Origin of the sequence: Nocardioides allogilvus (genome assembly GCF_003047285.1) — a bacterium.
GTDB lineage: Bacteria > Actinomycetota > Actinomycetes > Propionibacteriales > Nocardioidaceae > Nocardioides > Nocardioides allogilvus.
This window is the reverse complement of the sequence record NZ_PZYX01000017.1, coordinates 1-53915: the sequence shown is the minus strand read 5'-3', so window position 1 is coordinate 53915 and position 53915 is coordinate 1. Positions and strand designations below refer to the sequence as shown.

Below are 53915 nucleotides of genomic sequence, written 5' to 3'. Positions count from 1 at the left end.
GCCTCCGGTTCGGTGAGATGCGTCGCTGCTCCACACCTCACCCGGAGGCCTTCACCTGTGTCTAGAGCCGCTGCCTAACCTCCGTGGACAGAACAGCTAGGGCGCCTCGTGTCCCTGCGATCTTGACCTCCCGAGATGGAGAGTCCAACCAGATCAGGTCAAGATTCGCTGAAGAAATCCGCCGGGTCGATCGACCAATCCGCGACAGGTCCGCACGTGGCAGTCGGTCAGGTACCGGTGCCGGCGTACATGCCTGGGTCCTTCTCGAAGCTGGCGGCGCAGTGCTCGGAGCAGAAGAGGTACGTCGTTTCGGCGTACTCAACGCTGCGAACAGCATCAGCGGGGTCGATTGCCATTCCGCAGACAGGGTCGACAACGGTTGCACTGGACATGGGTGATCCTCCTTGGTGAGTGCCTTTTGTGGTGTCCTTCGCTGTGGGCCCTACCTCTACGACCGGTTCCCCCTCGAGGGGTTGGACGGTGTCAGGAAAGGCCCGGGGGCGGAAGGTCTTGAGCCGGTTGGCATTGGCGACCACCGACAGAGAAGAGAGGGCCATTGCCGCGGCGGCGATCATGGGGCTCAAGGTGAGGCCCAGTGACGGGTAGAGGGCGCCCGCTGCGACGGGGATGCCGAGCCCGTTGTAGACGAAGGCGAACCCCAGGTTCTGCTTGATGTTGCGCATGGTGGCCCGGGACAGGTCGACTGCGGTCACCACACCGGCCAGGGCACCTGAGACCAAGGTGATATCAGAGGACTCGATGGCCACGTCGGTGCCGGTGCCGATGGCTGATCCGATGTCCGCCTGGGCCAGGGCCGGGGCGTCGTTGATGCCGTCGCCCACCATCCCGACGATGCGTCCCTCGGCTTGGAGGCGCTTGACCTCCGCGGCCTTGTGCTCGGGCAGGACCTCGGCGAGCACCCGGCGGATGCCGACCTGACGTGCGATCGCCGCGGCCGTGGTCCGGTTGTCGCCGGTCATCATGACGACGTCGATGCCGCGCGACTGCAGTGCCGCCACGGCGGCCGCCGAGCCATCCTTGACCGTGTCCGCGACGCCGATCACCCCGGCTGGGATACCAGCAACTGCCGCGAGGATGGGTGTCTTTCCGTCGACGGCCAGTGCCTCGACGTGAGCAAGCAGCGGGGTGGGGTCGATGCCAGCGCCCGCTAGGAGTCGTGGGCTGCCGACCAGCACTTCGCGGCCGGCGATCAGCGCGCGGACGCCCTGCCCCGTGACCGAGTCGAAGGCGGTGACTTCAGGGAGAGGCAGGTGTTGGCGCTTGGCCCCATCCACGATTGCGGAGGCCAGCGGGTGCTCGGAGGAGTTCTCGACCGCGGCCACTGTCGCGAGCAGGTCGTCGCCGGTGAAGCCTGCCAATGGAATCACATCGGTCAGGACGGGGGTGCCGTTGGTGATGGTGCCCGTCTTGTCCAGCACGACCGTGTCCAGTTTGTGCGCGGTCTCGAGTGCCTCTGCCGAGCGGATGAGGATGCCGTTGGTGGCGCCCTTTCCGGTACCCACCGTGATGGACATGGGCGTGGCGAGGCCGAGGGCGCAGGGGCAGGCGATGATGAGGACTGACACTGCGGCGACGAGCGCGAACACCAAGGCGGGGTCGGGGCCGGCGAGGGCCCAGACCACGAAGGTCCAGACTGCGATGGCGATGACCGCCGGGACGAAGTAGCTGGACACTGTGTCTACGAGTCGTTGGATCGGCGCCTTGGAGCCCTGCGCCTCCCGGACCAGCTTGATGATCCGGGCGAGCATGGTCTCCCCGCCGACCTTGGTCGCGGCATAGCGGAAGGTGCCGGTCTGGTTGATGGTCGCCCCGATGACGGTGTCACCTGGCGCCTTGGCGACCGGAATCGGCTCGCCCGTGACCATCGACTCGTCGACCGCGGAAGCTCCCTCGGTGACTTGTCCGTCGACTGGCAGTTTCTCGCCCGGGCGCACCACGACGATGTCGTTGACGACGACGTCGTCAATCTGGACCTCCACCTCGAGGCCATCACGCACGACGCGAGCCGTGCGCGGCTGCAGACCAATGAGGGTGCGGATCGCTTCACCCGTGCCTGCCTTTGCTCGGGTCTCGAGCAGGCGGCCGAGCAGGATCAGCGTGATGATCACCCCGACTGCCTCGTAGTACACCTCGCGCACGTCTTGCGGGAGCAAGCCGGGGGCGACAGTCACGACCAGGCTGTAGCCGAAGGCTGCGACCGTTCCGAGGGTGATGAGGGAGTTCATGTCCGCGGTCCGGTGGCTGAGAGCCAACCAACCTGTGCGGTGGATCGGCCAGCCCGTGTACACCATGACGGGCGCGATCAGGGCCAACTGGAACCACCTGTTCATCAGGAGCTCGGGCATCCAGGTCACAGCGAAGAACTCGGTCAGCATGACGGCGAAGAGCACCGGGGCGCTGAGGACCGCTCCCACGATCACCCGACGGGACAGATCCGAGATCTCCGCGGCACGCTCGGCGGCCTCCGGGTCCTCACCCTCGCGACCGTCTGGAGACACAGAATCGTTTGTGTCGGTCACCACCGGTGACTTGTTACTGTCGCGGTTCGTTTGAGAGTGGTCGCGACCCAGGTTGTCGTCAGTGGTCGGGGTCTGTCCCGAATCGTCTCCCCCGGCAACGCGAAGCGTCCCGCTGATCATGTTCATCCCGCAGGCGAAGCGGTAAGTCCCCTCCTCCGTCGGAGTGAACTCCACGGCAGTCGTGGCATGTGCCGGCAACAGCTCGTTGACCTTGAACTCCGGCATGACGACCCGCGAGGAGCAGTCGCCGGATTCCTGGCGGTCAAACACCATCCGCACTGGGGTACCTGGTCGCACCTCGAGCAGGTCAGGGTGGTAGCCGCCCTTCACCGTCACTCGAACCACCTGGAACCCGTCCTCGAGCTGCGCGTGGCTGGTCCTTCTTGGGCCGAAGAAGAACCACGCGAGCACGCTGGTGAGAATCAGTGCGGCCAAGATGACGAGTGCGTCATTGACGTTCATCGGACTTCTCCTCCGGTCACGGCGATCGAGCAGGCAACCGCGCAATGGCAATGCCTCGCTTGCGTACTTACTCAGGCAACCGGCTGCAGGTATCGGGTGTGCATTCCTGCCGTGAAGGTTCGATCAAGAAACCGGCCCTAGTCAGTCGGCGGTCTGACTCAGATCGGACGGTCCTCGAGCGACCCCTCGAGAGGGCCATCACTGCCCTGGCGGTGCTGCGCGCGGAGGTGCTCGACTGCCGCGTCTCCCATCGAATGCACGTGCTCCTGGAGTTGACCACGAGGGCCCTTGGGGGACCTAGTGCGCTGGCTGCAGGCTGTCAGCCTGAACTGGTTCGGGGTCAGCGGGCTGCGTGGGCAGCGGTAGGCGCTTGAGCATCAAGGCATTCACGGCAACCAGGAAGCTCGACCCGGACATTGACAGCGCGGCGATCTCGGGCCGCAGCACCAGGCCGAACGCGGGCTCGAAGACGCCGGCGGCGATCGGCAACGCGATTGCGTTGTAGCCCACTGCCCACCCGAGGTTCTGTCGCATCTTGCGCAGCGTGCCCCGTCCGATCGTCAGTGCCACCGGCACGTCGAGCGGGTCGGAGCGCATGAGGACGACATCGGCGGCCTCGATGGCGACGTCGGTGCCGGCGCCAACGGCGATACCGACGTCGGCCTGCACCAGCGAGGGCGAGTCGTTGACGCCGTCGCCGACCATCGCGACGACGCGTCCTTCGTCTTGCAGCTGCTGGACGTGACGTGCCTTGTCCTCGGGCAGCACCTCGGCAATGACGGTGTCGATTCCGAGTTCCTCCGCGATCCGCTCGGCGGTCGCGTGGTTGTCGCCGGTGAGCATGACGACCCGGATGCCGGCCTTGTGCATGGCCGTGACTGCGGCGGCGGAGGTCTCGCGGACCGCGTCGGCCATCCCGATCACGGCGACCACGTTGCCGTCGACGGCGACGAACACCGCGGTGCGTCCGCCTGAGGCGATTTCGTCGCGCTGCGCTCCGAGGTCGCCGACCGCGATGTCCTCTGATTCCATGAGCCGTCGGTTGCCGATCGCGACCTTGTGTCCGTCGACCTCGGCGAGCGCCCCGATGCCGGTGACGTTGCGGAAGCCGGTGGCGCGCAGGCGTGGGGCGTCTGTCGCGTCGACGTGACGCACGACTGCCTGAGCGAGTGGGTGCTCGGACTCGCGTTCGAGGGCACTGGCCAGGGCGAGGGCTCGTTGTTCGTCGACGCCGGGGGCGAGGACGACGTCGGTGACCTCGGGTTCGCCTTTGGTGAGGGTGCCGGTCTTGTCCATCACCACGGTGTCGATCCGGGCCGATGTCTCGATCGCGGTGGCGTTCTTGAACAGGATGCCCCGCTTGGCACCGAGCCCGGAACCGACCATGATCGCGGTCGGCGTGGCCAGGCCCAGCGCGTCGGGGCAGGTGATGACGACAACGGTGATCGCGAACAGCAGCGCGGTCTGCACGCTCGCGCCCGCCGCCAGCCAGACCAAGAAGGTTCCGGCCCCGCCGATTAGGGCGACAAGGACGAGCCAGAACGCGGCTTTGTCCGCGAGTCGCTGTCCGGGGGCCTTGGAGTTCTGCGCCTGCTGCACGAGCGCGACGATCTGGGCCAGGGCAGTGTCCGCGCCGACCTTGGTGGCACGGACGCGGAGGGTGCCGGTGGTGTTGACGGTGGCCCCGATGACCGGGTCGCCAGGTGACTTGTGCACCGGGAGGCTCTCGCCGGTGACCAACGCCTCGTCGACGTCGGAGTCACCTTCCTCCACGACCCCGTCGGTCGCGATCTTGGCGCCCGGGCGCACCAGGAGCAGGTCCCCGACGACGACCTCCGCTGTGGACACCTCGACCGGTTCGCCGTCGCGGATGACGAGACCCTGCGGAGGCGCCAGATCAAGGAGGGTTCGGATGGCGTCGTTGGCGCCGCCACGGGCGCGCATCTCGAACCAGTGCCCGAGCAGCACGAACGCGGTCAGCACCGTGGCCGCCTCGTAGAACACCTCACCGCCACCGGTGAGGGTGACCCCGAGCGAGTAGAGCCAGCCGGCCCCCACGGCGACGGCAACCAGCACCATCATGTCGAGCGTGCGAGCGCGCAGCGCCCGCCAGGCCCCGTCGAAGAAGATCCAGGCCGAGTAGAACACCACCGGCAGTGACAGCAACAGGCTGAACACGTCGTCGCGTAGGCCGAACGGCGCGACGGTCTCGAAACCCAACACCTCCCGGCCGATCGGTGACCACAACAGAATGGGCACGGAGAGCAGCGCAGCAACGAGGAGCCGGTTGCGCATGTCGCGGACCATGTCGGCCATCGACATGGACCCGTGCCCGCCGTGGCCCATCGCGTCGTGCGGCGAGCTCACCGGAGACGCGGGTGCCGTCGGGTGCCCCGCGTGCGCGTCTTGGGTGATGTGGCCGTCGTGTCCAGTCGCGGACCTCGGCTCGGTCATCGGGTCGCACACGTGCTGCGGGACCGACTGGCCGGCGCAGTGGAAGCCGCACTGACGTACCCACGCCCGCAGCTCGCTCAGGTTCGTGCGGTTGCGGTCGTAGGTGACAGTGGCGGTCTGCGAGACCGGGTTGGCATCGACCGAAAGGACACCGGGCCGCCGGGCCAGAACGGCCTCGGCCACGTTCTTGCTGCTGGCCCATTGGACTCCCGAGACCTCCAGGACGGTGGTGGCGATGCCGTTGCTCTCGCCACCCTGATGCCCGGGATCGTGTTGGCCGTCGGAGTGTGAATGCGTGGTCATCGCTCTGCCTTCCTGGAAGAAACGCGGGTCACCGCGTGGTCCTGCCCTGCGTCCGGATGAGATGAGGAGGATGTGGAGACGGCCTGGAACCGGCGCAGCCTCAGGCTGTTGGACACCACGAACACCGAAGAGAACGCCATCGCAGCGCCGGCGATGAGTGGGTTGAGCAACCCGAGTGCGGCGAGGGGAAGAGCGGCCACGTTGTAGGCGAAGGCCCAGAACAGGTTGCCCTTGATGGTCCGCAAGGTACGGCGCGAGAGTCTGATCGCGTCGACGGCCGCGCGCAGATCGCCACGCACCAGTGTGAGGTCAGAAGCCTCGATGGCCACGTCGGTGCCGGTGCCCATGGCGATGCCGAGGTCAGACGTGGCCAGTGCGGCGGCATCGTTGACGCCGTCGCCGACCATCGCCACGGTGCGGCCCTCGCGCTGGAGACGTTCGACGACAGCGACCTTTTCCGCCGGGAGAACTTCGGCGATCACCTCGTCGATGCCGACTGCCGCGGCGACGGCGCGGGCGGCGCGTTCGTTGTCGCCAGTGAGCAGCACCGGGCGCAACCCGAGCTGCTTGAGCTCGGCGACGGCCTGGGCGCTGGTGGGCTTGATCGTGTCGGAGACGACCACCACGCCACGGGCGGCGCCGTCCCACCCGATGGCAATCACGGTCCGGCCCTGCTGCTCCGCGATCTGGACCGCCTCAATGAGGTGCGCATCGAGGGGTTGGCTCCACTCCTGGGCGAGCCAGCCCGGCCGTCCGGCCACGACGGCGTGGCCGTCCACGACGCCCGCAACCCCGAGGCCCTGGGTTGAGGCGAACCCCTCGACGTCGGGCAGCCGTTCCCCGAGTCGGGCGCGGGCGCCGGCTGCGATCGCCTGACCAACCGGGTGTTCCGAGGCGTGCTCCACAGCCCCGACCAGCCGGAGCAGGTTCTCGGCGTCGACGCCGTCGGCGGGGATGGCCTCGGCCAGTTCCATCCTCCCGGTGGTCACGGTGCCGGTCTTGTCGAGCACGATGGTGTCGACCACCCGGGTGGACTCGAGGACCTCGGGGCCCTTGATCAACACGCCGAGCTGGGCGCCACGACCGGTCCCCACCAGCAGGGCGGTCGGTGTGGCCAGCCCCAGGGCGCACGGGCAGGCGATGATGAGCACCGCTACTGCGGCGGTGAAAGCCGCGGTCACGCTGTGTCCGGTCAACAGCCAGCCAGCCAGCGTCAGCAGGGACAGGCCGATGACGACGGGCACGAAGACCGCCGAGACCCGGTCGGCGAGGCGTTGGACCTGCGCCTTGCCGTTCTGGGCGTCCTCGACGAGTCGGGCCATCTGAGCCAGCTGGGTGTCGGCTCCGACCCGGGTGGCAGCGACGACCAGTCGACCGCCGGCGTTGATGGTGGCACCCACGACCGGATCACCAGGGCCGACTTCGACCGGGACTGGTTCTCCCGTGAGCATGGAGGCGTCGACGGCAGAGGTACCCGCCTCGACGACTCCGTCGGTGGCGACCTTCTCCCCCGGGCGTACGACGAACCGGTCGCCGACGGCGAGCTGGTGCGCGGGGATGCGCACCTCTCCCCCGTCCCGGAGGACCGCGACATCCTTGGCGCCCATGTCGAGCAGCGCTCGCAGCGCCGCGCCGGACTGTCGCTTGGCGCGGGCCTCGAAGTAGCGGCCGGCGATGATGAAGGTGGTGACGGCCGCGGCGACTTCGAGGTAGATGTGGACGCCCGCGTCTGCATCGGGGAAGAGGTCGAACGGCATCCGCATTCCGGTCATCCCGGCGTGGGTGAACAGCAGCGCCCACAGCGACCACAGCCAGGCGGCGGAGACTCCGACCGAGATCAGGGTGTCCATGGTGGCTGCGCCATGCCGGGCGTTGGTCACGGCGGCGCGGTGGAACGGCCAAGCACCCCAGACCACGACTGGTGAGGCCAGGGTCAGGGAGATCCACTGCCAGTTGTCGAACTGCACCGCCGGGATCATCGACAAGGCCAGCACCGGCACGGTCAGCACCGCTGAGATGACCAGTCGCTGCCACCAGCCCGCGGCCTCGATGTCCCGGTCGTCCGACGCGGTGGCAGTCGGTGGTTCCCCGTCGCTGTACGCCGGAGGCGGCACGGTTGCGGTGTAGCCGGTGGCCTCGACCACCCCCACGAGGTCATCGGGGGTGAGCGTGGCTGGGTAGCTGACCTTTGCCTTCTCGGTGGCATAGTTGACCGTGGCAGTGACCCCGTCCAGCCTGTTCAGCTTCTTCTCGATCCGAGCCGCGCAGGAGGCACAGGTCATCCCACCGATGCTCAGATCCAGCTCACGGCTGGACTGATCTGGGGTGGTGGTGGGCGTCGTCATCCGAGTTCATCTCCTCGCACAGCCGTGTATTGCGGCGGGTTGCGGTGGTCTGCCGGTGGGCTATCGCTGAGCGAGTTGGTAGTCGCCAGCCTCCTCGAGAGCGCCCGTGACATGGGTGTCGTCCAGGGTGGTAACGCTCACGACTGTCACCGTCGAGATGCCGCCGGCGACGAGCTCGATCTGCACATCGGTGACGCCAGCGAGGGACTTGAGCTCGCTGGTGACGGCTCCGGCGCAGTGGCCGCAGGTCATTCCGGAGACGGCGTAGCTGTGGGTGGTCGTGGTGTTCTCCACGTCGATCGCCTTGGACGCCGCGGACGTGGTGGCCGAGCCGGTGTCAGCAGCACCGCAACCGCAACCGCCACATCCGCAGCTGCCGGCGTCGGCGCTCTGGTCTGCCAGCAGCGGCTGGCTGCGGGCCTGGTCATTGGTCTCGGTGGTCTCGGTCATCGGACTTCCTTAGGTCGGGTGCTGCTGGGTCAGGAGCGGACAAGCCGGGCAATGGCCTCGGATGCCTCGGTGAGCTTGCGTCGCGTGTCCTCGGGGCCTTCGACGTGCGTGAGGCAGTGCTTCAGATGCTGGTCAAGCAGCAGCAGTGCCACGCTCTCGAGGGCCTTGGTGGCAGCTGCGATCTGGGTGAGGATGTCAATGCAGTAGGTGTCTTCATCCACCAGGCGCTGGATCCCGCGGACTTGCCCCTCGACGCGTCGCAGACGGGTCTGAATGGCCTTTTTCTCGGTGATGTAGCCAGGCTCCGTGTGCATCGCCGGCCTCCTTGAGAGTCATGTCTGACTGCCGCTGTTCGTCACAAATCATAATACCCCTAGGGGGTATCAGCGCAAGTAGTGGCGGAATACCTTCACCGAACCTTCATGTCGCCGGCTCCGCCACCGGGAGTCCGCGGTCGCGGTGGGTCAGTGGGTGTCGCCGTCATGACCTTCGTCGTCCGAGTGCTGCGCTGGTTCCCCGGCGGTTCCGTCTGGGAGGCGGAGCATCGTGGTGGGCGCTGGCTCCACGGTGAGGGGTGAGTAGCTGATGCCGTTCGGCTTCCCTCCGACCGGGATCCTGGCCACCACGGTGAGGGTTGCGAGGTCGATCACGGCAACGTCGTTGCCATACAGGTTGGTGACGTAGGCATGCTTCCCCGAGGGCTCGACGACAATCCCATGGGCGCCTTGGCCGGTGTCCACGTTCTCGGTGAGCGTGAACGACCCGATGTCGATGAACGACACGGTGGTTCCCGGCGCCGTTTCGTCTCCCTGGTTGGCCACGAGCAGGAAGCGGTTGTCGGGGGTGACGAACGTCTGGATCGGACCGTCGCCGACCTTGATCTTGCCGACCAGGCGTCGGCGGGCGACGTCGACCTTGGCGACAGCGTCCTCACCGTTGAGGGAGACGTAGACGAAACGGCCGTCCGGAGAGAACGCGACCTGCGCAGGGCCTCGGCCCACAGCTATGTCGTCCACCAGCGTGTTGGTGGTGGTGTCGATGACACTCAAGGTGGTGCCGGACACGTTCGCTACGTAGATCCAGCGTCCGTCCGGACTCGGGCGGAGTCCGTGGGGTCCGGCCCCGGCGGGGATCGTCGCGACCCGACGCATGGTTGCGGTGTCGATGGCGGTGACGGTCCTGTCCTCGGCATTGGTGGTGTAGGCGGTCGCTCCATCTGGGGTGACCACGATGTGGGCCGGGGATCCCCCGGTGGGCACAGCACCGTGGACCTCCAGGGAGGTGGTGTCGAGCATCGCGGCGAACGAGTCATGGCCGCTGACTGTCCACAAGCTCGCCCCGTCCGGCCCCATCTGCACGTTGTGCGGGCCCTCGATGCCGTCCAGGGTGGTGGCCACCTGGTGGGTGGCTGCGTCGATGGCGGTGAGGGTGCCGCCTTCCTCGTTCGCGACCCACACAGTTCCGGTCACCATTCCGGTGTGGGCGGTGGGCACGGTGTCGGCCGTCTCTTCGTCCGGTCCAGTGAGCGCGATGACGCCGATGGCGGCAGCCAGCAGGCCTGCCAGTGGCGTGGCGAGAAATAGCATGAACTTTCGGCGTCCACGTGGTCGGCCGCTGGGACGCGAGGTCGGGTCTGCGCTGCGCGCGGCGGTCTGGTTCATGGGCGGAAGCTCCTGACAGGTGGGGGACGCGTCGCAGCGTGCCTGCGTCACGGGTTCCCCCTGAGACTCGGCGATCCGTCTCGTCGTTCAGCCGAGGTTTCGGTGAAGGTTCGGTGAAGGTGCCTTGGGACCAAAGTCCCTCGCCTGCCGTCAGGCTGCGGGGATGCGGACGGTGAAGGTGCTGCCGTGTCCGGGTCCGGCACTGGTGGCGGAGATGCCGCCGCGGTGGGCCTCGATGAGGGCCTTGGCGATGGCCAGTCCGATGCCGGAGCCGCCGTGGTGGCGGTCGCGGGCCGTGTCGACGCGGTAGAACCGGTCGAAGAGGTGGGGCAGGTGTTCTGCGGCGATACCGTCGCCGGTGTCGGCCACGGCGTACTCGACCCAGTCGTCCACCCGCCGGCAGGACACCGTGACGCGGCCGCCAGCCGGGGTGTGACGGAGCGCGTTGTCGATCAGGTTGCCCAGCACTTGTCCGATCCGGTCGGGGTCGACATCGACCCGGCCCGCTGGGTGCAGGTCGACGTCGAACCGGACACCCTTGGCCTCGTAGCGATCGCGAGCCGCGTCCACGGCCGTGGCAGCGACCTCGGTCGCATCCACGGAACGAGGATCGAGGCGCAGGTCTCCTTCCTCGGCGTGCGAGACCGCTCCGATGTCTTCGGCGAGCCGCCGCAACCGGTGGGTCGAGGAACGCAGCACCGTGACGGTGTCGGAGTCGAGATGGCGTACTCCGTCCTCGAGCGCCTCGAGGTGGGCGTCGATGGTCGCCAGGGGTGTGCGCATCTCGTGAGCGAGGTCGGCGAGCATCTGACGTCGCGTGGATTCAGTGGCCTCTAGTCGACCGGCCAGACGGTTGTACGTGGCCGCGAGGGTAGCGAACTCGGCGCCCAGACCCGGGTCGTCGACGTACGTGTCATAGCGGCCCGCGGCGATCTGGGACGAAGCCGCGGCGACGTTGCCGATCGAGCGTTGGATGCGGCGGCTGAAGTACCACGACACCGCGAGTGCCGCAGCGACCGCGGCGACCAGCGCGACGCCCACCGACACCAGCATGGCCGAGGCGAAGGCCTCCTCGAGGTGTTGGGTTTCCTCCGTGCTGTGCGTGTCGCCGGCGCGATCGAGGTGCTCGTGAAAGATGCTGGGCCCGACCGCGGAGGCGACCAGCCAGATGGTCAGAGCTCCGGCGACCAGGACAAGGGATTGTGCGAGGAGCAGCCGGGTGGAGAACCGCGGGCCCCGCCCCGCCGGACCCCGGGTCATGCGCCGGAGCCCATCCGGTAGCCGATACCTCGGACCGTGCGCACGAACCGGCCCACAGCAGCATCGTCGCCGAGCTTACGACGCAGGTGGCCGATGTGGACATCGACGAGATGCTCATCCCCCACCCACGTCTGACCCCACACGTGGTCGATGAGTTGACGCCGGCTGAAAGCCATCCGGGGACGCTGCGCCAGTGCCGCGAGCAGGTCGAACTCGGTGCGGGTGAGCGCGACCGGCTCACCGCCGAGCCACACGTCGCGGCCCTGCACGTCCACCTTCAGCTCTGCGAACCTCAGATCATGGTGCTGATCCTCCGCCTCCCTCGGTGTCCGGGGCCGGCGCAGCATCGCCTGGATGCGGGCCATCAGCTCGCGGGGACTGAACGGCTTTGTCATGTAGTCGTCGGCGCCGACCGACAGGCCGATGAGGGTGTCCACCTCTTCGCTGCGGGCAGTCAGCACCACGACGTACGCGTCACTGAACGTGCGGATCTGCCGGCAGACCTCGATCCCGTCCAGCGTCGGCAGCCCCAGGTCCAGGACGATTACGTCGGGGTCGACGTCACGGGCAATGAGGACCGCCTGCAGCCCGTCGTGGATGAGAGTGGTCTCGAATCCGTCGCGCTCCAAATAGCTGCCCAGGACTCCGGCGAGGCTGGTCTCGTCCTCGACCACGAGCGCCCGCAGCCCGGAGGGCGACTTGGGTGTGCCCGCAGCCGGACCGGGGGCGGTGGGGCCGGCGTCATTGTCCATGCCGCCCATCGTGACAGCCCTCATGCCTCGAGCTGTGCGAGCGGACGGTGCCGAGCGCCGATCTTCAGTGAACCTTCATCGAATGGTGACCGGAGGGCGCGGGTGCGGCACCGACAGTGAAGGCCAAAGACACGAAGGAGCTGAGGACCATGATGGGCTGGAACCACGACGGGCTGGGCTGGGGCGGTTGGCTGGTGATGCTGCTCGGCATGGTCGCATTCTGGGGCTTGGTGGTGTGGGCGGTCGTGGTGCTCTTCCGCGACACCCGCTCAGGCGACACCCGGCCAGCACACCGCGACCCCCTGGACACCCTCGGGGAGCGGTTCGCCCGCGGCGAGATCGACGAGACCGAGTACCTGGCCCGCGCCGAGGTGCTCCGCGCAGCCCACCGCTCACCCTTGCGCCACTGACTTTCCGCCAGGCACCATTTCTATGAAGGGCTCCACCTTGCCATCCGTCTCGCGCCGCACGCTCGTCCAGGCCGCCGCCGGCCTGGCCAGCGTCGCTGCCGTGGGCAGCCTGTCCGCCTGCAGCGACAGAGCCAGAACGCTCACGCTGGTCCGGCCCGGCTCCCCCGCCGTGGCGGCCGCCGAACTATCCCGCCGCGTCCCGGGTCGTCGGGTCGTCTCGGCGCGACTGACCCCCCGGCCGGTCACGGTCGACCTCGGGGCCCGGACCGTCGACACCTGGGCCTACGGCGAGCAGGTCCCAGGGCCGATGCTTCGAGCGCGCGCCGGCGACCTGCTGCGCGTCACGGTCGACAACCAGCTTCCGGTCGAGACGAGCGTGCACTGGCACGGCCTCGCGTTGCGCAACGACATGGACGGCGTCCCGCACCTGACCCAGGACCCCATCCCAGCCGGCAAATCGTTCGACTACGAGTTCACCGCCCCGCACCCAGGCACGTACTTCTACCACCCGCACTCCGGCGTCCAGCTGGACCGGGGCCTGTACGGCGTCCTGATCGTCGACGACCCCGCAGAGCCCGGCGGCTACGACGACGAGTGGATCGTCGTCCTCGACGACTGGGTCGATGGCACCGGCCGCACCCCCGACCAGATCCTCACCAAACTGCAGCAGGTCAGTGGCAGCGACGGATCCATGGGCGACATGGAGGGGATGGACCACGGCTCGATGATGGGCGGGTCGATGATGGGCGAGATGGGCGGCATGCAGTCCCCGCTGCTGGGTAGTGCGGGTGACATCGTCTACCCGCACTACCTTCTCAACGGACGGACCCCCACTGATCCAGTCACACTGTCGGCGAAGCCGGGTCAACGGGTCCGGATCCGGTTCGTCAACGCCGGCTCAGACACCGCGTTCCGGGTCGCCGTTGGTGGACACCGGATGACCGTCACGCACAGCGACGGCTTCCCGGTCGCGCCGGTGCTCACCGACGCGCTGCTGATCGGGATGGGCGAGCGTTTCGACGTGACCCTCACGCTGGGCGAGGGAGTGTTTCCCCTGGTCGCCTCGGCGGAGGGAAAACAGGGCCAGGGGCTCGCGGTGATCCGCACCGGGACTGGGCGCCCCCCTGTCGCGGGCGTGAAGGTTCGCGAGCTGTCGGGCCAGGTGCTGCTCGGCACCGGCCTGTCGGCGGCGGAGTCCGCCCGCTTGGACCGGCGGTCGATCGACCGACGTCACAACCTCGTCCTTGCGGGGACCATGGCGCCGTACCGGTGGACCATCAACGGCAAGACGTTCCCCGACGCCGAACCCCTGCCGCTGGTCCAGGGGGAGCGGGTCCGGCTGCGATTCGTCAACCAGTCGATGATGTTCCACCCCATGCACGTACACGGGCACACCTTCGCCTTGGCCAAGGGAGGGGCTCGCAAGGACACGGTCATCGTCCGCCCCATGGAGACCCTGGACGTGGACCTGCAGGCCGACAACCCCGGCCAGTGGGCGGCCCACTGCCACAACATCTACCACGCGGAGACCGGCATGATGACCACGCTTTCCTACCAGGCCCGGGAGTGACCGTGTCCGACCATCACCCTGCGACATCGGCCGACGCGGTCAAGGGCCTTCGTCACGAAGAGCCCGCCGTCGGCGAGCAGCCCCCACACCGTGGTGTCCTGGCCGCCGCCTGGAGCGCGGTGACCGCGCTCGTCGGCGGCATCATGGGCCTGCTCCCCCACCTACTGCACCACGTGGGACTGCTCGGAGGTGCGGTGCTGGTGACCGGCGTCACCGGCAACGTGGCGTTTGCCGTGCTGGGCCTGGTCTTCTCCCTCCCCCTGCTCCGGCGCCTGTACCGACGATTCGGCACGTGGAAAGCACCCGCCCTCGCGCTGGCCGTGTTCGCGCTGATGTTCTCGCTCTCGGCCCTCGTCATCGGTCCCGCCATCAGTGACGCCGACCCACAGCCAGCACCCGTACCCACCGAGCAGGTCGATCCCGACCACGACGAACACCACGACTGACAGCTCAGGCCAACCCCCACCTCCCGAAACGACGCGCCGCGTACCCCAACACCCCGGCGGGATCTTCAAAGAACCTTCACGGAACAGCCAGAGCGATCTTGACCCCCAGGGACGACGCTCAGAAGTGCAAGGACCCGGACACGCCGGGTCGGGGAAGGAGCTGAGAGTCATGGCAAGGAGTTGGAAGGTCAACATCACGCCGGCCGAGAGAATCGCACGAATCGTGGTCGGAGGTTTCGCCGCGGTTGCCGGAGTCGCCCTGCTCACGTCAGCCTCGGGTGCGCTCGTGGTCGTCCTCGAGTTGCTCCTCGTGCTCGCCGGCCTCGACCTGGTCGTCACCGGCGCGCTCGGGCACTGCCCGCTCTACGCCCGGCTCGGCCACGTGCCGACATCACTGAAGGAGAGGACATCATGACCACCCCGACCCCCGGCCCCCGCCGTCCGTTCCACGACCCGTCACCGACAGCTACCCCGGAGACCGGACACACCCACTCACCCGAATCCAGTCAAGGAGCACACGGGGCACACCGATGGATGATGATGATCTGCTGCATCCCGATGGTGGTGATCGTGGTGCTGTTGCTGGCCACAGGAGCAGCGGGCTCCGGTGCAGTGCTGTGGGCTCTGGGTTGCGTGGCGATGATGGCCGCGATGATGTTCATGATGCCCGGCGGCCACAACCACAAGTAGGTACTCAACGGGCTCCTCAGTCCCGGCGAGATGGCCCCTCGAAGAAGTGATGACGATGCAACGTCTGTTCAGCATCAAGGTAGCGGCGCCCGACCAAGCCGAAACCCTGGCAGCCGAGCCGAAGGGTGCCACTCACGAGGGGTCAGTTCTCACCGCACGAGGGATCGAGAAGTCCTACCGACGCAACCTATGGTCACCCCGAAACCGCGTTCAGGTTCTTACCGGGGCCGACATCACCCTCGGGCAAGGCGAGGTCGTCGGCCTCGTCGGTGAGAACGGGTCCGGGAAGTCAACACTGATGAGGATCCTGGTGGGAGACCTGCGGGCCGACGCAGGCACCCTCACCAGGAGCGGCCTGGTCGGCTACTGCCCCCAGGAGCCGTTGGTCTACCCGCGACTGACCTGCGACGAGCACTTCGAGCTGTTCGGCCACGCCTACGGTATGACCACTCAACATGAGCGGGAGAGCAGGGCGGCCATCTACGACTCGCTGGGTTTCGAGCGCTTCGCAGAGACCCGGGCGGAGCGACTCTCGGGCGGCACTCTGGCCAAGCTCAACCTGGGTCTGGCGCTGCTGCCCGATCCGGCGCTGCTGCTTCTGGACGAGCCGTACGCCGGGTTCGACTGGGACACCTACCTGAAGTTCTGGGACCTAGTGGACGAGCGGCGCGTCGCCGGTCGCACGGTCCTGATCGTCAGCCACTTCGTCGTCGACGAGGCGCGGTTCGACCGGATCGTCGAGATCCGCGATGGCAAGGCGTGGCCGCGATGACCACCACCGCTCTGCTTGTCCGACGCTTCCTGGCCGACTACACCAGGAACGGTCCCAACCTGGTCCTGCTCGCCGTCATCCCCGTCGTCTTCGTCGTGGTCGCGGCCCCGCCCATGGCTGACGCCGCCCGGCTGCTGGGCGGCACCGGAGGCGGCCCCGCCGTCGAAACCGTCACCGCAGGATGGGCGGCCGCCTTCCTGTCTGCGGTCGCGATGTACTTCCAGATCTCGACCGCTCGCACCACCGACCGCCGGCTCGCGCTCGCCGGACTGGCACGGCTGCGGCTGGCGACCGCTCGGCTGACGGCCGGCGCCGTCCTGGCCCTGATGGCCACCCTGGTAGCGGTGCTCGCACTCACCGCCCGAGGACCGGTCGACGACCCGTGGCGGGTCGCCACCGGCACAGTCATGTTCGCAGTGGTCTACCTCGGACTCGGGGCGGTGGTGGGTGCGCTCGTCCCGAACGCGGTCAACGGCACCGTGATCCTGATGTTCATCTGGATCCTCGACGCCTTCTTCGGCCCCACCCTCAGCGGCTCAGAGTCCGCTGTGCTGCGACTGCTGCCCACCCACTTCATCTCGCTGTGGACGGTGGCCCTGCCCTCGGGACACGGTGGACCCGAAGAGCTCGCGGTGTCGCTCGGATGGGTGATCACCGCACTTGCTCTCGCCCTGTGGGTCATTGCCAGCACCACAACCACGGGGCGCACCCGACGGGCAAGCCGCACGGGGCGGGTCGGCCAACTGCTCACGAGCCTGCGCATGGGCTGGCACGACTGGCGGCGTACCCCGGTGCTGTGGCTCCTGCTCGCGATCGTCCCGGCAGTCTTCATCCTCCTGTCCGACGCGGTCACCCCACACGGGCACACCCCGGTCGTACTCCGTGAGGCCGGCGCCAAGATCACGTCCATGGTCGACCCGGTCGAGATGCACGGCGGCACCATGGCACCGGTGGCCATCGCATCGTTGGCCGCCCTGGTCGGCGTCTTCGTCGTCCTCGACGCCCGCGCCGCCGACCGTCGCCTCGCCTTGGCAGGACAACGCCCGTCCGTGCTGCTGGCCACCCGGCTCACCATGGTGCTCACCGCCGCCGCCATCGCCACCGCGGTCTCACTCGCGGTCACCGCCACTGTGTTCGACGCCCGCAACTGGGGCGTCTACATCGGCGGCGTCGCCCTGCTCGCCGTCACCTACGCCCTGATCGGCGTCGTGCTCGGCCCGGTCTTCGGTCGGGTCAGCGGCACCTTCATGGCCTTTCTCATACCGTTTCTCGATCTGGGCATCGGCCAGAGCCCGATGCTGCGCGGCGAACCCGCGTCCTGGGCACACTGGCTGCCCGGGTACGGCGGAACCAGGGTGATGATCGACGGCGCACTCACCAGCGGCTTCGACGAGGCCGCCTCCCTCACGCTCGGACTCGGATGGATAGCCGTCCTCCTCCTCACCGCGACCGTGCTGCTACGCAGCATCGCCGGCACTCCCCTACCGAAACCATCACGTAGGGCGCACCCGGCGCACGCATGAAACGAAATTGAGGCGATACAAATGTTCAAGCACATGACTCAGTTCGCTGCCATCGGAACTGCTGTGGCGGCCGGGGTGCTCACCGTAGGTGCGACCACCCCGGCGGCGGCCGCAAGCGACTTCGGCCACCACGTCAGCACCTGCGCCCAGACCATGGGCTTCAGTGGCGACCACAACCCCGGAATTCATCAGGGCCGCCACGGTTGGGGCCCAACCCACCCCTGCTGAACACGGCCTGGATTGAGCCCGCTACCCCCCCCCGGGTAGTTGGTTGGGCTCAGAGCCCGAGGCCGCGGCTCGAGGTCGTGGCGCGGCCCCCTCCCACGGATCTAGCCAGCACGTAGGACGGTGACCGAGCACCCCCGTTCTGGGCCGTGACTCTCGACGCATTCCCGCGTGTTGACGCCTTCAGTTTGGTAATTCGCTACCTGGCCTCCGTATGGTCTTCAAGCGTGACCGGGCACAGGAGGCAACGCAGCGCCCTGGTGCTGGCGACCCTCTTTGCGGTTATCTTCGGCGTCTTCGCCATGCACTCGCTCACATCGCACGAGCGAGGTCATGCCGGCCATGCGGCACTTCCGCTCGCTGCGGAAGCGGCCGACCGCGGGCACCACACCGAACCCGCTGGGACCAAAGCGCCACAGTCAGCAGACTCCGAGTCGCCCGCCGACGATGACAACGGCAGCGTCACCGAGTTGTGCATGGCGCTTCTCTGCCTCATGGCCGCGCTCATTGCACTCGCGCTGAGCCGTGGCATCTCGCGGGGAATCCTGTACATCGCACCCCGGTGGATCGGCCCACGCATCGCTGTTCTCTCGCGATCCGCAGACCCTCCCTGTCTGCATCGTCTGTCGATTCTGCGCTGCTGAGCAGACGACCGGCGCCACGCCGCACCATCACTCGGTGCCGGCGCCGCTTCCGCCTGCTCTCACACACCCAGATTTGAAAGGCACCATCAGACATGACAGTTCAGAATGACCTCTCCCCCGAAGACGTGACCGCCTACGAGGCGGAGTTCGCGAAACGAACTCCCGGGCTCTACTCGCGCTACATCGGCGCGATGCTCTATTTCATGGGCGCCGCCCTCATCGCCGGCGCCGTCGTCCACTACCCGATCGACCCGCTTCAGTACACCGTCATCTGCATCGTCGGCGCGTTCGTGTTCCTGCTCGGCACGATCGTGAACGAGTTCATCCTCGCCACCGAACGACCGAACGCCCGACAGGCCCTCGGCCTCGTCGCCTTCTCCCTGCTGCTCTCCTTCGGCGTTGGCATGGTTGGCGGCGGCATCCAGCACTTCACCCAGTTCCCTGAGCGCTCCGCGATGATGACGCCGATCGGCCTCGTGATGTCGTTCGCCGCGTTCATTGCCAAGGACAACGACGGCCGGTGGCGGCACGCGTTCAGCCTTTTTGGCGCCGGCGTACTCCTAGTCGCCGGACTTACCTGGGTGGGCATGACTGCAATCGGTACGACCATCGATTCCGAGGGCCACAGCCACGGCGGGGACTCGACGTCCAACGCGCCTGAAGCCCCGGCCGAGGCACCGGCAGGCGAGGACCACACGGGCCACGAGCCCAACCAGGCTCCGGCCGAGCCCGCCGACGACGGTCACACGTCGCACAGCCACTGACCCCGGGTCTGCGGCGGGCCGCGCGCCACGAGTGCGCGGTCCCTGCAGGTCAGCCACACGCCATGAGTTGCTGCGGGCACCCGGCCATTCATGTGATGAGGTTTGACAGCAGCGCCGCAAGGCAACCTGCGGGGGCTGCAGATCGACGCCCGGCGCATCGTCGCCGCGATCGCCCCGACGGCTACTACAGCCCGAGGTCCTTGCTCGAGGTTGTCGCGAGCGCCTCGAGGGGGCGGATGTAGCGGTTGAGGAGGACGGAGAGGTCCTTGTGTCGGGTCTGTGCCGCGATTCGGTCGAGTGGGACGCCGGCGAGAGCGGCAGTGGTGGCGTGGCCGGCGCGCATCGAGTGGGCGGTGATCCGGGTGCCGTCGAGTCCGGCGGCTTCGGCCCTAGCGCGGAGCATCCGCGCCGGAACATGTCCGCTGAGCGCCTGGAGACTGACGGTGCTCCCCCAGATGCGGGTGAAGACCGGTCCGGGGGCCGCGCCGCGGATCTCGCGCCAGGCGTTGAGGGCGGCGACGGGGTCGGTGGCGGCGTGCTGTCCGTGGGCGACGCCCACCACCTCGCCGTGGCCTTCGGGGTCCGTCTTGGACCGCCGGATGTGGAGCAGGAACCCAGCGGGCTTGTCCTCGACATCGGCCAGGGTGAGGGCAACGAGCTCGGAGCGTCGCAGGGCCGAGGCGTAGCCGAGCAGGATGATCGCGGCGTCGCGGACACCGATCGGGGTGCTGCGGTCGATGCCGTGGATGATCTGACGGATCTCTTCCACCGACAGGGGTCGGGCGAGACGCCGGGGGGCTGAGCCGTAGGTACGACGAAGCCCGCGCCGCACCTGGCGGACGGCGAGGGCGTCTGCGGGGTTGTGCAGGTCGCACGTGAGGTGGACATGGCGGATCACCGTGCAGATGAGGTCGAGGGTGCCCATGGCACGGCCGGCGGCGGCCTGCTCGGTCAGGTAGGCGCACACCGCTAGCGGGTCGCTCGGCAGGACCGTCACTCCGCGGCCGGCGCACCAGCGTTCCCATCGCGACCAGACGCCGGCGTAGACGCGGCGGGTCGACTCGGTGCGGGCCGCAGCGATCGCGGTGGCGATTCGCTCCCCATCGGTGTCGGTCAAGCCGCGCGGCATGATGCCGATCGGGTCGACGGGGTGGACAGGGGCGGTCGCCGGCAGCGCGGCGCTCATCATCGTGGTCATGGCCCTGTCGTAGCGGCGACCATGCCAGCCCCGCCCACCGGCCGGACGTCTCACCGCTGCACACCGCGGTGGTTCGTCAGAAAAGGCTGAGTTGTTGAGGAGGTTCCCCATCGGACGCCTCCAACAGTATCGGAACGTCTCGGAACGCTTGCCCATCGTTTCCGATGACTATTCGATGACGGGTCGATTCCCGGCGTCCGTCATCGCAGGGTGAGCACGATCTGCTGGTCGGGCTCCAGGCGGAGGTCAGCCGGGTCTCCGGTGACCTTGGTGCCGTTGCTGGTGACGACGACATGTCGCCCCGCCTTCGCCCGGACGCCGCCGATCTGCTCCGGGGTCAGCGTGACGCCCCACTGGGTGAAGAACTGGCCGAGCGTGAACACCTCGCCCACGGAGTCGGCCTCGATGTGGATGGTTCCGTCGCCTTCATGAGTGTGCAGTGCAGACATGGCACCTGTGCTCGGGTCAACACCGACGTTGGGCGGAACCGGGACTTCGCCGCCGTCGATGACGATGCGGAGCTGGGGGTGGTAGTGCTCGGCGGTGCCCATGGGACCCAGGTCGAGTCCGGCGGCTGCCACGCGCGCGGCCACGTCGCTCGGGGGCGGCCATGGCGGCATCGCGGCGTCGTCCGGGGAGGGAGTGACGTCGGACGTCGGAGTCGCGATCGTGAGGTCCTTTCCCGGGTCGGTGCGGTCGGTGTCGTTGGCGCAGCCACTCAGCCCGATGATCGCGGTCAGTGTGAGGGCAACGTAGGTGCGGCTTCTCATGCAGTCGGCTTCCTGCTGGGGAACGATCGGAGGCTCAGCCACCGGGGCGTGGTGGCAACGTAACGGTCCCATTCCGCGCCGAAGTTGTCGGCCATCGCGCGCTCCTCTGCTTCGATCTGAGCCTTGGTCATGCGGAGGGCGAACCCGGCTGCGGGGAGAAAGCCGAGGGTCGAGCGCCGGGCGAGTGCACTGGCCACGAGGACGCCCGCCATGGCCACGTACATCGGGTTCCGGGTGGCCCGGAACGGCCCGTCGCTGACGAGCTGGCTGGCGCGCTCCGGTGAGAGTGGATCGACGGTCGTCTGCCGGCGCCTAAAGGCGGTCACGGCCCAGCCCAGCAGCCCCAGGCTGGCCGAGAGGACGGCCACTGCCAGCCCCAATGACGTCCGGCTGGGCCGATGGCGATCGGGAAGTAGCCTCTGAACCACCAGGCCGACGGCCATCCATCCGAGCGGCGGAACCCGTCGCAGCTCACCAGCCGAGCTCATGGCACTGCACCCCCTTGACGGCTTCGACCTGAAGGGTGGCGTGCTCGATGTGGTGCCGCTCGGCCAGGGCGTGCTGTGCCGCGACCAGGACGGTCTGCGGGTTGACACCCTCGTCAACCACGAGGTGAGCGGTGGCGACGTTCATCCCCGACGTCAGCGTCCAGATGTGGAGGTCGTGGATGTCGGCTACCCCGGCTACGGCCTCAAGGTCCGCCACGACTTCGTCCAATTGCATACCTTCCGGGATGTGTTGGCCAAGAACCGCCAGGATCTGGCGGCCGAGGATGATGGCGCGGACGGCGACGAAGATGCCGATGCCGAGCGCGACGATGGTGTCCCAGACTCCGTTGCCGGTTGCGGCGACCAGGAGCCCGGCGATGATGACTCCGACGCTGCCCGCCGCATCGGAGACCACCTCGAAGTAGGCGCCCTTGACGTTGAGCGACTCCTTCGATCCTGCGCGCAACAGGAGCATGGTGAGGAGATTGATGGCCAGACCGATGACGCCGACGACGAGCATGGCGCTCGAGGTGACTTCCGGCGCTGCGCTGATGCGACCGACCGCCTCCACCACGACATAGACGGAGACACCGAGCATGATCAGCACGGTCAGGCCGGAGGCGAACACCTCAGCTCGATAGGAGCCGTAGGTGCGGCGACCGGTCGAGTCGGGCCGGGTCGCGATCTTGGTGGCCACCAGCGCGGCGCCGAGCGCAACGACGTCAGCGGCCATGTGACCGGCATCGGAGATCAGCGCCAGCGAGCCGGAGATGACACCGGCGACGAGTTCGATGACGAAGAAGGCCGCGACCAGGACGAACGCGCCGGCCAGGCGAGTCCGGTAGCGACCACCGGCGTGACCGGCTGGCGACCCGTGCGAGTGTCCCGCGCCCATCAGCGCTTCTCGTCGTGGCAGCAGCCGTCGTTGCAGACAGCCGCCTCGGCGGCTTCGCCCGGAGGTACGGCGCAGCAGCTCTCGCCGCGCCACGCCTCGCGGCCCTCCTTCACCGCGACCGCGGCGATCACGAGCCCGGCGATGGGATCGGCCCAGGACCAGCCGAGCGTGGCGTTGAGGACCAGGCCGACGAGCAGGACCGCGGACAGGTAGGTGCACAGCAGCGTCTGGGTGGAGTCGGCGACCACCGCGTTGGAACCGAGCTCGCGTCCGGTGCGCCGCTGGGCCCAGGACAGGAACGGCATCACCACGAGCGAGAGGGACGCCAGCGCGATGCCGACGGGCGAGGCGTCGGGTTCTGCGCCGGTCACCAGTGCCCGCACCGACTCGAAGCTGACGTAGGCCGCCAGGGCGAAGAAGGAGACCGCCATCAGCCGCAGCGCGGTCCGCTCGCGCGACTCGGGCAGGGCGTGGCGGAACTGCCACAGGATGATCAGGCCGCTGCTGACCTCGACGACCGAGTCCAGCCCGAAGCCGATCAGTGCGATCGACCCGGCGACCAGGCCCGCGGTGATCGCGATGACGGCCTCGACGACGTTCCAGGTGACCGAGGCGGCCGCGAGCAACTGAGCCCGGCGGCCGAGCTGCATGCGCCGGCCGGGGTCGGCGGTGAAGGTCGGCATCTCGAGATTGGGGCTCACTGCGCGGCTCCCTCGCCATAGACCGGGCAGAGCGTGACCGCGTCGCCGGTGGCAGCAAGCAGTTCCTCGGCGGCCGCGAACACCTTGAGAACGGCGTCCGGGTGGGTCAGGGAGAACACCGACGAGCGTCCCACCGGCCGCGACTCGACCAGTCCGCAGTCGCGCAGGCACGCGAGGTGCTTGGACACCGTCGACTGAGCCAGTCCCAGGTGGGCGGTCAGGTCGGCGACCTTGTGCTCCCCCAGCAATAGGTGCCGCAGGATCGCAACCCGCGACGCGTCGCCCATGCCACGGAAGAGGCACGCTGCCGCCCGCCCTGCAGCGGCTTCGTCGATGCCCGCAGCGAGGGAGTCGCTACCAACCACTTTGATCGCCATGCAGCGATAATAGCGCCAGTTGCGACAGATTCGCCAAGTCATGCTCCGAGGGGACCTCTCGACGCCATCCGGGGCATCGCCTCGAGGCACTGGTGGTCCCGACGATTGGCTGTCCGGACGTTCGCCGATGGCGTGTCGTGAATCGGGACATGACCGACGGTAGGCAGGGTCCGGCTCCCAGTTGCGGGGTGATGCTGGGCATGGTCGCGCTGTGACCACGACCCGTGGATCTCGCTGCCCGCCACCGGCGCCGATGACCAGGGGGTCGTCCCACCGAGACCATGACGGGACACCGGCGAGCGCGGCGGCCGTCGGATCCCAGCTAAACGAGGATGCGTACACCGTCAGCGATAAGCAACAGGCCGAACAGGGCGAACAGCGCGGCGGCACCCCATTTGATGACATGTTCGGGGAGGTTCTTGCCGAGCAGGGCTCCGACGACGATGGCGAGGGCGTCGGCGGCGACCATCCCCACGGTGCTGCCGATCCAGGTCCCGAGCCAGCCCTCCTGGGTCGCCAGCGTGATGGTGGCCAACATCGTCTTGTCCCCGAGTTCGGCGAGGAAGAAAGCGACACCGACGGCAAGGATCGCCGCCCCCTGGCTGGAGCGTGCCTTGGCTGCCTCGTCCTCGGTGAGCTCGTCTCCGCGGAGGGTCCACGCGGCGAAGCCAAGGAACGCGACGCCAGCCACTATCGAGATCCAGTGCTGTTGGTCGGCGAAGGCGTCGCCGACCCAGTACCCGATGCCCACTGAGGCTAGGTGAACGATGGCTGTAGCGGCGGTGATGCCAATGAGCACGTCACGTACCCGGTATCGGGCGGCGAAGGTCATCGCCATCAGTTGGCTCTTGTCGCCGAGTTCGGCCACGAAGATCACGGCGGTGCTCAGCAGGAACGCGTACATGGGTTGGGAGTCCTCTCCGGGCTTGGCCGGAGGGCGTGTCACAGACTCTGGACGACCCTTCGACCAGGCGCGTCCATTGAATGGGTCTGCAACTGGTCGAAAGTCTCGTCCGCCACCGAGGTGGCCTCTCGCGCCGGGCCCGAGGGCCAGCATGTCGACACGGGTGTTGGGGACTACTCCCTTTCAGACCGGAACATTACCGACATCGAGGCTGCCGGACGAATCCGGGGGGGTGTAGCCGGAGCGCCCCCTCCCGGTGCCGCATCCGCGAGCGAGTGGTGTGGCCCAGCCGGTTCCACGTGCTTGCTTTGCTTTGCATAACCAGTGACCCACCCTGCGCGTACGGCGCTGAGATCTACGCAATGCTTGGCGGGTGATGGAACTGAGCTTTGCTACGAGCCTGGAGCCGTGCCACCAATCCTGAGTTCGTACACGGTCCTCTATCCATTTGACCGGGCCCTGCATCACTGGATGGCGTGACTGCCGACAGCGCCGGTCTCGTGCTCCTCGTAGGGGAGGGTTAGGACGAAGCGAGCACCTTGCGCTCCGGCCTCGGCGCGGAGGCTGCCGCCATGCGCGACGCTGATCTCGCGGGCGATCGCCAGCCCCAAGCCGGTGCCGCCACTCACGCGCGCGCGGCTCTCGTCCAGCCGCACGAAGCGCTCGAAGACCCGTTCGCGGTCGGCCTCTGGGATGCCCGGTCCGTCGTCTTCGACCGCGACCTCGATACTGCTGCCGCGGATCTGAAGGCTGAGATCGACGTGAGTCTCGCCGTGCCGTGCGGCGTTGTCGGCCAGGTTGCGCAGGAGCCGGGCCAGTTGGACGGGGTCGCCGTGGATGCGCACAGGCGGCGCCGCGACTGTCACGCTGAGGGGTCCGAGCTTGCGGAGTCGGTCAGCCTCGTGGGTGAGCAGGTCGTCGAGGTCGACATCAACAGATCGAAGCTTCAGTCCGTGCTCGTCAGCGCGGGCCAGCAGGAGAAGGTCCGCGACCAGGCGGTCGAGGCGGTCGAGCTCGGCAAGCACGTCGCTGCTGGTCGCGGTCCAGTCACGGCTCTCGGGATGCAGCGCCGCGATCTCGTGGGCGGCCCGGATGGTGGCCAGTGGGCTGCGCAGCTCATGCGAGGCGTCTCCGACGAATCGGCGTTGGCGGTCGCTGCCGGTCTTGAGCCGGGCGAGCATTGCGTTCATCGTGACGGCAAGCCGGGCGATCTCGTCGTCGCCCTCAGGCACCGGCACCCGCGCATCCAGCTCCGAGGTTCCCTGGACCTGCGCGACCCGGCTACGGATGGCCTCGACCGGCGCGAGCGCTCTGCCCGCGAGCCAGTACGAGGTAAGCGCGACCCCCAGCAGGACCACGGGGTAGCCGATCAGCAGCAGGTTGACCACCACCGCGGTGGACTGTCCCACCAGCTCGAGGCTTTGCGCGACCAGGACCACCACGGGCCCGTCAGGACCTGAGACTCCCTGGGCGACCACGACGAACTCCTCGCCCTCCCCGATCGGCAGGGCGCGGGAACGGACCGTGGTGGTGGTTCCCGGTTCGGGTCGGGCGTCCACCACCGGTGGTTCTCCCTCCACCGACGGGCTGGCGGCGAGCACGTTGCCAGCGGCGTCGACGATCTGCACCAGGGACTGATCCCCTGCACCGGTGGTGAGCCCAGCGCCGGCGCCGCCCTCCGCGACCTGCGCACCGATATCCGCGGCCTGACCACGTGCGGCCTCGGTGATGGACCCTTCGAGCTGCTGGCGCTGCGCGAACGCGAAGGCCAGCGCGGCAACGGCGAGGAACAGCGCGACGGCCAGGGTGGCCGCCACCGTGGTCCGCCACCGCACACCACGGAATCTCGTTCGCATCGGCCGCTCAGCTCCCCGCGCCGGACAGACGGTAGCCGACGCCCCGGACCGTCTGGATCGACTGGCGGTCGAAGGGCTGGTCGATCTTGCGGCGCAGGTATCCCACGTAGACCTCAACGACGTTCTCGTCGCCTTCGTAGTTCACGTCCCACACCCCCTGCAGTATCTCCAGCTTCGAGACCACTTCGCCGGGGTGGCGCATCAGGAAGTGCAGCACTCCGAACTCCCGTGGGGTCAGGTCGAGGTCGGTTTCGCCGCGCCGAACCACCCGCGTCGCCGGGTCGAGCGTCAGGTCCGCCACCCTCAAGACCGTGGGACGCTCCGGCGCACCACGTCGTACCAGTGCCCTGAGCCGGGCGACCAGCACAACGAAGGAGAACGGTTTGGTCAGGTAGTCGTCCGCCCCGAGATCAAAGGCGTCGACCTGGTCGTACTCCCCGTCCTTGGCCGTCAACATCAGCACCGGGGTCCATACACCAGACTCGCGCAGTCCCCGGCACACGTCGTAGCCGTTCAACGAGGGCAGCATGATATCGAGAATGATCACGTCGTAGTCCCTCGCCTGCGCTTCGGCGAGTCCCTCGGCGCCATCGTGCACGATGTCGACGACGAAGCCTTCAGCGATCAGTCCGCGGCGCACCGTCTCGGCGAGACGAACCTCGTCCTCGACCATAAGTACCCGCACCGGCCGACCTCCGTTCCCTGTCAGCACCTATCTTGGCGGGTCGCGACTGTGGACATGCTGAGAAGCGGCGACGGGTACGCCGTCCGCGTCGCTACCGGCACTGGGATCCAGCAGCGACGTCGACGCAACCGGGGCGCCTCGGTCGCCCATGTCTGGCAGTGTGGCTACGACGGGACCGTCCTGGTTGGCGCCGTTATCCCTCCCAGGGTGACGCGGATCAGGTCGCCGCGAAGATCAGCGATGTTTTCAACCGCTGGACACGTCTGGGCGCTTCCCTGGATTCGAGGCTGGGCGGCTGCGAGGACATGAGCCACGTACAGTCCGCCTCTCCACGAGGCCGACGCGAGCGCATCTGGTCGGTCGACCAGATCGGCAACGCTCCATTTCTGCTGCTGACCCCGAGGAGGTCGACAGCCGTGCGCACCTGGAGCGGGAAACGATCGCCTCGCCGATGATGCCGCCGGCCCGTTGCGATGCGCACACCGGTCCGCAGTGACGGCACAGGCGCACAGGCCCAGGCACCGCTGGGTGAGGGCGGTTGTCCGATGCTCCGCGCGATCCACCACTCCGAAGGGACGTCGACTCCCACGAGCTGTCCCCGATCACCATCGATCTCTCGCCCCGGCGCTGAGAACACCCTCAGGATTCCTCAACACCCTCACAGTCGCCCTTGCGCACTCTGGGTTACAGGTCGCAACCGCGACCGCTACGGAAGGAAGTCCCATGAAGAAGCTCAACCGAACCGCCGCGGTCGTCGGGACCGCCGCTGTCCTGGCCGCTCTCGGCCTCGGCGGCGCCGTCACAGCGGCCCAGGCCGACACCAACCCTGCCCCCTCGACCGTGCAGACGTCGGACGGTGACGGCGAGGTCAACGACGCCACTGAGGGCACCGAGACGGAGTCGCAGGAGGCCGAGGACGGTCCCAACCAGGGCCCGGACGCCAACCCCAACGAGCCCGGCCACCAGGACGCCGACGAGTCCGGCGAGGCTGAAGGCGCCGAGGGCGCCGAGGGCGCCGAGGGCGCCGAGGCCGAGGACGGCCCGAACCAGGGCCCGGACGTCAACCCCAACGAGCCCGGCCACCAGGACGCCGACGAGTCCGGCGAGACCAAGTAGCCGACCGATCCCCCGTTAGGTCGCTGCGTCGCCAGTTCGTCGGTACATCGGTGGGGCCCGTTGCCACCTGGCAGCGGGTCCCACCTCTCCGCCCGGACGGCTTGCTCCGAGACACGCACCATCACCCATCCACTCGCACGTAAGGAAGAACGTCATGAGCGAACCTGTGATCGAGCTGCAGGGCCTCCAGCACCGTTACGACACCGATCTGGTGTTGCGCGATGTGGATCTGAGCATCGGGGAGGGCGAGATCTTCGGCTTCTTGGGGCACAACGGCGCCGGCAAGACCACCGCGATGAACATCTTGACCACCCTGCTGGAGCCCACGGGCGGGACCGCAACGATCTGCGGGTACGACGTGGTCACCGACCGGCGCGAGGTGACCCGCCTCATCGGCTACCTGCCGGCCGATGTCCGCATGTACGGGCACATGAGCGCCGCTGAGAACCTGGAGTTCCTCGCCAAGCTCTCCGGCGTCCCCGACGCCCGGGCCGCTGCACGGGAAACCCTCGAATACCTGGGGTGTGCCGATCTTGCCAAGCGCCGGGTGGGCACGTTCTCCACAGGCATGCGGCAACGGATCGGGATCGCCCAGGCCATCGTGCACCGACCGCACGTCCTGTTCCTCGACGAGCCCACCTCGGGCCTGGACCCGATGGGGGTGCGACAGCTGCGCGAGACCGTGCTCCAACTCAACCGCGACCTCGGCATGACCGTGTTCATGAACACCCACCAGCTCAACGAGGTCTCCAAGGTGTGCACCACGATCGGGGTGCTCAACCATGGCGAGCTCATCTACAACGACAGCATCGAGGCAACGATGCGACGGTTCCCCGACGAGGCCTCGCTGGAGGACATCTACGTCCGAGTCGGGGACCTTGCCTCATGATCGGCACCATCGCCTCGCAGCAGAGCCTGCTGCTGCGACGCCAACACGTCGCCCTGGTCGGGCTGATCACGATGCTGGCCGTCACGGCCATAGCCGGGGTCCTGGGCTGGTCCAGCCACCACACGATCGTGCGGGTCTTCGACCAGGCGGTCCGGTTGCAGGCAGCCGCGGGACAGCCGGCGCCACCGAACCCATTCCTGCTCAAGCCGAACCTGTCGCTGCTGTCCAACATGGTGGTCTACATCCCGCTCATCGGGGCGCTCCTGGCACTGGTCGTGGGGCACCTGAGCATGGTCGATGACCAGAGCAAAGGGATGGGTCGGCTCCTGTTCACCCGGCAGGTCACCCGCACCCAGTACGCCCTGGGCAAGGTTCTGGCTGCGACCAGGTTCCTGGCCCTGACCCTGGTGGGGTGCGGCGTGGTCAGCATCGTGGCGCTGCTCGCCGTGAACCGGACCCTCAGTCCCTCGGACCTGGGCAGGCTCACCGGGTTCTACGTCCTCTCGTGGTCCTACCTGGCGGTCTTCGTCCTGGTCGGCATACTGACGGCCCTGCTCACCCGCAGACGCTCCCTGGCCCTGCTCTCCGCGATCGGCGTGTGGCTGGTCATCACCTTCGTCGTCCCCCAGTTCACCTCAGGGCTACGACCCACACAGTCACTCAACCCGCTGACCGAACCCGCCGGCACCTCCCAGGCGTTCTTCCGAGTCACCCAGCACGCCCAACCACTGTCCATCGTCGAGCAGTACAAGACCGCCGCCGGAAACATCCTCGGCACCTCACCCACCAGCCCCACCACCGAGACGGTGCTCACCATCGTGCCCACTCTCATCGCTGGGTTTGGGCTCCTCGTGCTGGTGCTCTGGCGGATCCAGCGCCACGACTACGCCAGGAGCGCCTCCGATGAGTGAGTCCACGAACCGCATCATGCAGGTCGCCCGGCACGAGTATCGAGCCGCCGTCCGAAGCCGTGCACTGATCATCCTGCTCGCCATCCTGGTCGTGGCCACCGGCTTCTCCGTGTTCATCGGGGCCACCGACTACGCCGCACAGCTCGCGGAGTACGACGCCTACCGTGCGGCCGCACAAGCGCAGGGGTTGACCCGGATCGCCCCCTCGCCGCTCGCGGTCCTCTCCCTGCTCCGCGGCGCATTCGAGTACCTGGAGATCATCGGGGCAATCATCGCGATCACCCTCGGGTACCTCTCGGTGTCGCGCGAGCGGGTCAGCCGCACCCTCCCCCTGCTGCGGTCCCGCCCGTTGACCGGCACGGAGCTGGCCGCCGGAACCTTCCTCGGCGCTCTAGCGATCTTCACCACCCTCATCGCAGCAACCGCGGTCGTCGGCATCGTCGCGCTCGGCACCATCGGGAACGACTGGATCAACCCCGCACAAGTCCTGCGGCTCACGCTGGCCTGCGTCGCGGCGCTGCTCTACCTCAGCGCGTTCTACTGCCTGGGCGCCATCGCCACCGCCAAGGCCAAGATGCCCGCCAACGGCCTGGTCATCGCACTGGGTATCTGGCTCCTGGTCGTCCTCGTCCTCCCCCAAATCGGCGACACCCTCGACGCGGACAACCAGCTCCCCGGGGGCCTGTTCCAGGCCTTGGGGCTCAACCACGACGGCGAAATCGCCGTCCTCACCCACTTCACCGGATACGAGCAGGTGCGGACCGGCATCGAGGAAGCCTCGCTCGCCAAGCACTTCGAGCGATTCGCGTTCGCGATGAGTGACGTCAAGGAACGCTACCGGCCCTACGGCCTCCCCTGGCTCCTCAACGAGACCCGTCACGACATCGGCTGGCTGTTCGCCTACGCCGCCGTCCTGTTCCTCGGCCTGCGCCGCACCCTCACCCGCCAACAACCCATCCCAACCGGAGGAAACTCATGACGAAGCAGAACCAGAACCACACCCGCCGGCACCCCGGCCGAGCGACCCGAGCGGCCCTGGCAACCGTAGCGGCCGTGGCCGTCCTGGCACTCGCCACCGCATGCGGAGGCTCCAGCACCAGCAGCGCCGGCGACACGACCCCATCCGCAGGCGGAAGTGCCGCCGACAGCTCGGCGGTCCTGCCGGTCCAGTCCAACCCGATCAAGAACACTTCGACGACCCAGGCACTGACCATCGACAGCGTCCTGGTCGAGAACAACGTCGACGCCTCCGGGGCGACCGCGGACGACCACCTCGAGATCGCGGTCACCAACAGCGGCAGCGCCGACCTGTCCGGGTTCGAGGTGTACTACACGATCACCGACTCCAAGACGTCCGACACCGAGTCCTACTACACCAAGCTCCCGCCATCTTTCACCGTCGCACCGGGAGCCAGCAGGGTCATCCACTTCGACGACACGGGTGAGGCCGACCACTTCCCCACCAACCAGTACGGCCTCTACTACACCGACACCAACCCGCTCGATGTGACCGTCGAGGTCAGTGCCTCCGACAGTGCACCCCAGACCCTCACCGTCGCCAAGGACGCCGGCGGCGCAGAAGAAGCCGACTGAAGAGGGCAACCCAGCTCCGTGCGCCGAGTCTGCCTAGGCTTGGCCGCGTGGCTACTCGTCGACCGCACCCGGGGATAGACGGGTCGATGAACGCATCCGCGCCAAGCCCCCAGTCACCCAGGCGGCCCAGGTGGTCGCCCTGGCGGACGGTCGTCGCGTTCGGAGCCGTCAGTCTCGCGGGTGACATGGTCTACGAGGGCATGCGCTCGATCGCGGGGCCCTTCCTCGGGAGCCTGGGCGCCACCGCACTCGTCGTCGGGCTCATCACCGGCGCCGGCGAGGCGATGGCGCTGATCCTTCGGTTGTTCTCCGGTCCGCTCGCGGACCGGAGCGGCCGGTACTGGTCGCTGACCATCCTCGGCTACGCGATGACCGCGATCTGCGTGCCTCTGCTGGCGGTGGCGCCGTTCGTGGGCAGTGCGGGCCTGTTCCTGGCAGCGACGCTGATCCTGCTCGAGCGCGCCGGGAAGGCCATCCGGAGCCCGTCGAAGTCCGCTCTGCTCGCGCGCGTGGCGGTCTCGGTGGGTCGTGGCCGTGGCTTCGCCGTGCACAAGGCACTGGACCAGGTCGGGGCGTTCGCCGGTCCCCTCCTGGTCGCCGGCGTCATCGCCCTCGCCGGTGTCCAGTGGCCCGCGTTCGCGGCGCTGGCAGTCCCGGGCGCGGTGTGCATGCTGCTGCTGCTCACCCTCAAACACCACTCGGACGAAGCACGACCCGAGCTCGAGGCCCCGCACGAGGACGAGGGGCCGGGTGGCCCGTCGACCCACGGGAGCTCAGTCGTCGAGCCGCAGGCGCTGCCGGCGCACTTCTACGCCTTCGCCGTCTCGTGCGCCCTGGGCACGCTGGGGTTGATGACGTTCGGGGTCATCTCCTACCACCTTGTCGAGGCCGGACTGGTCGCGACGGCCGTGGTCCCACTCCTCTACGCCGCCGCGATGGCGACCGAGGCGGTGGCCGCCCTGGGCACCGGGTTCGCCTACGACCGCTGGGGCGCCCCCATCCTCTACACGCTCCCGGCGCTCATCGTCACCGTCCCGGTGCTCGCCCTCTCCGACACCTGGTCCCTCGTCCTCGCGGGCGTCCTCATCTGGGGGGCGGTGACCGGCGTCCAGGACTCGACCGTCAAGGCACTGGTGGCCGACCTGGTCCCCCAGCGCCGGCTCGCCACCGCCTACGGCGTCTTCGCGGCGTTCCAAGGCGTCGCGGCCCTGGCCGGCGGGACGCTGGCAGGCGGCCTCTACACCGACCACCGCCCCCTGCTCATCGCCCTGGTGGCCGTGGCTCAAGTCCTCTCCGCGGCCCTACTTGCGGTCGCGCTGCGCCACCGCGCCACGCACACGCCGGTCTGACCACCCACACAGCTCAAACCGCCGTGACCAACCCCCGCCACCGGGCAGCACGGGTTCTCAGCGCTCTCTCAGGCCCACTCGGCGACCATGACCGTGTGCTGACCCGGCGAAGGACCCTGATCGGCGTCACCATGATTGCAACGCTGGCAGCATTCGCGGCGGCGGTGCTCCTCATCGGCTTCGACCGGTCCGCGGATCTGCCGTCGCCAGTCACCGGCGACAAGGTCCCAGCCCTCACCCGACCCCCGCTGGTACGGGTCGCAGTCGCCGGCGACACCGGGACCGGCGACAGCGCCGAGGAGGCGACAGCCGAGCAGATGACCGAGCAAGCGCAGGCAAACGGTGGACCCTACGACGCCTTGCTGCTCCTGGGCGACCTCATCTACGAGGACGGTGAAGTTGACCTCGTCGACGACGCCGTCACCGATCCGTTCGCCGCCCTACTCGAGAACGGCACCACCCTGGTGCCAGTACTGGGCAACCATGACTACATCAGCGGTGAACAGACGCAGATCCTGGGCACTCTCGGACGAGACACCACCTGGTATGCCACGCGTATCGGGCAGCTGCGGTTGGTCGTCCTCGACACCGAACACACCGATGACCCCAGCCAGACCGCATGGCTCGAAGACACACTCGGGACTCCCCAGCCACCCGGCACATGGACCGTCGTCGCGATGCACAAGCCCGCCTACTCGGCCGGGTACCACGGATCGGACGAGGAAGTGCAGCGGCTCTGGGCACCGCTCTTCGACAAGTACGACGTGCCTCTGGTGCTTGCCGGGCACGATCACGACTACCAGCGTTCGAAGGCCATCAACGGCGTGACCTACGTCGTGTCCGGCGCTGGTGCGAAGCTGCGACCAACAGGGCACGAGGACTTCACCGCCGTGAGCGCATCGACACTCCACTTCGTGGACATGCTGGTCTACAGCGACCGCATCGTGCTCCGAGCCATCGACCAGGACGGGATGCTCGTCGACATGTTCACCCTCCGGCGTTAGTCAGCCGCCGGCGATGCAAGAAGCATCGAACCGTTCCGAGCGGACACGTGCCACCCAGCGGCCCGGTTGGAGGGCGGTGATGAGGAGGTCCTCAGGATTCCTCAGCGTCCTCACAGCGACCCCTAGGCACTCTGAAGGCACGAGGTCGCAACCGGCGACCACCCACCGAGGAGACACCATGAGGAACCTCAAGCGCAACGCGGCAATCGCCGGCGCCGCCGCGATCTTGGCGGCACTCGGCGTCGGGGGTGCAGTCACCGCCCAGGCCTCGACCAACGACCCGGCCCCGATCGTGCAGCAATCCGAAGGCGACGGCGAGGTCGAGGGCGCCGAGGAGGCCGCCGACGGTCCCAACCAGGGCCCGGACGCCAACCCCAACGAGCCCGGCCACCAGGACGCCGACGAGTCCGGCGAGGCTGAGGGAACCGAGGGCGCTGAAGGCGCCGAGGAGGCCGACGACGGTCCCAATCAGGGCCCCGACGCCAACCCCAACGAGCCCGGCCACCAGGACGCCGACGAGTCCGGGGAGACCGAGTAAGCGACCTGTCCCCCGTTCAGGTCGCTGAACCGCCGGCAGTCGGCACATCGGTGGGGCTCGTTGCTCAACGCAACCGGCCCCACCTGTCTGTTTCGTAGAGGCATCTCGCCTGCGCTGGACGGGGCCGCTCGCCATCGTCGCTGGAAATGATCGTGTGGTTGTCCGGCAGTACCGGGCCCGTGTACCGGGCCTTTGCACCCGGGTTTTTCTACAGGGCCGGGCCCCTTGCGACTCCGAACTCGATGGGTGGCTCGTCTACGTCAGGTTGCGGACAGGAACGCCGAACGACGGTGCTGGTCTCGATGCGACAGCTCGACTCGATCGTCAGCGTCCAGTCAGGACTCCTTGCGCAAACCCCCCTTCTTGATCGAGCGGCTGCCTAGAGGAGGCATCGGCCGCGCAGTGGCTGCGTCGTCGCCCTACGCATGGTGGTCGAGAAGGTCGTGGTGATCGCTGTCGTCGGCCGGTTCGGGGCTGACGTGGATCGTGACGTCCGAAAGCTTGGGAACCCCGTGCAGCAGTCGGTGATGTGCCTCGTTGGCGATGTCGTGGGCGGCGACGACTCCCAGGCCTGCGTCGACGGTGATGCCAGCGTCGGCGACGATCCGGTGGCCGATCCAGCGCAGACGGACACGCTCGAGGCCGGTGACCCCGGGGGTGTCCAGGAGCGTCTGCTCGGCGGCTTCGGTGACCGCCGGGTCGATCGCGTCCATCAGGCGCCGGTAGATGTCCCGGGCGGCGCCTCGAAGCACCACGAGGATGGCGAGGGTGATCAAGATGCCCACGATGGGGTCCGCCAGGGGGTAGCCGAGGAGGACGCCCAGGGCGCCCGCGACCACTGCCAGGGAGGTAAATCCGTCCGTGCGCGCGTGCAGACCGTCGGCGACCAGTGCTGCGGAACCGATGCGTCGCCCGACCCTGATGCGATAGACGGCGACGAGCTCGTTACCGATGAAGCCGACGACACCCGCGGCTGCCACGACCCACGGGTAGGTAACGGTGGCACCGTTGACCAGCTTGTCGATCGACTCCCACCCCGCCACCAGAGCCGAGAGCGCGATCATCACGACGATGAAGATTCCGGCCAGATCCTCCGCCCTGCCGAATCCGTAGGTGTAGCGACGGGTGGCGGCGCGGCGGCTCAGCACGAAGGCCACCCACAGTGGCAGGGCGGTCAACGCGTCGGAGAAGTTGTGGATCGTGTCGGCCAGCAGAGCCGTCGAGTTCGTCAGGAAAACGACCCCGAGTTGGGCTACGGCCGTGAGTCCGAGCACGACCAGGCTGATCTTCACCGCACGGATGCCCTCAGCGCTGCCCTCCAGCTCGCTGTCCACGGAGTCAGCGGCGTCGTGGCTGTGCGGCTTGACGAGGTGCTTCAGCTTACCGAGCAGCCCATCGGCGTGGTCGTGTCCATGCACCGGGGCACCCCCGTGCTCGTGGTCTGACATGCGGCCCAGTATCCGCGTGTCCGCGCATATACGCAAACGCTATGATTATCTCATGCACGCCGAACTTCCAGACTTCGCCATGCCCGACGAACGCCAGGTCACCCTCGCCGCCGACGCGTTCCGGCTCCTGGCGGACCCCACCCGGATCCGTATCCTGTGGGCGCTGCTCCAAGGTGAGACCTCGGTCAACTGCCTGGCCGAACTGGTCGAATCGTCGCCCTCGGCGGTGAGCCAGCATCTGGCCAAGCTGCGCCTAGCAGGGTTGGTGACCGGACGACGTGAAGGCACCTTCATGTACTACGCGGCAGGTAGCAGCCACGTGCATGCCCTCCTGAACGAGGCGCTCTTCCATGCCGACCATACCGACCGCGGCTTGGGCAGCGACGTTCCCCACAGCCACAAGACCGGTCGTCCTGCGACCGATGCGACGCTGCGCTGACATGCCGAAGGTGAAGACGCCGGGGGTCCCAGCCGCGTTGGGGCTCGCCCTCCTCTTCGTATCGGTGAGTGCGCCGGCCCCGGCCTACGCGCACGGAATCAGCGGCGACGCGAGCGATGCATCCGTGTTCGGCTTCATCGAGCTCGGCATCACCCACATGCTCACCGGCTGGGACCACCTCGCGTTCGTCGCGGGAGTCCTCCTTGTCGCCCAGTCCTTCGGACTGTCCGTCAAGTTGATCAGCATCTTCGTGTTGGGGCACTCGACGACACTTATCGCCGCAACGCTTCTGGGCTGGCAGGTCAACGCCGACTACGTCGATGCCGTGATTGCTGGTTCGGTGGCCTTCGTCGGCTGCGTCGGCATTCTTGGCCGACCGCGACGTTGGGGCTGGTTCGGCATTGTGGTCGCCGGCTTCGGCCTGGTCCACGGCCTGGGGCTGGCCACGCGGTTCGCCGACCTGGGGCTTCCTGAGAACGGACGTCTGCTGAAGGTGATCGCCTTCAACATCGGCATTGAAGTTGGCCAGGCCACGGCCATCTTCGCCATGTTTGTGGTGGGCTCACTGCTCGCTTCGTTCCTTGTCCGACCCACGACGGGTGCAAACGACTCGGGACCTCCCACTGGGGCCGTGATCGACGAGGACGGTGACATGGGCGCGGACGCGCCTCGATCGCGCGAGCAACTCGCCACCCAGCTCGCGTCGGCAGCGCTCTTCATCGGCGGATCCGTCACCGGCGCACTCGTGGCGCTCAATGCGTTCATGGCCGAGCAGGGCCCTGAACCGGTCCGACTGGCGGACGGTACGCGCTGCACTATCGAGGCCCTCTCCGAGACCCTCCCCGGGAGCGGCGGGCACCCGAAGCGGAGCTTCTACTCCCCGGGCGACGTGATACCGATCAACGACTTCGGTCACTCGCTCGGCGACGGTTACGTCGTCGTGCTCTACTCACCCGACATCGACAGCGCGGACCTTGCCAAACTGCGCGACTACGTCGCATCGTCCGACGCCCGAGGCGTCGTGGCCGGAGCAGTGACGTCCAAGGGGGCCGACCGCATCCCCAGCGACGGACTCGATCCCGCCACGGCCGTCAAGGTCCTGCACCAGCAGGACGAGCTGACCTGCGGGACCTTCGAGCTCGACAGCATCGAGGCCTTCGCAGACGCCTGGTTGCGGCCAGCCGGCTAGCTCGTGTTCCTGGAACGACCGGCCTGCGGGAACTGATGGGCAACTGGCGGCTGCATGTGAGTCACAGGCCGAGGTCGCGGCTTGAGGTCGTGGCGAGTGCTTCGAGCGGGCGGATGTAGCGGTTCACGAGGACGGTGAGGTCCTTGTGTCGGGTCTGTGCGGCGATCCGGTTCAGGGGGACACCGGCCATCGCTGCGGCGGTGGCGTGCCCGGCGCGTAGGGAGTGGGCGGTGATCCGGGTGCCGTCGAGGCCGGCGGCTTCGGCGCGGGAGCGGAGCATGCGGGCGACCACATGGCCCGACAGCGGCTGGAGGCTCACCGTGCTGGCCCAGATCCGGGTGAACAGGGCGCCGGGGGTTTCGCCGCGGGCGGCGCGCCAGGCGTTGAGGGCAGCGACGGGGTCGGTGAGGGCGTGTTGGCCGTGGGCGACGGCTACCTGTTGGCCGTGGCCGTCGCGGTCGGTCTTGGACTGGCGGATGTGCAGCAGGAGGCCGGCGGGCTTGTGCTCGATGTCGGTGAGGGTGAGTCCGACGAGTTCGCCGCGGCGCAGGGCGGAGGCGTAGCCGAGCAGGATGATCGCGGCATCCCGGGTTCCGATCGGGGTGCTGCGGTCGATGGGGGCGACGATCTGGCGGATCTCGGCGACGGTGAGCGGCCGGGCCAGGCGTCGTGGTGCGGCGCCGTAGGTGCGGACCAGGCCACGGCGGACTTGCCGGACTGCCTCGGAGGCGACCGGGTCGTCGGTGCCGGTCATCCGGTGGACGTGCCGGATCACGGTGCAGGACATGTCGAGGGTGCTGATCGCCCTGCCGTCCTCGGCGCGTTCGGTCAGGTAGGCCGCCAGGGCCAGCGCGTCGCCGGGCAGGGCGGTGGTGCCACGGCGGGCGCACCAGCGTTCCCAGTGCCCCCAGACCTGGGCGTACACGCCGCGGGTGGTTTCGCTCTTGGCAGCCGCGATCGCGCGGGTGATCCGGGCGGCGTCGAGCTCGGTGATCCCGGCGGGCAGGGCCGGCGGCTCGGGCCGGATCAGGTCAAGGGTGGTGCTGGTGGGCAGGGTGGCGTTCATGAAGTGGGTCATGGCCGGGTTGTACCGGCCCTGGGAACGGCGCCGCCCGCTCCCCCAACGCCAGATACGCGGCTCACCGGACTGCGGCGGCACGGCGTTGATCACATAAGGCTGACTTTGTGATGACCGAGTCAAGTTAGAAAGCTTTCAGGCTCGGTTCCCCAGAGGGAACCGAGCCTGAAATTCGTAGCGGGGGCAGGATTTGAACCTGCGACCTCTGGGAGAGATCGGGCGCTACGGATCGGCCGGGAAAATCGCGGATCTCCTCGGGTTTACGGGGAGAATTGTGCTGATTCACTTCGGAGTGTAGCGGGGACGAACGGGGTCGTGACCGACTGTAAGTGTCTAGTTTGTGGCAGCGAGACGAATCGCAACGAGCAGGCCGGCAGCCCCTCCACCGCTACGAGGTCGCGAATCCAGTTGTGGGGACCACCAGCCTCCGCACGCTGCTTGGACGACGGTCCGTGAGGCCCGACAGGGCTGCGATCCTTGGACACATGTCCGTGACATCGCGCGAAGTGGACGAGGCCGCTGCCCGCCTCGAGGGCGTGGTCGATCGTACGCCGCTGCACCGGTCGCAACGCCTGTCGGCGCTGACGGGCCTCGATGTCTGGCTCAAGCGCGAGGACCTCCAGGACGTCCGCTCGTACAAGGCCCGCGGCGCCTACAACCTCATCGCACAACTGTCGGCGGCAGAGCGCTCCGCGGGCGTCACCTGCGCGAGCGCGGGCAACCACGCGCAGGGCGTCGCCTTCGCGTGCGCGCGCACGGGGGTGCGCGCCACCATCCACCTCCCCCGCACCACGCCGCGCCAGAAGCGCGAGAGGATCGCCGCTCTCGGCGGCAGCGGCGTCCACGTGGTCGTCGACGGCGACACCTACGACGACGCAGCCGCCCTCTCCCGCGCGTTCGCTCTGGAGTCCGGCGCCACGCAGGTCCCCGCCTTCGACGACCCGCGGACCATCGCCGGCCAGGGAACCGTCGCGGCAGAGATCCTCGCCCAGCTCCCCGCGCCACCCCACACCGTCGTCGTCCCGGTCGGGGGCGGCGGGCTGCTCGCCGGGACCCTCGGCCACCTGGCGGACCGGTCCCCCGGCACACGCGTGTTCGGCGCGGAGCCGGCAGGCGCCGCCTCCATGGCCGCGGCCCTCGCCAACGGCGGCCCCGTGGAGCTGGACGACCTCGACGGCTTCATCGATGGCGCCGCCGTGCGCAAGGTCGGCACCCTCACCTACGAGGCTGCCCGCCTGCACGGGCCGAGCCTGCTCGCGGTCCCCGAGGGCCTGGTCTGCGTCGAGATGCTCGACCTCTACCAGTCCGACGGCATCATCGCCGAGCCCGCCGGCGCCCTCGCCCCGGCCGCTCTCCGGATGCCATCGGACCTGCGGCCCGGGTCGACGGTCGTCTGCGTGCTGTCTGGCGGCAACAACGACGTGAGCCGGTACGCCGAGGTGGTCGAGCGCGCGCTCATCCACGAGGGACTCAAGCACTACTTCCTGGTCGACTTTCCCCAGGAGCCCGGGGCGCTGCGGCGCTTCCTCGACGAGGTGCTGGGACCGGACGACGACATCACCCTGTTCGAGTACGTCAAAAGATCCAACCGCGAGACCGGCCCGGCGCTGGTCGGCGTGGAGCTGCAGCGACGGGCGGACTACGCCACCTTGATCCGCCGAATGGAGGACTCTCCCCTGCGCGTCGAGCTGGTGGAGCCCAGCAGCCCGCTGTTCCGCTTCGTGCAGTAGGGGCGAGCGCGTCTCACCACGAGCGCACCCACACGCAGTGCTCCGAGCGCCGCAGGTCCTCGATGGCCTCGGCGCGTTCCCGGGCCGGCCGTCGGCGTGGAGGCTGACCACGTCGGCGACCTCGTCCCCCACGCACCGCGTCGACCGGGACCACGCGCGATCGGGCATGGGAACATGTCATGTGCGATTCACCATCGGTTCCCTGGTTGAGGACCCCCTTGTCCGCACGCAGATCGTGGCTGGTGCAGCCGGCCGTGATCGGCGGGTGATGTGGGCGCACACGTGCGAAGTCGAGGATCCTTGGAACTGGCTCGGCAGTGGAGACCTGTTGATGACCGACGGTTACAGCTTTCCATCTGATCCCGAAGGACAGACCGCATTCGTTCGCGCGCTGGCCGAAGCCGACATCGCCGGACTCGCCCTGGGCGAGGGCTTCAAGGCGCCACCCCTGACCGGTGAGGCGCTTGCCGCCGCAGATGCCCTCGACTTTCCCATCCTGCTGACGGCTCGCAGTGTTCCCTTCGTCACCCTTGCCCGCTTGGTCGCCGACGCCAACGGTGGTCAGGACAGCCTGCGTGCCTCACAGGTGCTACGCCTCTACAACATCCTGCGGCGTTCGCAGGCCAGAGGCGAAGGAGACAGACTTCTCGACGACTGCGCGACCGAACTGCGAGCAGACCTGAACGTGCTCGAGCTGCGGCACGGCAGGGAGTTGCTGCCCAGCCGGAGCAGCATCCCCGACCCGCTGCGCGAAGCAGTGCTTGCGCGAGTTGCCGAGCAGCGCGGTCAGCTGTCGGCGTTCAACCGCATCAAGGACGGCGACGTGTCGGCCTTGCTGGTCCCAGTCGGGTCGAGCGACTCAGCCGCGCTTCTCGTCCGGACCAACCCGGAGCAATCTGCTCCAGACCTGCTCCTGGCGCAGCACACGGCGACGATTGCCGAGTTCGAGGTCGAGCGCCGGGCGGCCCGAGCAGCAAGGGCGCGGGCGCGGGCGGCCGGCCTGGTGCGAAACATGCTCGATCGCACCATCGCTCCGGAGGCAGCTGTTGTACAGCTCACGGCACTCGGACTGGGCGAGGGGCCATGGCAGGTGACGGCGTGGAAGGACGGTCCAGCGTCGGTGGACAACGACCCTTCGACAAGCACGCTGGTGGATGCTCTGGCTTATGTCCCGTGGCCCCATCTCTACGCCTACGTTGACGACACTCACCTCGTGACCGTGATGCAAGCCCAGTACCAGCAAGGGCTTGAGCTCGAGAAGCCTCGGGCCAAGCACGGTGCAAGCCAGCCGTTCGCCGCCGTTTCTCGCTTCGCGGACGCAGTTCGTGAAGCCCGATGGGCGCTGGAGAGCGCCATCCAGGGCGGAGTCAGCTCGGCGGTCTACGGATCGCACGGCTCCTACTTCATGCCCAGTACGGTCGCCGAGGGCCAGTTTGCCGTCCAACGTCTCCTCGGCGCCCTGATCGCCTACGACGACGAGCACGACTCGGAGCTCATACGATCGCTGGAGGTGTACTTCGAGGCGAACCGATCCTGGCAAGAGGGCGCAAGACGTCTGGGTATCCACAAGCAGACTCTCGTGTACCGCCTGCACAAGGTCGAAGAGCTCACCGGAACTGACCTTCGGGACTTCGGAGTACAGGCTGAGCTCTACCTGGCGCTACGGACCCTGCGGCTGCTCACGCCTGATCGGGACTGAAGAGCTCCCGCGCCTCGCGCCTCTGCACTGTCAGTTCTCGCCCAAGACAATGTTTGCTCCGAGTGACGTCTGCTCCATGGTCGGGTACCAGTCGGACACACCATCCACACGCTCCCACTCAGGCGGGACCGTCCAGAGCCGACTCATCGGAACACCACCGTTCTCGAACCGTTCATCAGCACCTTGTGCTCAGCGTGAGCCGTCACGGCGCGCGCCAGTGCGAGTGCTTCGAGATCGCGTCCGACAGCAGTGAGATCCGCGGCAGAGTGGAGATGGTCGACCCGCGTGAAGTCCTGCTCGATGATCGGCCCCTCGTCGAGGTCGGCCGTCACGTAGTGGGCCGTGGCGCCGATCACCTTCACGCCGCGAGCATGCGCCTGGAAGTAGGGGCGCGCACCCTTGAAGCTCGGCAGCAGACTGTGGTGAATGTTGATCGCCCGGCCGGCAAGGTGCTCGGCCAACTCGTTGGAGAGGATTTGCATGTAGCGGGCGAGCACGACGGTTTCAGCGTCGTAGGCCGCGATGAGCTTGCGCAGCTCCGCTTCAGCCATGGACTTGCTCTCGGGAGTGACGGGGACATGGTGGAAGGGGACTCCGTGCCATTCCGCCAGCCCTCTCAGGTCTTCGTGGTTGGACACGACAGCAACGGCCTCGGCTTGCAGAGAGCCCACCTGGACGCGGTGGAGGAGGTCATTGAGGCAGTGGCTCTGACGCGAGACCATGACAAGCATCCGATGCCTTCGGCTCGGGTCGTGGATCGCCCAGTCGGCTTCGAGGACCCCACCGACGGTCGCACCGAACTCCGCGCGGACCTGTTCGAAGTCGATCGGGCTCCGCGGCAGCGGGGCAGCGTGCACCCGCATGAAGAAGAGGTTGGTCTCTTCGTCACCAAACTGTTGGCTGTCCCGAATGGTGAAGCCCCGGTCGGCCAGGAACCCTCCCACCATGGCGACGATTCCTTGCCTGTCGGTGCAAGAGAGTGTGAGAACCAGATCATGCATCAGCTCTTCGGCCTTTCAGACTTGGGGTCATACATGGGGCTGAGGGATGCGCGAGCCGGTACTCGTCGCCCTCCCACTTCGATGTCGTACGGCTCCGCCTCGAACCAGCTCCGCGGAACGATCTCCGGGGCTTCCACCCACCCCAGGGCGACCGCGCCGCCCAGGGTGTGCCCGTACTGGGCTGACGCCACCCGGCCAACCAGCCGGCTGTCCCGATAGATGGGCTCGTCGTGGAAGAGCAGGGTGCTTGGGTCCTCAAGGACGAACTGGACCAGACGGCGTGCCGCACCCTCGCTCTTCGCCCTCTCCAATGACTCTCGACCGACGAACCCGCCCGGCTTGTCCCACTTGACCGTGAACGAAAGACCGGCCTCGATGGCGTTGTCGGCGGCAGAGATGTCGTGGCCCCAGCTGCGGTAGGCCTTCTCGAGCCGGAGGGAGTTCATCGCGTGGTAGCCGACGGGCTGCAGACCGTGCTGGCCGCCGGCCTCCCGGATCACGTTCCAGACGTGACGCGCACTCTCGGAAGGGATCAAGAGCTCCCATCCCAGCTCGCCCACGTAGGTCACGCGAGTAGCGCGCACGAACGTCAGACCGAGGTCGATCTCACGTGAAGCGCCGAAGGGGAAGGCATCATTCGACAAGTCGGCGTCGGTGAGCGACCCGAGGAGGTCCCGCGCGTGAGGTCCCATCACCGCCAGCATGGCCATCGTGCCGCTGACGTCGGCCACCGTGCAGAACTCCTCTCGGCGGATGTGGCGCTGGAGGTGCGCCCGATCGCGAGCAATGGTGGCGGGGCCCGAGAGCACCAGGAACTGGTCGGGGGCGATCCGTGTGATGGTGACGTCGGACTCGATGCCACCGTGCTCGTTCAGCCACTGGGTATAGGTGATGCGCCCCACCGCGGTGTCGACGTTGTTCACCGAGAGCCGATTGAGGACCTGTAGTGCATCTCGGCCCTGCACCAGCAGCTTCCCGAACGAGGACGTGTCGATCATCCCGACCGATTCCCGAACGGCGCGGTGTTCGCGGGCGGAGTGCTCGAACCAGTTGGGGCGGCCGAACGAGTACTCGTACCGTCGGTCGACGCCGTCAGGCGCGTACCAGTTGGCACGTTCCCAGCCTGCGAGCTCGCCGAAAACGGCTCCCGCGTGGGATGTCAGCTCGTAGAGCGGGCTCGTTCGCAGGGCGCGGGCTGTGGAGCGTTGTTGGAAGGGCCAATGGATCTCATAGGCCAGATCCAGCGATTCGACGACTCGCTCCTCCAAGAACCGCCGGTTGGTCTCGTGTCGCTGCACGCGACCCAGATCCGTTTCTGGAAGGTCGACCGGACTACGTCCGTCGACGATCCAGTCCGCCAGTACCGACCCGGCTCCCGGCCCAGACAGGAACCCGACTGAGTTGAAGCCGGCAGCGACGAAGAAGTTTTGCAGGTTCGGCGCTTCGCCCAAGTGGTACTGACCATCAGGAGTGAAGCTCTCCGGACCGCAGAAGTGAAGCTTGATGCCTGCATCTGCCAGCACCGGGACGCGTTCCACCATCTTCTCGTAGTACTCGCCGAGGTGGTCCCAGTCCTCGGGCAGTTGCAGGTAACCATCCGTGACTGGAATGCCTCGGGAAGCCCAGGGATAGCTGCCCGGCTCGAAGAACCCGACCATGAGCGCGCCCGCTTCGTCCTTGACATACGCGTACTCGTCCCCGCTCTTGATGGTCGGCAGGTTCCGAGGTAGATCCTTGATCGCCTCAGTCACCACGTAGTAGTGGGCGAGCGCTTGAAGTGGCACATCCACACCGGCCATGGCGCCTATCTCCCGACCCCACATGCCGCCCGCGTTGACCACGTACTCGGCCTCGATGTCTCCCACGCTCGTGTTGACGCCAGTGACTCGTCCACCTGCGGTCTGGACGCCCGTCACAACGACACCCTCCACGATGCGCACGCCCCGTTGAGCGGCGCCTCGAGCCAAGGAGATGGTGGTGTCGGTGGCACTCCCACGCCCGTCCTGAGGGAAGTACAGGCTGCCCTGGAGACCCTGCGGATTCAGCAGGGGATGCAGTTCGAGGGTGCGGTCGGTGTCCAGCAGCTCGGCAGTGATTCCATTGCCGCGCACCACGCTGGCGAGGTGCTGCATCTCCTCGAGTCGCTCCCGCGAGGTAGCGAGGTTGAGCGTTCCTGTGGTGACGAAGCCGGTCGAGAACCCGGTGTCCTCCTCCAGGCTCTGGAACACCTCGAGGCTGCGCTGCACGACTTCACGCGTACCCCAGGTGCCGCGTGCCTGGGTTACCAGGCCAGCCGCGTGCCAGGTCGTCCCTGAGGTCAGGGTGTTGCGCTCGAGGAGAACCACGTCAGTCCACCCGCGGCAAGCCAGATGGTAAGCCGTGCTGGTCCCGATGATGCCGCCGCCCACGACTACGACCTGCGCCCGGCCGGGCAGTTGCTTCTGCGCTCCCATGTAGCCACCTTTCGTTGCAAGGACGGTGCCTCGCGAGCGAGGGCATCGCCATGCGTCGCCCTATCAAAAGGACGAGCCGCGGCTGTGCGATCGATCAATGGTGCTTCGGGCGAACCTCGCTGAGGGTTGGCGCGGGTGACTGCCGCTGGCCGTTTGTCAGCGGTTCGCGACCTGCTTCGACGATGCTGGAGAAAGGGCATGTTGATGGAACGGAAGGCGCTCGTTCTCGACGGCAACCTCGCGGCACGCAGGGTGAAGGAGTCGCTTGTCCCACGCGTCGCTGCGCTCGTCGCCTCCGGTCGGAGGCCCGGCCTCGGAACGGTTCTCGTCGGTGATGACCCCGGGTCGGTCGCCTATGTAGGTGGCAAACATCGCGATTGCGCCCAGGTCGGCGTCCACTCGATCCGCATCGACCTCCCCTCGACCGCCTCCGAGGCCGAAGTCCTCGAGGCGGTGATGCGGCTGAACGAGGATCCTCGGTGCACGGGCTTCATCGTGCAGCTGCCGTTGCCCGCCCACATCGACACTCATCGAGTGCTCAATGCCATCGATCCCGAGAAGGACGCGGACGGTCTTCATCCCGTCAACCTCGGCCGGCTCGTGCTCAACCAGCCGGGGACGCTGCCGTGCACTCCCCGCGGGATCCTTGAGCTGCTTCGCGGGCACGACGTTCCCATTACCGGTTCGCAGTTCTGCGTCATCGGGTGTGGCACGACAGTGGGTCGTCCCCTCGGGCTCATGCTGACCCGTCCGAGTGAGCATGCGACCGTCACCATGGTGAACGAGGCAACGGTCGATGTGGCTGCCCATACGCGCGTAGCGGACGTGGTCATCGCTGCGGCGGGCGTGGCGCACCTGGTGAAGCCCTTCTGGATCAAGCCCGGCGCCACGGTGCTGTCTGTGGGCATCACCCGCACTGTGGAAGGCATCCTGGGCGATGTCCACCCCGACGTGGCGGAGGTGGCTGGGCGCTGGACGCGCGCCACCGGCGGTGTGGGGCCAATGACGAGGGCCATGTTGCTGCGCAACGTCGTCGAGCTCGCGGACCGTGCGGGCGAAGATCGCACTCACGGCTGTTAGAGCCTGGGTCCAGGTTCCGAAGATGATGCAGCCTTTGCGCCGGCCCGTAAGCCTCGGGTTGGCTGCTACAAGACCCAACGGCAGTCGTCGGAGAGGTACGGCTCGCACCTCAGGCACCGAGGCTCAGAGCATCCGGCGCAGTGCTGGAGTTCCTCGCCGCAATCCTCGCAGGACCTGAGTGAGCTCGACTGTGTTGCCGACCATCCGGTCCTTGCTGGTGTCGCCCAGGTCCTCTGTCTACCGGGCACCTGTTGCTTCGCCATTGTCATACCTCCGTTCGAGATCGCAGGGAAAGGGCAGCTGCCCAGCCGGCTGGATGAGCCATGAGATCGTCTCGGTACAGCGAGAAGCGCGCGCGACTACGCGTTCGCGTCGCCGGGAGTCGACGCGGATTCGCCCCGCAACCTTCCGGACACCCGGACGATACGGCTGGCCAGGTGCTCGAGTGCAGCTACTTGCGGCGTTCCCAACGGCTCCTTGTTCGACTGGCCAGTCACGTGGGACACGCCGTACGGATTGCCGTCGACGAACTTGAGGGGATCGGTGTAGCCCGGTGGCACGAGGACACCACCGAAGTGGTAGACGCTGTTGTAGAGCGCGAGCAGAGTCGACTCCTGACCCCCGTGTGCCGTCTGAGTGGCCGTGGAACCGGCGTATGCCTTGTCCGCCAGCAGGCCCTGTGACCACTGCGGCCCCAAGGTGTCCAAGAACTGCTTCAGCTGACTGGCAACGTTTCCGAACCGAGTTGGCGTTCCGAACAGGACGCCGTCCGCCCACAGCACGTCATCGGCTGACGCGACATCGATGTGTTCAGTGGCACTCGCATGCTCTGCCCACGCCTGGTTGCGTGACACGGCCTCCGGCGGGGCCAGTTCCTCGACTCGGCGGAGCCGGACCTCCGCGCCGGCGCCGCGCGCGAAGGTCGCCAGCCGTTCGGCCATCGAATGAATGGTCCCCGTAGCGGAGTAGTAGATGACAGCGACCTTGACCGGCGACATGTGGAACCTTTCGGAAAGGAAGAGCGACGGACCAGTTCCATGGTGTCGTCACGTCTGCGAGCCCTCCTACTCACTGTCAGAAGAAAAAGCCGCCGGGGTTTGCGGGTGTACTGCGGTTCTTGCGCCGACGTGTGGACGCAGGCACTTCGACGACGATCAGTCCCTACGACCTGCATCGCGGAGGTCCGCCCACGTCACGAGCTTGACCCGGCTGCGGCCTTGATCGCGACCTGCACGCACCTCCGCATCGTCGATTCGTCGCCATTCGTCGACCCCCAGCAGGCCGGGCCGTCGCACCCGTGCGAGGGCTGCGAATGATTCCGAGCCCCCGGCCGGATCTGCTAGGTGTCCGTTCCTGAAGTCCTCGACCAGCGAGGCGACTGTCTCGGCCGAGTCGATGCGATTCGTCCCGATGACCCCCGAGGCCCCGCGTTTCGCCCATCCGGCGCAATACACGCCCGGCATCGGCCGCCCGGCGGGCATGTCGATGACCCGTCCCGCACGATTCGGGACTACTCCCCTGTCCACGTCGAAGGGCAATCCGTCGATGGGCTGTCCGGTGAATCCCACCGCCCAGATGACGAGCGAGGTCTCGATCATCTCGGTGGTCCCGTCATGCCGGGCCAGCTCGACGCCGGTCACCTCGTGCTGGCCCAAGACTGCCAGCGGCGTCAGACCGTAGCGGAGGACTATGCGCCGAGGCCGTGCGCGATTGCGAGCGGCAGCCTCGGCGACGATGCCGGCTCGGCGAGCCAGGGCCCACCCGCCGCTCGCGAGGGAAGCAGCGGCCCAGTCATCGTCCGTGACAGCAACTTCGTTCGCGTTCGCGAGGAGATCTACGTGTGGCAGGTGTGCCAGCGCCGACAGCTCGGCTGTGCTGTAGGCGGCGAAGGCTTGTGACCTGCGTCCGACAATGGACACTTCATCGATGTTGCTGGCGGCTAGGGACCTGAGCGCGGCGTCGGACATCGACGTAGACCCGTATGCGGTGGACGGCTGGGCGAGCAGGCGCGCGACGTCCAGGGCTACATTGCCGTTGCCGACGACGACCGCCCTCCGCCCTTTGATGCTGAAATCCGGGACGGCGCTGTCGGGGTGACCGTTGTACCAAGACACGAAGTCTCTGGCTGAGACCGAACCGGTGAGATCTTCCCCTGGGACGCCTGGCCGTCGCGCGCCAGCTGCTCCAGTTGCCACGATGACAGCGTGGTGATGCTGCAGCACTTCTGCGATCGAGATGTCGCGTCCCACCTCCACGTCGAACAGACAACGCACATTGGGCCTGACCAAGACGCGGCCCAGCCGGTCAGCGATGCGCTTGGTGGACTCGTGGTCGGGCGCGACTCCTGCGCGGATCAGCCCGAAAGGCGTGGGGAGCCGTTCGATGATCGTCACCTCGACGCCGGGGATCTCTGTCAACTCGTTGGCCGCATACAGGGCAGCGGGTCCCGATCCGATCACCGCGACCGTCAGTGTCGACAGGCCCGGAGGGAGACGATGGCGGGAGACCACCGGTGGTTCAACCGGCGTCGACGGACGCGCCTCGAAGTACTCGGCGTTGATCGCGCCGAATCCGGCAAGGTTCGAGGGCAGTGCCTCGCTGGAGTAGATCGCATCAACCGGACATGCGGTGGCGCAAGCGCCGCAATCGATACAGCTCGACGGATCGATGTAGAGCTGTTCCGTGCTCTCGAAGTCGGGATCGCCGGGTCGAGGTCGGATGCACTGGACCGGACACACCGGGATGCAGGCCGCGTCCTTGCAACATGACTGAGTAATAGCGAAGGTCATCCAGCGCGCCCCTCTCCGGACTCGACGGCTCATCCTCGTCCGAAGAGACCGCCTGTGCACTGCTGGGTGGTACAAAGGCCAACGACGAGATTGTGCGGAAGTCACCAAGGCTCGATGCCAGGCTCGCGATCGGCATCACCTGCCAGCCCACTACCGCTTCCGTACAAGCCCCGACGCATCTTTGCCCGCGACTGTGCAGGAGTGCGGTTCTGACCGCTCCTAGATTGACCAGATGCGTTCCTCGAACAGCTCCGCTTCTCCGCCTCCGCGCCGGCAGCACGCACGGACCCGTACTCGAGGAGTCGTCCGATGAGTGCAACGTGGCGCGTCCCACGCGTCCATGACTTGAACATCGCCGACGCGGGAGTTCGCTCGTTCTGGATGGCTGACGCGCTGGTCGACGAGGCAGGCCGCATGGATGCCGAGCCGCTGACCTCCAATCTCCGGGCCGATGTGTGCATCGTCGGTGGCGGCTTCACCGGCTTGTGGACCGCGATCGAGCTGAAGACCCGCGAACCCACCATCGACGTGGTCCTGCTCGAAGCGGGTCTGTGCGGCTCCGGAGCCAGCGGAGCCAACGCCGGCATGCTGATGAACCTGTGGCCCAAACTGCCGTCCCTGCTGCGTGCGGGCGGCAAGGACGAGGGCGCAGACGTGGCTCGGGCGTCGGTGGAGGCGATCGATCACATTCGCCGCTTCTGCGTCGAACATGGCATCGACGCGCAGATCGAGTCGAACGGGTGGTTGTGGGCGTCGAACAACAGCAGCCAGGACGGGGCGTGGACTGACACCCTCGAAGCCGCGACCGCATACCGCGAATGCCCCTTCGTCGAAGTCGACGCCGCGGAAGCGACTCGACTGGCTGGTGCGCCCGCACGGGGCGGAATCCTCGACCCGACCTGCGTGGGTCTGCACCCCGCACGTCTCGCCCGTGGTCTCATGAGAGTCGCCCAGACCCTGGGTGTCGTAGTGCACGAGCACAGCCCGATGACGGGATTGCTCCGCGAGCACGCTGCCACCACAGTGACAACTGACTCTGGATCAGTCCGAGCCGCTTCGGTGGTTTTGGCGATCAACGCGTGGTGCAACCAGTTCCCGCAACTTCGCTCCCACCTCGTCACGACGGCCTCGGACAATGTGGTGGTTCGCCCGCGACACGAGCTGGCAAACCCTCCGCTCACCAACGTCTCGGACTCCGGGCGCCTCTTGGACTATTGGCGTCCGATGAGCGGCGGCGACGTCCTCTTCGGCAAGGCAGGCCTTGGTATCGGTTGGGGCGTCCGGGGTACCAACACAATGTTCACCGCAGCCCCACGCCCGGACCGACTGTTGGCGCAGATGGCGCGAACGGTGCCCAGCTTGGCAGGCGCCGAACTGGTGTCCTCGTGGCGCGCGCCCGTCGAGTACTCGCTGTCCTCTCTACCCTTCTTCGGCGAGATCAACGGCTTCCCGGGCGTCTACTACGGCACGGGCTACTCGGGTGATGGCATCGGGCCGTCTGTCATCGGCGCTCAGATCCTGGCCGGCCTAGCCACCAGGTCGACTGACGGAATGACAACGTCGTTCTTGACAAGGGCACCCTCGGGACACGGCCTTCCGCCCGAGCCGTTCCGTTACTTAGGCGGCCAACTCGTCAAGGCGGCAATGCTTCGCCAAGACCGCAAACAAGATGACGAGGCCCGGATCGACCTCCCCACCCGTCTCATAGCGCGGATCGACCCCACATCGTTCCTTGGATGACCGACCGCAAGGAGACACATCATGCGCGACATCATCGATCGCCTCATTGAATGGTGGGACGACGGCGTCTCGATCGGACTGGCCACCGTCGTCGACACCTCGAAGTCTGCCCCGCGTGGGCCCGGCGCCGCGATGGGCGTCGGACCCGACGGCACGGTGCACGGCTCAGTATCTGGGGGCTGCGTGGAAGGCGCCGTTTACGAGATTGCGCGCGAGGTCGTCGCAGATGGAGTTCCGGTGCTCGAGCACTACGGGTACTCCGACGACGAAGCCTTCGCGGTCGGGCTCACGTGTGGAGGAGAACTGGACGTCTTCGTGGAACGGCTCGACCGTGAAACCTTCCCGCACTTTGCCGAAGTCGTCGACGACATCCGCACCGGTCGACCCGTGGCCGTCGCGACTGTCGTCGACCATCCCGACGCCGCGTGGCGTGGTCGACGGGTAGTGCTGTACCCGGAAGGAGGGGAGCTCTCGATCAAGGGCTCCTTGGGTAGCGACAGGGCCGACAACGCAGTGGCCGATGACGCACTCGGACTGTTGGCTGCTGGTCACAACGCGATGCTCACCTACGGTCCCGACGGCCAACGGCTCGGCGATGGAATGAAGGTGTTCGTCCAGGCGTTCGCGCCGCAGCCACGGATGCTTGTCTTCGGCGCTATCGACTTCGCTGCGGCGGTCGCATCCGTGGGGTCCTTTCTCGGCTACAACGTCACCGTGTGTGACGCGCGACCCGTCTTCGCGACCTCGGCACGCTTTCCCCAGGCGGATGAGGTCGTTGTGGACTGGCCACACAGGTACCTGGCACGAGAGCACCAGGAAGGACGGGTCGACGATCGCACAGTCATCGCCGTTCTCACCCACGACCCGAAGTTCGACGTGCCCCTCCTCTCCGTTGCGCTCACCCTCCCCGCCGCGTATGTCGGCGTGATGGGTTCACGTCGCACTCACGACGACCGGATGACTCGCCTTCGAGAAGCCGGCGTCACACAGGAGCAGCTCGACCGCATGTCTAGCCCGATCGGCCTCGATCTGGGCGCTCGTACTCCCGAGGAGACCGCAATCAGCATCGCAGCCGAAATCGTCTCCAGCCGCTGGGGTGGGACCGGATTACCTCTCAGCTCGACGGACGGCGCCATTCATCGCCCCGAAGCTGCGGTATCGCTGTGATCCCGGCCGACCGAGTCGACTCACCGGACGACGTTGAGCGACTGCTGGGCGAGACCGGCTACCTCTGCTCACCGGAGCTGGCTGCGGTTGTCTTCTTAGCGATGAAGATGCACAGACCGCTTCTGCTGGAGGGCGAACCCGGTACGGGCAAGACCGCCCTTGCGGAGGCTGTGGCCACCGCCTGGCAATTGCCCCTCCTTCGGCTCCAATGTTATGAGGGCATCGATTCCACCCAAGCTCTCTATGACTGGGACTTTCCCCGTCAGATCCTGCACCTGCGCGCCTTGGAAGCAGCCGGTGCGGTCGACGCAGCGGAAGCCGAAAAGGGGCTCTTCGACGAGCGCTTCCTGTTGCCGCGCCCGGTGCTCCAGGCCTTGCGGCAGGCCCCGACCGTCCTGCTCATCGACGAAGTCGACCGAGCCGACGACGAGTTCGAAGCCTTCCTGCTCGAGGTTCTCTCGACGAATCAGGTAAGCATTCCGGAGATCGGCGCGGTCCGGGCATCCGTCCCTCCAGTGGTAGTGCTGACTTCCAACCGGACGCGCGAACTACACGATGCGCTGAAGCGTCGATGTCTCTACCACTGGGTCGAACACCCCGGACTGGAACGCGAACTGCAGATCGTCCACTCCCGCGCCCCCGAGGTCTCAAGAGAACTAGCAGCGCAGGTCGTGCGAGTGGTCCAAGAAGTTCGACTTGAGGAACACGCACTGCTCAAGCCGCCTGGCGTCGCCGAAACATTGGATTGGGCGAAAGCGCTCCACTATCTCCAGACAGTCGAGTTGAATCTCGAGGCAGCCGCCGTCACGCTGGGCGCCCTGGTGAAGTATCACGAAGACGCCGAGCGTGTGAGTCGCGCCATGGAGCAGATCCTCGGGTCGTGACCTCGCCGTCAGAGACGTCGCGGCCACGGCCGCGACCGGGATGACGTGTGCCTGCGGCGTGTGCGAATCACGTCACGTACATGTCCGCCGAGGCGACCCAGCGCGGGGCGTTGCATTCGGATCCTGTTGTTCCTCACCCACGCGCCGGACACACTCCGTGTTGCCTCCGCTGTCTCGTTCGTCTAACGGGCCCAGTCCCGCGACTCTGTACCTCCTCCGTGAGTGGCACAACCAGCACGCAGGAGCGCCTACCAGACAATCCGTCAGCTCGTCAGCGCTACCCGGTCGCCGACGCGGACACGTCCTGGCGACACGACACCTGCGTACATGCCGTATAGGACGGCAGGACCCGACTCGCTCGGCGTGGCACCGCGCACTTCCCGGATGCGTCGCTGCACTTGGAGTGCCCGGTCGCCGTCGTACGGACGATGCTCGACAGCCACGCATCGTGGAACCCCGCTGATGACCCTGAGCGCACAGTCTCCGACCGCCACGGCTCGGTCAGCCCAGGAGTCCTCTCGATAGGGGTCCGGGCCCAGATCGAGCGTCATGTTCAACCGGAACCGACGACCGTCCACGGTCAAGTCCCAGGTAGTGGTGTAGCGCTGCGTTCTCCTTCGTTGGTGGTTCAGGCGGTGAGTGCGGGCAGGTCGTGGGCTCCGATCTCGGGTTC

Annotated in this window: 49 protein-coding genes; 25 read left to right on the top strand and 24 right to left on the bottom strand. The window is 67.5% G+C overall.

What is annotated here, in order from left to right:
- Positions 1–227 precede the first annotated feature (227 nt).
- The 8 genes from C9J87_RS18470 to C9J87_RS18435 form a co-directional block, all read right to left on the bottom strand.
- Positions 228–3002 carry a heavy metal translocating P-type ATPase gene (locus tag C9J87_RS18470; RefSeq protein ID WP_010834719.1) on the bottom strand — a complete coding sequence of 925 codons (2775 nt, stop codon included), beginning with the start codon at positions 3000–3002 and terminating at the stop codon, positions 228–230.
- Between the two features lie 297 nt (positions 3003–3299).
- On the bottom strand, positions 3300–5759 hold the full coding sequence (locus C9J87_RS18465) for a heavy metal translocating P-type ATPase (RefSeq protein ID WP_010834718.1): 2460 nt from the start codon (positions 5757–5759) through the stop codon (positions 3300–3302).
- The gene (locus C9J87_RS18460) at positions 5756–8104 is read right to left on the bottom strand and encodes a heavy metal translocating P-type ATPase (RefSeq protein WP_010834717.1); all 2349 of its coding nucleotides are present in this window, start codon (positions 8102–8104) and stop codon (positions 5756–5758) included. The genes C9J87_RS18465 and C9J87_RS18460 overlap by 4 nt, the downstream gene beginning before the upstream one ends.
- 60 nt (positions 8105–8164) lie before the next feature.
- The gene (locus tag C9J87_RS18455) at positions 8165–8554 is read right to left on the bottom strand and encodes a heavy-metal-associated domain-containing protein (RefSeq protein ID WP_010834716.1); all 390 of its coding nucleotides are present in this window, start codon (positions 8552–8554) and stop codon (positions 8165–8167) included.
- 29 nt (positions 8555–8583) lie between these two features.
- Entirely contained in the window at positions 8584–8868 is a 285-nt protein-coding gene (locus tag C9J87_RS18450) for a metal-sensitive transcriptional regulator (RefSeq protein WP_010834715.1), read from the bottom strand.
- Between the two features lie 150 nt (positions 8869–9018).
- The gene (locus C9J87_RS18445; protein ID WP_232820115.1) at positions 9019–10140 is read right to left on the bottom strand and encodes a YVTN family beta-propeller repeat protein; all 1122 of its coding nucleotides are present in this window, start codon (positions 10138–10140) and stop codon (positions 9019–9021) included.
- Between the two features lie 225 nt (positions 10141–10365).
- A complete protein-coding gene (locus tag C9J87_RS18440; RefSeq protein ID WP_107706271.1) occupies positions 10366–11475 on the bottom strand; it encodes a sensor histidine kinase in 1110 nt (369 codons plus the stop codon).
- On the bottom strand, positions 11472–12236 hold the full coding sequence (locus tag C9J87_RS18435) for a response regulator transcription factor (RefSeq protein ID WP_010834855.1): 765 nt from the start codon (positions 12234–12236) through the stop codon (positions 11472–11474). Before C9J87_RS18435 ends, C9J87_RS18440 begins: the two co-directional genes overlap by 4 nt.
- 107 nt (positions 12237–12343) lie before the next feature.
- Here C9J87_RS18435 and C9J87_RS18430 point away from each other — a divergent pair, with 107 nt between their 5' ends.
- The 9 genes from C9J87_RS18430 (at position 12344) to C9J87_RS18390 (ending at position 19271) form a co-directional block, all read left to right on the top strand.
- Positions 12344–12637 (top strand): SHOCT domain-containing protein, encoded by a 294-nt coding sequence (locus C9J87_RS18430; protein WP_010834854.1) that lies wholly within the window; start codon positions 12344–12346, stop codon positions 12635–12637.
- A 22-nt stretch (positions 12638–12659) separates the two neighbouring features.
- Entirely contained in the window at positions 12660–14207 is a 1548-nt protein-coding gene (locus C9J87_RS18425; protein ID WP_010834853.1) for a multicopper oxidase family protein, read from the top strand.
- 2 nt (positions 14208–14209) lie between these two features.
- The gene (locus C9J87_RS18420) at positions 14210–14653 is read left to right on the top strand and encodes a hypothetical protein (protein WP_198016896.1); all 444 of its coding nucleotides are present in this window, start codon (positions 14210–14212) and stop codon (positions 14651–14653) included.
- A 169-nt stretch (positions 14654–14822) separates the two neighbouring features.
- Complete coding sequence (locus C9J87_RS18415) at positions 14823–15068, top strand: YgaP family membrane protein (RefSeq protein WP_010834851.1); 246 nt, start codon at positions 14823–14825, stop codon at positions 15066–15068.
- Positions 15065–15343, top strand: coding sequence for a hypothetical protein (locus C9J87_RS19800; protein ID WP_156887283.1), 279 nt, complete (start codon positions 15065–15067; stop codon positions 15341–15343). Before C9J87_RS18415 ends, C9J87_RS19800 begins: the two co-directional genes overlap by 4 nt.
- A gap of 49 nt (positions 15344–15392) precedes the next feature.
- Positions 15393–16115, top strand: a complete 723-nt coding sequence (locus tag C9J87_RS18410) for an ATP-binding cassette domain-containing protein (protein ID WP_332871078.1) — start codon at positions 15393–15395, stop codon at positions 16113–16115.
- The gene (locus C9J87_RS18405; RefSeq protein ID WP_107706272.1) at positions 16112–17638 is read left to right on the top strand and encodes an ABC transporter permease; all 1527 of its coding nucleotides are present in this window, start codon (positions 16112–16114) and stop codon (positions 17636–17638) included. The genes C9J87_RS18410 and C9J87_RS18405 overlap by 4 nt, the downstream gene beginning before the upstream one ends.
- Positions 17639–18012: 374 nt before the next feature.
- Entirely contained in the window at positions 18013–18507 is a 495-nt protein-coding gene (locus C9J87_RS18395; protein ID WP_156887282.1) for a DUF6153 family protein, read from the top strand.
- 92 nt (positions 18508–18599) lie between these two features.
- The gene (locus C9J87_RS18390; RefSeq protein ID WP_010834847.1) at positions 18600–19271 is read left to right on the top strand and encodes a hypothetical protein; all 672 of its coding nucleotides are present in this window, start codon (positions 18600–18602) and stop codon (positions 19269–19271) included.
- 184 nt (positions 19272–19455) lie between these two features.
- Here the strand turns inward: C9J87_RS18390 and C9J87_RS18385 are convergent, their stop codons facing one another.
- The 9 genes from C9J87_RS18385 to C9J87_RS18345 form a co-directional block, all read right to left on the bottom strand.
- Positions 19456–20469, bottom strand: a complete 1014-nt coding sequence (locus C9J87_RS18385) for a site-specific integrase (protein ID WP_010834846.1) — start codon at positions 20467–20469, stop codon at positions 19456–19458.
- Positions 20470–20669: 200 nt separating this feature from the next.
- Positions 20670–21239: a hypothetical protein gene (locus C9J87_RS18380; protein WP_036491575.1), complete on the bottom strand. Its 570-nt coding sequence runs from the start codon at positions 21237–21239 to the stop codon at positions 20670–20672.
- The gene (locus C9J87_RS18375; RefSeq protein WP_010834844.1) at positions 21236–21607 is read right to left on the bottom strand and encodes a methyltransferase family protein; all 372 of its coding nucleotides are present in this window, start codon (positions 21605–21607) and stop codon (positions 21236–21238) included. The genes C9J87_RS18380 and C9J87_RS18375 overlap by 4 nt, the downstream gene beginning before the upstream one ends.
- 103 nt (positions 21608–21710) lie before the next feature.
- The gene (locus C9J87_RS18370; RefSeq protein ID WP_010834843.1) at positions 21711–22622 is read right to left on the bottom strand and encodes a cation diffusion facilitator family transporter; all 912 of its coding nucleotides are present in this window, start codon (positions 22620–22622) and stop codon (positions 21711–21713) included.
- The gene (locus tag C9J87_RS18365; protein ID WP_442937089.1) at positions 22622–23323 is read right to left on the bottom strand and encodes a cation transporter; all 702 of its coding nucleotides are present in this window, start codon (positions 23321–23323) and stop codon (positions 22622–22624) included. Before C9J87_RS18365 ends, C9J87_RS18370 begins: the two co-directional genes overlap by 1 nt.
- Positions 23320–23700, bottom strand: coding sequence for an ArsR/SmtB family transcription factor (locus C9J87_RS18360; RefSeq protein WP_036491572.1), 381 nt, complete (start codon positions 23698–23700; stop codon positions 23320–23322). Before C9J87_RS18360 ends, C9J87_RS18365 begins: the two co-directional genes overlap by 4 nt.
- A 322-nt stretch (positions 23701–24022) precedes the next feature.
- A complete protein-coding gene (locus tag C9J87_RS18355; protein WP_010834840.1) occupies positions 24023–24604 on the bottom strand; it encodes a TMEM165/GDT1 family protein in 582 nt (193 codons plus the stop codon).
- Between the two features lie 464 nt (positions 24605–25068).
- Positions 25069–26421, bottom strand: coding sequence for a sensor histidine kinase (locus C9J87_RS18350; RefSeq protein ID WP_198652406.1), 1353 nt, complete (start codon positions 26419–26421; stop codon positions 25069–25071).
- A gap of 46 nt (positions 26422–26467) precedes the next feature.
- A complete protein-coding gene (locus C9J87_RS18345; protein ID WP_010834838.1) occupies positions 26468–27133 on the bottom strand; it encodes a response regulator transcription factor in 666 nt (221 codons plus the stop codon).
- Positions 27134–27868: 735 nt separating this feature from the next.
- On the opposite strand from C9J87_RS18345, the gene C9J87_RS18340 reads away from it, so the two are divergent.
- The 8 genes from C9J87_RS18340 to C9J87_RS18305 all read left to right on the top strand — a co-directional run bounded on the left by C9J87_RS18340 (position 27869) and on the right by C9J87_RS18305 (position 34545).
- A complete protein-coding gene (locus C9J87_RS18340) occupies positions 27869–28261 on the top strand; it encodes a hypothetical protein (protein WP_010834837.1) in 393 nt (130 codons plus the stop codon).
- A gap of 154 nt (positions 28262–28415) precedes the next feature.
- Positions 28416–29150 (top strand): ABC transporter ATP-binding protein, encoded by a 735-nt coding sequence (locus tag C9J87_RS18335; protein WP_010834836.1) that lies wholly within the window; start codon positions 28416–28418, stop codon positions 29148–29150.
- Positions 29147–30061, top strand: a complete 915-nt coding sequence (locus C9J87_RS18330; RefSeq protein WP_010834835.1) for an ABC transporter permease — start codon at positions 29147–29149, stop codon at positions 30059–30061. Before C9J87_RS18335 ends, C9J87_RS18330 begins: the two co-directional genes overlap by 4 nt.
- The gene (locus C9J87_RS18325) at positions 30054–31040 is read left to right on the top strand and encodes an ABC transporter permease (protein WP_010834834.1); all 987 of its coding nucleotides are present in this window, start codon (positions 30054–30056) and stop codon (positions 31038–31040) included. The genes C9J87_RS18330 and C9J87_RS18325 overlap by 8 nt, the downstream gene beginning before the upstream one ends.
- Positions 31037–31654, top strand: a complete 618-nt coding sequence (locus C9J87_RS18320) for a hypothetical protein (protein ID WP_010834833.1) — start codon at positions 31037–31039, stop codon at positions 31652–31654. The genes C9J87_RS18325 and C9J87_RS18320 overlap by 4 nt, the downstream gene beginning before the upstream one ends.
- Before the next feature lie 185 nt (positions 31655–31839).
- Positions 31840–33003 carry an MFS transporter gene (locus C9J87_RS18315; protein ID WP_010834832.1) on the top strand — a complete coding sequence of 388 codons (1164 nt, stop codon included), beginning with the start codon at positions 31840–31842 and terminating at the stop codon, positions 33001–33003.
- Positions 33004–33098: 95 nt separating this feature from the next.
- Positions 33099–34007, top strand: a complete 909-nt coding sequence (locus tag C9J87_RS18310) for a metallophosphoesterase family protein (protein WP_010834831.1) — start codon at positions 33099–33101, stop codon at positions 34005–34007.
- Between the two features lie 178 nt (positions 34008–34185).
- On the top strand, positions 34186–34545 hold the full coding sequence (locus C9J87_RS18305) for a hypothetical protein (protein ID WP_010834830.1): 360 nt from the start codon (positions 34186–34188) through the stop codon (positions 34543–34545).
- A gap of 419 nt (positions 34546–34964) precedes the next feature.
- Here the strand turns inward: C9J87_RS18305 and C9J87_RS18300 are convergent, their stop codons facing one another.
- The gene (locus C9J87_RS18300) at positions 34965–35993 is read right to left on the bottom strand and encodes a cation diffusion facilitator family transporter (RefSeq protein ID WP_051204094.1); all 1029 of its coding nucleotides are present in this window, start codon (positions 35991–35993) and stop codon (positions 34965–34967) included.
- A gap of 52 nt (positions 35994–36045) precedes the next feature.
- On the opposite strand from C9J87_RS18300, the gene C9J87_RS18295 reads away from it, so the two are divergent.
- Positions 36046–36432: an ArsR/SmtB family transcription factor gene (locus C9J87_RS18295; RefSeq protein WP_010831427.1), complete on the top strand. Its 387-nt coding sequence runs from the start codon at positions 36046–36048 to the stop codon at positions 36430–36432.
- Between the two features lies 1 nt (position 36433).
- Positions 36434–37621, top strand: coding sequence for a HupE/UreJ family protein (locus tag C9J87_RS18290; RefSeq protein WP_051204093.1), 1188 nt, complete (start codon positions 36434–36436; stop codon positions 37619–37621).
- A gap of 61 nt (positions 37622–37682) precedes the next feature.
- On the opposite strand, the gene C9J87_RS18285 is transcribed toward C9J87_RS18290, so the two are convergent.
- Positions 37683–38699 carry a tyrosine-type recombinase/integrase gene (locus tag C9J87_RS18285; RefSeq protein ID WP_010831425.1) on the bottom strand — a complete coding sequence of 339 codons (1017 nt, stop codon included), beginning with the start codon at positions 38697–38699 and terminating at the stop codon, positions 37683–37685.
- A 485-nt stretch (positions 38700–39184) separates the two neighbouring features.
- Here C9J87_RS18285 and ilvA point away from each other — a divergent pair, with 485 nt between their 5' ends.
- Together ilvA and C9J87_RS18275 are read left to right on the top strand one after the other, a co-directional pair.
- The gene (gene ilvA, locus C9J87_RS18280; RefSeq protein WP_051204092.1) at positions 39185–40429 is read left to right on the top strand and encodes a threonine ammonia-lyase IlvA; all 1245 of its coding nucleotides are present in this window, start codon (positions 39185–39187) and stop codon (positions 40427–40429) included.
- Positions 40430–40610: 181 nt separating this feature from the next.
- On the top strand, positions 40611–42128 hold the full coding sequence (locus C9J87_RS18275; RefSeq protein WP_010831423.1) for a PucR family transcriptional regulator: 1518 nt from the start codon (positions 40611–40613) through the stop codon (positions 42126–42128).
- Positions 42129–42271: 143 nt separating this feature from the next.
- On the opposite strand, the gene purU is transcribed toward C9J87_RS18275, so the two are convergent.
- Positions 42272–43129 (bottom strand): formyltetrahydrofolate deformylase, encoded by an 858-nt coding sequence (purU, locus tag C9J87_RS18270; RefSeq protein WP_010831422.1) that lies wholly within the window; start codon positions 43127–43129, stop codon positions 42272–42274.
- Positions 43129–45582 carry a GcvT family protein gene (locus C9J87_RS18265; RefSeq protein WP_010831421.1) on the bottom strand — a complete coding sequence of 818 codons (2454 nt, stop codon included), beginning with the start codon at positions 45580–45582 and terminating at the stop codon, positions 43129–43131. The genes purU and C9J87_RS18265 overlap by 1 nt, the downstream gene beginning before the upstream one ends.
- Before the next feature lie 204 nt (positions 45583–45786).
- Here C9J87_RS18265 and C9J87_RS18260 point away from each other — a divergent pair, with 204 nt between their 5' ends.
- Entirely contained in the window at positions 45787–46662 is an 876-nt protein-coding gene (locus C9J87_RS18260; RefSeq protein ID WP_010831420.1) for a bifunctional methylenetetrahydrofolate dehydrogenase/methenyltetrahydrofolate cyclohydrolase, read from the top strand.
- A gap of 359 nt (positions 46663–47021) precedes the next feature.
- On the opposite strand, the gene C9J87_RS18255 is transcribed toward C9J87_RS18260, so the two are convergent.
- Positions 47022–47660: an NAD(P)H-dependent oxidoreductase gene (locus C9J87_RS18255; RefSeq protein ID WP_010831419.1), complete on the bottom strand. Its 639-nt coding sequence runs from the start codon at positions 47658–47660 to the stop codon at positions 47022–47024.
- A gap of 156 nt (positions 47661–47816) precedes the next feature.
- Positions 47817–49451, bottom strand: coding sequence for an FAD-dependent oxidoreductase (locus C9J87_RS18250; RefSeq protein WP_036489989.1), 1635 nt, complete (start codon positions 49449–49451; stop codon positions 47817–47819).
- A 309-nt stretch (positions 49452–49760) separates the two neighbouring features.
- Between C9J87_RS18250 and C9J87_RS18245 the strand changes: the two genes are divergently transcribed.
- Genes C9J87_RS18245 through C9J87_RS18235 form a run of 3 tightly spaced genes read left to right on the top strand, consistent with a single transcriptional unit; the run spans position 49761 to position 53242 of the window.
- The gene (locus C9J87_RS18245; protein ID WP_051204090.1) at positions 49761–51191 is read left to right on the top strand and encodes an NAD(P)/FAD-dependent oxidoreductase; all 1431 of its coding nucleotides are present in this window, start codon (positions 49761–49763) and stop codon (positions 51189–51191) included.
- Positions 51192–51212: 21 nt separating this feature from the next.
- Entirely contained in the window at positions 51213–52358 is a 1146-nt protein-coding gene (locus tag C9J87_RS18240; protein ID WP_010831416.1) for an XdhC family protein, read from the top strand.
- The gene (locus C9J87_RS18235; protein WP_010831415.1) at positions 52355–53242 is read left to right on the top strand and encodes an AAA family ATPase; all 888 of its coding nucleotides are present in this window, start codon (positions 52355–52357) and stop codon (positions 53240–53242) included. The genes C9J87_RS18240 and C9J87_RS18235 overlap by 4 nt, the downstream gene beginning before the upstream one ends.
- Before the next feature lie 263 nt (positions 53243–53505).
- On the opposite strand, the gene C9J87_RS20600 is transcribed toward C9J87_RS18235, so the two are convergent.
- The gene (locus C9J87_RS20600; RefSeq protein ID WP_157953261.1) at positions 53506–53820 is read right to left on the bottom strand and encodes an MOSC domain-containing protein; all 315 of its coding nucleotides are present in this window, start codon (positions 53818–53820) and stop codon (positions 53506–53508) included.
- Positions 53821–53915: the final 95 nt, after the last annotated feature.

Coding starts and splice junctions, on each gene's coding strand:
- C9J87_RS19800 (WP_156887283.1), top strand. CDS start 15,065: ATGACCACCCCGACCCCCGGCCCCCGCCGTCCGTTCCACGACCCGTCA.
- C9J87_RS18255 (WP_010831419.1), bottom strand. CDS start 47,660: ATGTCGCCGGTCAAGGTCGCTGTCATCTACTACTCCGCTACGGGGACC.
- C9J87_RS18250 (WP_036489989.1), bottom strand. CDS start 49,451: ATGACCTTCGCTATTACTCAGTCATGTTGCAAGGACGCGGCCTGCATC.
- C9J87_RS18440 (WP_107706271.1), bottom strand. CDS start 11,475: ATGACCCGGGGTCCGGCGGGGCGGGGCCCGCGGTTCTCCACCCGGCTG.
- C9J87_RS18435 (WP_010834855.1), bottom strand. CDS start 12,236: ATGGGCGGCATGGACAATGACGCCGGCCCCACCGCCCCCGGTCCGGCT.
- C9J87_RS18360 (WP_036491572.1), bottom strand. CDS start 23,700: ATGGCGATCAAAGTGGTTGGTAGCGACTCCCTCGCTGCGGGCATCGAC.
- C9J87_RS18305 (WP_010834830.1), top strand. CDS start 34,186: ATGAGGAACCTCAAGCGCAACGCGGCAATCGCCGGCGCCGCCGCGATC.
- C9J87_RS18425 (WP_010834853.1), top strand. CDS start 12,660: ATGAAGGGCTCCACCTTGCCATCCGTCTCGCGCCGCACGCTCGTCCAG.
- C9J87_RS18240 (WP_010831416.1), top strand. CDS start 51,213: ATGCGCGACATCATCGATCGCCTCATTGAATGGTGGGACGACGGCGTC.
- C9J87_RS18470 (WP_010834719.1), bottom strand. CDS start 3,002: ATGAACGTCAATGACGCACTCGTCATCTTGGCCGCACTGATTCTCACC.
- C9J87_RS18330 (WP_010834835.1), top strand. CDS start 29,147: ATGATCGGCACCATCGCCTCGCAGCAGAGCCTGCTGCTGCGACGCCAA.
- C9J87_RS18380 (WP_036491575.1), bottom strand. CDS start 21,239: ATGAGAAGCCGCACCTACGTTGCCCTCACACTGACCGCGATCATCGGG.
- C9J87_RS18325 (WP_010834834.1), top strand. CDS start 30,054: ATGAGTGAGTCCACGAACCGCATCATGCAGGTCGCCCGGCACGAGTAT.
- C9J87_RS18455 (WP_010834716.1), bottom strand. CDS start 8,554: ATGACCGAGACCACCGAGACCAATGACCAGGCCCGCAGCCAGCCGCTG.
- C9J87_RS18410 (WP_332871078.1), top strand. CDS start 15,393: ATGACGATGCAACGTCTGTTCAGCATCAAGGTAGCGGCGCCCGACCAA.
- C9J87_RS18370 (WP_010834843.1), bottom strand. CDS start 22,622: ATGGGCGCGGGACACTCGCACGGGTCGCCAGCCGGTCACGCCGGTGGT.
- C9J87_RS18340 (WP_010834837.1), top strand. CDS start 27,869: ATGAAGAAGCTCAACCGAACCGCCGCGGTCGTCGGGACCGCCGCTGTC.
- C9J87_RS18345 (WP_010834838.1), bottom strand. CDS start 27,133: ATGGTCGAGGACGAGGTTCGTCTCGCCGAGACGGTGCGCCGCGGACTG.
- C9J87_RS18460 (WP_010834717.1), bottom strand. CDS start 8,104: ATGACGACGCCCACCACCACCCCAGATCAGTCCAGCCGTGAGCTGGAT.
- C9J87_RS18465 (WP_010834718.1), bottom strand. CDS start 5,759: ATGACCACGCATTCACACTCCGACGGCCAACACGATCCCGGGCATCAG.
- C9J87_RS18335 (WP_010834836.1), top strand. CDS start 28,416: ATGAGCGAACCTGTGATCGAGCTGCAGGGCCTCCAGCACCGTTACGAC.
- C9J87_RS18405 (WP_107706272.1), top strand. CDS start 16,112: ATGACCACCACCGCTCTGCTTGTCCGACGCTTCCTGGCCGACTACACC.
- C9J87_RS18300 (WP_051204094.1), bottom strand. CDS start 35,993: ATGTCAGACCACGAGCACGGGGGTGCCCCGGTGCATGGACACGACCAC.
- C9J87_RS18315 (WP_010834832.1), top strand. CDS start 31,840: ATGGTCTACGAGGGCATGCGCTCGATCGCGGGGCCCTTCCTCGGGAGC.
- C9J87_RS18390 (WP_010834847.1), top strand. CDS start 18,600: ATGACAGTTCAGAATGACCTCTCCCCCGAAGACGTGACCGCCTACGAG.
- C9J87_RS18450 (WP_010834715.1), bottom strand. CDS start 8,868: ATGCACACGGAGCCTGGCTACATCACCGAGAAAAAGGCCATTCAGACC.
- C9J87_RS18385 (WP_010834846.1), bottom strand. CDS start 20,469: ATGACCACGATGATGAGCGCCGCGCTGCCGGCGACCGCCCCTGTCCAC.
- C9J87_RS18245 (WP_051204090.1), top strand. CDS start 49,761: ATGAGTGCAACGTGGCGCGTCCCACGCGTCCATGACTTGAACATCGCC.
- ilvA (WP_051204092.1), top strand. CDS start 39,185: ATGTCCGTGACATCGCGCGAAGTGGACGAGGCCGCTGCCCGCCTCGAG.
- C9J87_RS18285 (WP_010831425.1), bottom strand. CDS start 38,699: ATGACCCACTTCATGAACGCCACCCTGCCCACCAGCACCACCCTTGAC.
- C9J87_RS18415 (WP_010834851.1), top strand. CDS start 14,823: ATGGCAAGGAGTTGGAAGGTCAACATCACGCCGGCCGAGAGAATCGCA.
- C9J87_RS18265 (WP_010831421.1), bottom strand. CDS start 45,582: ATGGGAGCGCAGAAGCAACTGCCCGGCCGGGCGCAGGTCGTAGTCGTG.
- C9J87_RS18445 (WP_232820115.1), bottom strand. CDS start 10,140: ATGCTATTTCTCGCCACGCCACTGGCAGGCCTGCTGGCTGCCGCCATC.
- C9J87_RS18260 (WP_010831420.1), top strand. CDS start 45,787: ATGGAACGGAAGGCGCTCGTTCTCGACGGCAACCTCGCGGCACGCAGG.
- C9J87_RS18320 (WP_010834833.1), top strand. CDS start 31,037: ATGACGAAGCAGAACCAGAACCACACCCGCCGGCACCCCGGCCGAGCG.
- C9J87_RS18355 (WP_010834840.1), bottom strand. CDS start 24,604: ATGTACGCGTTCCTGCTGAGCACCGCCGTGATCTTCGTGGCCGAACTC.
- purU (WP_010831422.1), bottom strand. CDS start 43,129: ATGCATGATCTGGTTCTCACACTCTCTTGCACCGACAGGCAAGGAATC.
- C9J87_RS18290 (WP_051204093.1), top strand. CDS start 36,434: ATGCCGAAGGTGAAGACGCCGGGGGTCCCAGCCGCGTTGGGGCTCGCC.
- C9J87_RS18295 (WP_010831427.1), top strand. CDS start 36,046: ATGCACGCCGAACTTCCAGACTTCGCCATGCCCGACGAACGCCAGGTC.